This window comes from Streptomyces xiamenensis, assembly GCF_000993785.3.
GTDB lineage: Bacteria > Actinomycetota > Actinomycetes > Streptomycetales > Streptomycetaceae > Streptomyces > Streptomyces xiamenensis.
The window spans coordinates 4,871,709-4,929,379 of record NZ_CP009922.3 but is presented as its reverse complement, the minus strand read 5'-3'; the positions used below and the strand labels follow the sequence as shown (position 1 = coordinate 4,929,379).

General features: G+C 72.3%; 44 protein-coding genes and 3 pseudogenes (2 of these 47 cut by a window edge). 13 read left to right on the top strand and 34 right to left on the bottom strand.

Annotation, left to right across the window (positions count from 1 at the left end; translation table 11 throughout):
- A protein-coding gene (locus SXIM_RS22705) for a response regulator transcription factor (protein WP_030730307.1) crosses the window boundary here: on the bottom strand, positions 1-254 show its start. The gene continues 400 nt to the left of window position 1, outside the view; the window shows 254 of its 654 coding nt (coding positions 1-254); its start codon is at positions 252-254; its stop codon lies off the left edge, out of view.
- 338 nt (positions 255-592) lie between these two features.
- On the opposite strand from SXIM_RS22705, the gene SXIM_RS27570 reads away from it, so the two are divergent.
- Entirely contained in the window at positions 593-763 is a 171-nt protein-coding gene (locus tag SXIM_RS27570) for a hypothetical protein (RefSeq protein WP_168222788.1), read from the top strand.
- A 121-nt stretch (positions 764-884) separates the two neighbouring features.
- Here the strand turns inward: SXIM_RS27570 and SXIM_RS22700 are convergent, their stop codons facing one another.
- Entirely contained in the window at positions 885-1,703 is an 819-nt protein-coding gene (locus SXIM_RS22700) for an inositol monophosphatase family protein (RefSeq protein ID WP_046725001.1), read from the bottom strand.
- A 28-nt stretch (positions 1,704-1,731) separates the two neighbouring features.
- Positions 1,732-2,859 (bottom strand): ferrochelatase, encoded by a 1,128-nt coding sequence (locus SXIM_RS22695; RefSeq protein ID WP_046725000.1) that lies wholly within the window; start codon positions 2,857-2,859, stop codon positions 1,732-1,734.
- 473 nt (positions 2,860-3,332) lie between these two features.
- Here SXIM_RS22695 and sepH point away from each other — a divergent pair, with 473 nt between their 5' ends.
- The gene (gene sepH, locus SXIM_RS22690; RefSeq protein ID WP_030730298.1) at positions 3,333-4,319 is read left to right on the top strand and encodes a septation protein SepH; all 987 of its coding nucleotides are present in this window, start codon (positions 3,333-3,335) and stop codon (positions 4,317-4,319) included.
- Between the two features lie 228 nt (positions 4,320-4,547).
- Here sepH and SXIM_RS22680 read toward each other — a convergent pair whose 3' ends face one another.
- Positions 4,548-5,366 (bottom strand): sulfurtransferase, encoded by an 819-nt coding sequence (locus tag SXIM_RS22680; RefSeq protein WP_030730296.1) that lies wholly within the window; start codon positions 5,364-5,366, stop codon positions 4,548-4,550.
- A gap of 129 nt (positions 5,367-5,495) precedes the next feature.
- Between SXIM_RS22680 and SXIM_RS22675 the strand changes: the two genes are divergently transcribed.
- Positions 5,496-6,287, top strand: coding sequence for a VOC family protein (locus SXIM_RS22675; protein ID WP_030730293.1), 792 nt, complete (start codon positions 5,496-5,498; stop codon positions 6,285-6,287).
- Here SXIM_RS22675 and SXIM_RS22670 read toward each other — a convergent pair.
- The 4 genes from SXIM_RS22670 to SXIM_RS22655 all read right to left on the bottom strand — a co-directional run bounded on the left by SXIM_RS22670 (position 6,284) and on the right by SXIM_RS22655 (position 11,571).
- Positions 6,284-6,958: a thymidine kinase gene (locus SXIM_RS22670; protein WP_030730290.1), complete on the bottom strand. Its 675-nt coding sequence runs from the start codon at positions 6,956-6,958 to the stop codon at positions 6,284-6,286. The two genes, SXIM_RS22675 and SXIM_RS22670, sit on opposite strands and share 4 nt — an antisense overlap.
- A 17-nt stretch (positions 6,959-6,975) precedes the next feature.
- Positions 6,976-8,181: an alkaline phosphatase family protein gene (locus tag SXIM_RS22665; protein ID WP_030730286.1), complete on the bottom strand. Its 1,206-nt coding sequence runs from the start codon at positions 8,179-8,181 to the stop codon at positions 6,976-6,978.
- A complete protein-coding gene (locus tag SXIM_RS22660; RefSeq protein ID WP_030730283.1) occupies positions 8,178-8,765 on the bottom strand; it encodes a DUF5998 family protein in 588 nt (195 codons plus the stop codon). The genes SXIM_RS22665 and SXIM_RS22660 overlap by 4 nt, the downstream gene beginning before the upstream one ends.
- Positions 8,766-8,853: 88 nt before the next feature.
- On the bottom strand, positions 8,854-11,571 hold the full coding sequence (locus SXIM_RS22655) for a bifunctional acetate--CoA ligase family protein/GNAT family N-acetyltransferase (RefSeq protein ID WP_046724999.1): 2,718 nt from the start codon (positions 11,569-11,571) through the stop codon (positions 8,854-8,856).
- Positions 11,572-11,683: 112 nt separating this feature from the next.
- Between SXIM_RS22655 and SXIM_RS22650 the strand changes: the two genes are divergently transcribed.
- Entirely contained in the window at positions 11,684-11,965 is a 282-nt protein-coding gene (locus tag SXIM_RS22650) for an HPr family phosphocarrier protein (protein WP_030730278.1), read from the top strand.
- Positions 11,966-12,126: 161 nt separating this feature from the next.
- Here SXIM_RS22650 and SXIM_RS22645 read toward each other — a convergent pair whose 3' ends face one another.
- The 3 genes and pseudogenes from SXIM_RS22645 to SXIM_RS22635 form a co-directional block, all read right to left on the bottom strand.
- On the bottom strand, positions 12,127-12,804 hold the full coding sequence (locus SXIM_RS22645) for a GntR family transcriptional regulator (RefSeq protein ID WP_046724998.1): 678 nt from the start codon (positions 12,802-12,804) through the stop codon (positions 12,127-12,129).
- A gap of 211 nt (positions 12,805-13,015) precedes the next feature.
- Positions 13,016-14,433, bottom strand: a pseudogene (locus tag SXIM_RS22640) (M16 family metallopeptidase).
- Positions 14,430-15,776 (bottom strand): M16 family metallopeptidase, encoded by a 1,347-nt coding sequence (locus tag SXIM_RS22635; protein ID WP_078635364.1) that lies wholly within the window; start codon positions 15,774-15,776, stop codon positions 14,430-14,432. Before SXIM_RS22635 ends, SXIM_RS22640 begins: the two are co-directional and overlap by 4 nt.
- Before the next feature lie 217 nt (positions 15,777-15,993).
- On the opposite strand from SXIM_RS22635, the gene SXIM_RS22630 reads away from it, so the two are divergent.
- Positions 15,994-18,468 (top strand): DNA gyrase/topoisomerase IV subunit A, encoded by a 2,475-nt coding sequence (locus SXIM_RS22630; RefSeq protein ID WP_030730267.1) that lies wholly within the window; start codon positions 15,994-15,996, stop codon positions 18,466-18,468.
- A gap of 179 nt (positions 18,469-18,647) precedes the next feature.
- Positions 18,648-19,553, top strand: a complete 906-nt coding sequence (locus tag SXIM_RS22625; protein WP_046724997.1) for a ferredoxin family protein — start codon at positions 18,648-18,650, stop codon at positions 19,551-19,553.
- A gap of 9 nt (positions 19,554-19,562) precedes the next feature.
- Here SXIM_RS22625 and SXIM_RS22620 read toward each other — a convergent pair whose 3' ends face one another.
- Positions 19,563-21,680, bottom strand: coding sequence for a DNA gyrase/topoisomerase IV subunit B (locus SXIM_RS22620; protein WP_030730261.1), 2,118 nt, complete (start codon positions 21,678-21,680; stop codon positions 19,563-19,565).
- A gap of 414 nt (positions 21,681-22,094) precedes the next feature.
- Between SXIM_RS22620 and SXIM_RS22615 the strand changes: the two genes are divergently transcribed.
- Positions 22,095-22,325 carry a DUF7455 domain-containing protein gene (locus tag SXIM_RS22615; RefSeq protein ID WP_030730260.1) on the top strand — a complete coding sequence of 77 codons (231 nt, stop codon included), beginning with the start codon at positions 22,095-22,097 and terminating at the stop codon, positions 22,323-22,325.
- Between the two features lie 117 nt (positions 22,326-22,442).
- Here the strand turns inward: SXIM_RS22615 and SXIM_RS22610 are convergent, their stop codons facing one another.
- From SXIM_RS22610 to SXIM_RS22590, 5 genes are all read right to left on the bottom strand, one after another.
- Positions 22,443-23,267 carry a serine protease gene (locus SXIM_RS22610; RefSeq protein WP_030730258.1) on the bottom strand — a complete coding sequence of 275 codons (825 nt, stop codon included), beginning with the start codon at positions 23,265-23,267 and terminating at the stop codon, positions 22,443-22,445.
- Between the two features lie 90 nt (positions 23,268-23,357).
- Positions 23,358-24,980: an RNA polymerase sigma factor gene (locus SXIM_RS22605; protein WP_281289060.1), complete on the bottom strand. Its 1,623-nt coding sequence runs from the start codon at positions 24,978-24,980 to the stop codon at positions 23,358-23,360.
- 322 nt (positions 24,981-25,302) lie between these two features.
- Complete coding sequence (locus SXIM_RS22600) at positions 25,303-26,268, bottom strand: FadR/GntR family transcriptional regulator (protein WP_078635363.1); 966 nt, start codon at positions 26,266-26,268, stop codon at positions 25,303-25,305.
- 179 nt (positions 26,269-26,447) lie between these two features.
- Positions 26,448-27,221, bottom strand: a complete 774-nt coding sequence (locus SXIM_RS22595) for an NUDIX hydrolase (RefSeq protein ID WP_375879320.1) — start codon at positions 27,219-27,221, stop codon at positions 26,448-26,450.
- A complete protein-coding gene (locus SXIM_RS22590; protein WP_053116278.1) occupies positions 27,221-28,417 on the bottom strand; it encodes a DUF4192 domain-containing protein in 1,197 nt (398 codons plus the stop codon). The genes SXIM_RS22595 and SXIM_RS22590 overlap by 1 nt, the downstream gene beginning before the upstream one ends.
- A 134-nt stretch (positions 28,418-28,551) precedes the next feature.
- Here SXIM_RS22590 and SXIM_RS22585 point away from each other — a divergent pair, with 134 nt between their 5' ends.
- Positions 28,552-30,765, top strand: coding sequence for a RecQ family ATP-dependent DNA helicase (locus tag SXIM_RS22585; protein ID WP_078847006.1), 2,214 nt, complete (start codon positions 28,552-28,554; stop codon positions 30,763-30,765).
- Between the two features lie 13 nt (positions 30,766-30,778).
- Here SXIM_RS22585 and SXIM_RS22580 read toward each other — a convergent pair whose 3' ends face one another.
- The 6 genes from SXIM_RS22580 to nrdR form a co-directional block, all read right to left on the bottom strand.
- Complete coding sequence (locus SXIM_RS22580; RefSeq protein WP_046724994.1) at positions 30,779-31,483, bottom strand: ribonuclease HII; 705 nt, start codon at positions 31,481-31,483, stop codon at positions 30,779-30,781.
- Between the two features lie 62 nt (positions 31,484-31,545).
- Positions 31,546-32,229, bottom strand: coding sequence for a histidine phosphatase family protein (locus tag SXIM_RS22575; RefSeq protein ID WP_030730238.1), 684 nt, complete (start codon positions 32,227-32,229; stop codon positions 31,546-31,548).
- Positions 32,230-32,280: 51 nt separating this feature from the next.
- Positions 32,281-32,889, bottom strand: coding sequence for a YdbC family protein (locus SXIM_RS22570; RefSeq protein WP_030730235.1), 609 nt, complete (start codon positions 32,887-32,889; stop codon positions 32,281-32,283).
- A 30-nt stretch (positions 32,890-32,919) separates the two neighbouring features.
- On the bottom strand, positions 32,920-33,705 hold the full coding sequence (locus tag SXIM_RS22565; RefSeq protein WP_030730232.1) for an SDR family oxidoreductase: 786 nt from the start codon (positions 33,703-33,705) through the stop codon (positions 32,920-32,922).
- A 75-nt stretch (positions 33,706-33,780) separates the two neighbouring features.
- Positions 33,781-36,684, bottom strand: a complete 2,904-nt coding sequence (locus SXIM_RS22560; RefSeq protein ID WP_046724993.1) for a vitamin B12-dependent ribonucleotide reductase — start codon at positions 36,682-36,684, stop codon at positions 33,781-33,783.
- 128 nt (positions 36,685-36,812) lie between these two features.
- Positions 36,813-37,307, bottom strand: coding sequence for a transcriptional regulator NrdR (gene nrdR / locus SXIM_RS22555; protein ID WP_030730226.1), 495 nt, complete (start codon positions 37,305-37,307; stop codon positions 36,813-36,815).
- A 433-nt stretch (positions 37,308-37,740) separates the two neighbouring features.
- Here nrdR and lexA point away from each other — a divergent pair, with 433 nt between their 5' ends.
- Positions 37,741-38,511 carry a transcriptional repressor LexA gene (gene lexA / locus SXIM_RS22550; protein WP_046724992.1) on the top strand — a complete coding sequence of 257 codons (771 nt, stop codon included), beginning with the start codon at positions 37,741-37,743 and terminating at the stop codon, positions 38,509-38,511.
- 40 nt (positions 38,512-38,551) lie between these two features.
- On the opposite strand, the pseudogene SXIM_RS22545 reads toward lexA, so the two are convergent.
- The 4 genes and pseudogenes from SXIM_RS22545 to SXIM_RS22530 form a co-directional block, all read right to left on the bottom strand.
- Positions 38,552-40,590, bottom strand: a pseudogene (locus tag SXIM_RS22545) (ATP-dependent DNA helicase).
- A gap of 50 nt (positions 40,591-40,640) precedes the next feature.
- A complete protein-coding gene (locus SXIM_RS22540; protein ID WP_078847113.1) occupies positions 40,641-42,332 on the bottom strand; it encodes an IucA/IucC family protein in 1,692 nt (563 codons plus the stop codon).
- Positions 42,333-42,428: 96 nt separating this feature from the next.
- Positions 42,429-43,049 carry a GNAT family N-acetyltransferase gene (locus SXIM_RS22535; RefSeq protein WP_046724990.1) on the bottom strand — a complete coding sequence of 207 codons (621 nt, stop codon included), beginning with the start codon at positions 43,047-43,049 and terminating at the stop codon, positions 42,429-42,431.
- Positions 43,050-43,058: 9 nt separating this feature from the next.
- Positions 43,059-44,993: an IucA/IucC family protein gene (locus tag SXIM_RS22530; RefSeq protein WP_168222787.1), complete on the bottom strand. Its 1,935-nt coding sequence runs from the start codon at positions 44,991-44,993 to the stop codon at positions 43,059-43,061.
- A 308-nt stretch (positions 44,994-45,301) separates the two neighbouring features.
- Here SXIM_RS22530 and SXIM_RS22525 point away from each other — a divergent pair, with 308 nt between their 5' ends.
- Entirely contained in the window at positions 45,302-46,495 is a 1,194-nt protein-coding gene (locus tag SXIM_RS22525; protein WP_030730208.1) for a trypsin-like serine peptidase, read from the top strand.
- Positions 46,496-46,570: 75 nt separating this feature from the next.
- Here SXIM_RS22525 and panD read toward each other — a convergent pair whose 3' ends face one another.
- The 4 genes from panD to SXIM_RS22505 all read right to left on the bottom strand — a co-directional run bounded on the left by panD (position 46,571) and on the right by SXIM_RS22505 (position 51,933).
- Positions 46,571-46,993 (bottom strand): aspartate 1-decarboxylase, encoded by a 423-nt coding sequence (panD, locus tag SXIM_RS22520; RefSeq protein WP_046724989.1) that lies wholly within the window; start codon positions 46,991-46,993, stop codon positions 46,571-46,573.
- Between the two features lie 117 nt (positions 46,994-47,110).
- Positions 47,111-48,391: an MFS transporter gene (locus tag SXIM_RS22515; protein ID WP_148236153.1), complete on the bottom strand. Its 1,281-nt coding sequence runs from the start codon at positions 48,389-48,391 to the stop codon at positions 47,111-47,113.
- A 167-nt stretch (positions 48,392-48,558) separates the two neighbouring features.
- On the bottom strand, positions 48,559-50,220 hold the full coding sequence (locus SXIM_RS22510) for an ABC-F family ATP-binding cassette domain-containing protein (RefSeq protein ID WP_046724988.1): 1,662 nt from the start codon (positions 50,218-50,220) through the stop codon (positions 48,559-48,561).
- A 78-nt stretch (positions 50,221-50,298) separates the two neighbouring features.
- Positions 50,299-51,933, bottom strand: coding sequence for an ABC-F family ATP-binding cassette domain-containing protein (locus SXIM_RS22505; protein WP_030730177.1), 1,635 nt, complete (start codon positions 51,931-51,933; stop codon positions 50,299-50,301).
- 266 nt (positions 51,934-52,199) lie between these two features.
- Between SXIM_RS22505 and SXIM_RS22500 the strand changes: the two genes are divergently transcribed.
- The 3 genes and pseudogenes from SXIM_RS22500 to SXIM_RS22490 all read left to right on the top strand — a co-directional run bounded on the left by SXIM_RS22500 (position 52,200) and on the right by SXIM_RS22490 (position 55,645).
- A complete protein-coding gene (locus SXIM_RS22500) occupies positions 52,200-52,676 on the top strand; it encodes a macro domain-containing protein (RefSeq protein ID WP_030730173.1) in 477 nt (158 codons plus the stop codon).
- A 202-nt stretch (positions 52,677-52,878) separates the two neighbouring features.
- Positions 52,879-54,519, top strand: coding sequence for a PP2C family protein-serine/threonine phosphatase (locus SXIM_RS22495; RefSeq protein WP_030730169.1), 1,641 nt, complete (start codon positions 52,879-52,881; stop codon positions 54,517-54,519).
- A 6-nt stretch (positions 54,520-54,525) separates the two neighbouring features.
- Positions 54,526-55,645: pseudogene (locus SXIM_RS22490) on the top strand (cobalamin B12-binding domain-containing protein).
- Positions 55,646-55,693: 48 nt separating this feature from the next.
- On the opposite strand, the gene SXIM_RS22485 reads toward SXIM_RS22490, so the two are convergent.
- From SXIM_RS22485 to SXIM_RS22475, 3 genes are all read right to left on the bottom strand, one after another.
- Positions 55,694-56,503: a carbohydrate ABC transporter permease gene (locus SXIM_RS22485; protein WP_046725849.1), complete on the bottom strand. Its 810-nt coding sequence runs from the start codon at positions 56,501-56,503 to the stop codon at positions 55,694-55,696.
- Between the two features lie 103 nt (positions 56,504-56,606).
- The gene (locus tag SXIM_RS22480; protein WP_046724987.1) at positions 56,607-57,551 is read right to left on the bottom strand and encodes a carbohydrate ABC transporter permease; all 945 of its coding nucleotides are present in this window, start codon (positions 57,549-57,551) and stop codon (positions 56,607-56,609) included.
- An 8-nt stretch (positions 57,552-57,559) separates the two neighbouring features.
- A protein-coding gene (locus tag SXIM_RS22475; protein WP_234306820.1) for an ABC transporter substrate-binding protein crosses the window boundary here: on the bottom strand, positions 57,560-57,671 show its 3' end. Its footprint extends 1,148 nt past the window's final position; 112 of the gene's 1,260 nt are visible here — the last part of the coding sequence; its start codon lies beyond the right edge, outside the window — the gene reads right to left on this strand; its stop codon occupies positions 57,560-57,562.

Below are 57,671 nucleotides of genomic sequence, written 5' to 3'. Positions count from 1 at the left end.
CTGACGTCGCCCGAGGCGGTCAGCATCAGCACCCGGGTGGGCAGCCCGAGCTCCACTATCCGCCGGCACACGTCGTCGCCGTGCACCAGGGGCAGGTCGCGGTCCAGGACGACCACGTCGTAGTCGTTGAGATCGATGCGCTCACCGGCCGCGGCGCCGTCGTACACCACGTCCACCGCCATGGCCTCCCGGCGCAGCCCGGTGGCCACCGCGTCCGCGAGCAGTTGCTCGTCCTCCACGACGAGTACGCGCACGTCCTTGATCCTTCCCTCGCACAGCCCCGACGGGACCCCGACGGGGCTCCCCGCTCCATCCTGCCTCGCCCGCCGGTAAACCGGTGGTAAGGGACCCGGCCGCCCCCGGTGGCGCGCGGGCGACCCGCGGGCGAATCCGGGATGGCCTCCGGGCGGCGCGGGGACTTTTCCCGGGGCGCAGGTTTCCGGGCGGCGGGCGCCGGGGAAAAGCCCTCCAACCCCGCGATCACCCCCTGCAGGCAGCAAGCCCACGCGTGCTGCTGACCGGTCGGGCCCGCTGTGACCGCACCCACTCGGCACCTCCCCAGTGCCGCCGATCGAAGACGAGGGGGCGCACCATGGACGCGTTCACCGCTGGAATCCTGCAGCGCATCGAGAGCACCGAGTCCGATCTGTACCGCGCTCGCGCGGCAGGAGATGTGTTCACCGTGGATGTCGAGCAGGCCGAGCTGGACGACCTTCGCCGGCTGGCTGCGGAACACGGTGTGCAGGTCGGCTCCGCCGTCTGACATCGGACCGGGCGAGGGCCCCGGGAGCTGCTGCTCCCGGGGCCCTCGTTCGTGCCGGTGCCGTACGGGTGACGGTGACCGTACGGCTGCCCCCGTGCCGGTGAGGGCCGGTCCCGCGGGCTCAGTCGTGCCAGGCGCCCAGCTCCTCCAGCAGCGGCTGGAGCAGGTCGAAGACCGCCGGGGTGGCCGCCACCGTGAGCTCGCCGTCCGGGCCCTGCCCCGGGCGTCCGCCGGTACGGGCGCCGCTCTCCCGGGCGATCAGGTCACCGGCCGCCAGGTCCCAGGGGAACAGGCCGCGCTCGTAGAACCCGTCGAGCCGGCCGCCCCCGACATCGCACAGATCGATGGCCGCGGAGCCCGAGCGCCGGATGTCGCGGACCTGCGGGATCAATCGCTGGGCCAGGGCGGCCTGAGCGGTGCGCACGGCGGTCACGTAGTTGAACCCGGTGCCGATCAACGCCTGTTCGAGCGGGGCCGCCGGACGGCAGTACATCTGTTCGGGGTTGTTCCCGGTGCGCACCCGGAAGGCGCCACCGCCCCGTACCGCGTAGTACGCCTCGCCGCGCATCGGCGCCTCCACGGCGGCGGCCACCACCTCGCCGTCCAGCTCGGCGGCGATGGACACCGCCCACTGGGGCAGCCCGTAGAGGTAGTTGACGGTTCCGTCCAGCGGGTCGATGATCCAGCGCACCCCGCTGGTGCCGGTGCTGGTGCCGCTCTCCTCACCGAGGAAGGCGTCCTCGGGCCGGTGCTCGGACAGATAGCCGGTGATCAGCTTCTCCGCGGCGATGTCCATCTCGGTGACCACGTCGATGGGGCTGGACTTGGTGGCGGCCACCCCCAGATCGGCGGGCCGCCCGTCCCGCAGCAGCAGACCGGCGCGCCGCCCGGCCTCCCGGGCGAGGGCGAGCAGTTCGGTCGGGGACACGGACTCGGGCATGGGCCGGGGCTCCTTGGTGGGTCGGTGATCAGGCATAGGGGCTGTCGGCTCCCGCGGCGGCCGGGCGCGGGGTGCGGGCGGCGCAGCAGCCCACCGGGCACAGGTCGTGGCCGGGGCCCAGCGTGCCGAGCGCGCAGCGCCGCGGGGCCTCCCCGCGCTCGGTGGCGGCCCGCTCCAGCACCAGGTCGCGGACGCCCTCGACGAACCGGGGGTCGGTGCCGACGGTGGCGGAGCGCACGGCGGGCAGGCCAAGCTCTGCGGCGACCGTCAGCGCCTCGGTGTCGAGGTCGTACAGGACCTCCATGTGGTCGGAGACGAACCCGATCGGCACCATCACCACGGCGGGGGCGCCCTTGCCGTGCAGGGTGCGCAGGTGGTCGCAGATGTCCGGCTCCAGCCAGGGGATGTGCGGGGCGCCGCTGCGGGACTGGTAGACGAGCTCCCAGTCGCGGGTGACGCCGGTGCGTTCGGCCACGGCGTCGGCGATCCAGCGGGCGGCGTCCAGGTGTTCGGCGACGTAGGCGCCGCCCGGGCCGTGTCCGTCGGGCGGGCCCGAGGTGTCGGCGGCCGCGGTGGGAATGGAGTGGGTGCTGAAGGCGAGGACGGCCCCGTCCCGCACCCCGGCGGGCAGCGCGTCCAGGGCGGTGAGCACCCCGTCGGCCATGGTCTCCAGGAAGCCGGGGTGGTTGTAGTACACCCGCAGCTTGTCCACGTGCGGCAGATCCAGGCCCTCTTCGGCGAGCGTGGCCAGCGCGGCGGCGAGGTCCTCGCGGTACTGGCGGCAGCTGGAGTACGAGGAGTAGGCGCTGGTGGCCAGGGTGAGCACCCGGCGGTGGCCGTCCCGGACGATCTCGCGCAGGGTGTCGGTCACATAGGGCGCCCAGTTGCGGTTGCCCCAGTAGACCGGGAGGTCCAGGCCGTGGTCGGCGAAGTCGGCGCGCAGCGCGGCCAGCAGGTCGCGGTTGTGACCGTTGATCGGGCTGACGCCGTCGAAGAGGTGGTAGTGGGCGCCGACTTCGGCCAGCCGTTCGCGGGGGATGCCGCGTCCCCGGGTGACGTTCTCCAGAAACGGCAGTACGTCGTCCGGGCCCTCCGGACCGCCGAAGGAGAGCAGCAGCAGGGCGTCATAGGGGCGGGGGTCGGTCGCGCGATCCATGCCCCCGATCCTGCCACCCACCCGGCAGGATCGGGGGCCGAGGTTCCCCCGGGTGCCGCACAACGGTGTACTCCACCCGGGAAGACGGGGGACGGCCGGCGGGACCGGCCGCGCAGGCCATCCGATTTCACCGTCTTGGAGTGGATGACATCCGGAATGCCATGTTTTGCTCGGCGACCAACTCCCTTGTCCCGGGAGAACTTCCACGGCGCGGCGCCCCACTCCCATGGCCCAAATGGAGTAGTGTGAACATTCCTGGCCTCAGCTGCTGTCCGGACCGCTCGGATCGCCACATCCGCGCCGGTCACCACACGTGGCAAAGTGGTGACTGTGCCACAACGGACGTGTCGGGCCGTGGCCCGACACGCCGGGCGGGTCGGCAAGGTTGTGGCAGGCTGCACCCGGGCAGGTCACACTCGTCCAGCGGGAGCAGCGACGTACGTGACGTCGGCAGGCACCACCGGGAGGTCCTCGTGCCCGAACTGCGTGTCGTGGCCGTGAGCAATGACGGCACACGTCTGGTGCTCAAGGCTGCCGACAACACGGAATACACCCTGCCGATCGACGAACGGCTGCGCGCCGCGGTGCGCAACGACCGTGCGCGTCTGGGGCAGATCGAGATCGAGGTGGAGAACCACCTCCGCCCCCGGGACATCCAGGCCCGCATACGAGCCGGGGCCACGGCAGAAGAGGTGGCCCAGCTCGCCGGCATCCCGGTGGACCGGGTGCGGCGCTTCGAGGGTCCGGTGCTGGCCGAGCGCGCCTTCATGGCGGAGCGTGCCCGCAAGACCCCCGTACGGCGGCCCGGCGAGAGCGCGGGGCCGCAGCTGGGCGACGCGGTCGCCGAGCGGCTGATGCTGCGCGGCGCGGACAAGGACGCGGTGCGCTGGGACTCGTGGCGCAGGGACGACGGCACCTGGGAGGTGCTGCTGGTCTACCGGGTTGCCGGGGAGATGCACTCCGCGAGCTGGATGTACGACCCGCCGCGCCGGCTGGTGCAGGCCGTGGACGACGAGGCGCGGGCCCTGCTCGGCGAGAGCGAGGATCCGCCGGAGCCCAGCACCCCGTTCGTGCCGCGGATCGCGCGGCTCCCCCGGGAGGGCAGTGCCCCGCCCCGGCAGCAGGCGGAGAGCGAGCCGGACTCGCTGACCAGCCTGCTGGAGGCGGTGCCGAGCTTCCGCGGCGATCTGGTGGTGCCCGAGCTGACCTCGGGCGCCGAGGACCCGCCGCTGGAGGCCGAGGCCGAGGAGACAGCCGTGGAACCGGCGGCCCCGGCGGCGAGCGCCGGTTCGGCGTACGCGGATGTGCTGATGCCACGCACGGTGGCCGGTCACCGCGACCGGCTGACGGGCAGCACGGACCGGCAGGCGGAGGCGGACGGCGTCCGCCCGGGCCGCCGGGCGGCCGTCCCCAGCTGGGACGAGATCGTCTTCGGCACCCGCCGCAAGAAGAAGGACTGACCGGGGCGGGCGGCCTGTCCCCCGGACAGGCCGCCCGTTCCACCGGTACCGACGGCACGTAGGTGGTACGGGGCCGTGCAGGGCAACGCGCAAGGCCGTGCCGCCCCATCCCGATGGCACGGTGGCTGGGATCCTCTCGGCACCGGCCGTCCGCCGACCGGGACCGGTGGCACCTGCGCCGTACGGTGCCCCGGCCGGGCGACGCCCCGGGCGGACCTGCCACCGTGCTCAGCCGGGGAGCGGGCCCGTCGCCACCGGGCGGGTGGGGTCGGCCGTCCACGCGCTCCAGGAGCCGGCGTACAGGGCGGCCTCGACGCCCGCGGTGGCCAGGGCCAGCACCGTGTGCGCGCCCGAGACCCCGGAGCCGCAGTAGACCCCCACCGCTGTGCCGTCCGCCGCGCCCAGGGCCGCGAAGCGGTCCCGCAGTTCCCGGGGCGTGCGCAGCAGCCCCGAGGCCGCCACGTTCTCGGTCGTCGGCGCCGACACCGCGCCGGGGATGTGGCCTCCCACGGGGTCGATCGGTTCCACCTCGCCGCGGTACCGCTCCCCCGCCCTGGCGTCCAGCAGCAGTCCCTCGCGGGCCAGCCGGGCGGCGCTCTCCGCGTCCAGCAGCGGCAGCCCGCCGGGACGCGGCGTGAAGTCGCCGGGGGCCGGTCGGGGCACCTCGCGCGTCAGCTCGCCCTCCCAGGCGGCGAGCCCGCCGTCCAGCACCCGCACCCGCGGGTGACCGGCCCAGCGCAGCAGCCACCAGGCACGCGCCGCGGCCCAGCCCTGCCCGCCGTCGTACACCACCACCGGCCGGTCCGCCCGTACCCCGGCCCGCCGCATCGCGGCGCCGAAGTCCGCCGGGTCCGGCAGCGGATGCCGCCCCCCGCTGCCTGCCGGCCCCGCCAGCTCGGTGTCCAGGTCCACGTACACCGCGCCCGGCAGATGTCCGGCCTCGTAGGCGGGCCGTCCGGGCGGCCCGCCCAGTTGCCAGCGCACATCGAGCAGGGCGGGGGTGTGAAGGTCTGCGGCGAGCTCCGTCGCCGTGATCAGCACGCTCATACGGCCATTCTCGCGCCCGGCAGGCATGGCGAGGCGCCATAGCGGTAGGGACCTTGATCAGGGGACACTGGAAGTGAGCGGCACCGGCGTACGCCGGACCGCATCGATGAGGGTCACAAGGAGACGAGCATGACCGTAGGAACGCCGCCACCGAGACCGGGCACCCCGTGCTGGGCCAGTCTGATGGTGCACGACCTGGCAGGCAGCCAGGAGTTCTACCGGAGCCTGTTCGGATGGGAGTTCGAGGAAGGGCCCCAGCAGCTGGGCCTGTATGTCCGGGCGCTGCACGAGGGGCGTCCGGTCGCCGGGGTGGGGGAGATCGCCGCCGATCTGAGGCGTCCGTCCGCCTGGCTGCCGTACATCGCCACGGGCAACGCCGACGCCACCACCGCCATGATCCGGGACTGCGGCGGGACGCTGGCGGTCGGGCCGATGGATGCCCAGCAGGTCGGGCGGCTGGCCATCGCCGCGGATGTGTGCGGCGGCGCGTTCGGCATCTGGGAGGGGCGTACGTACCACGGTGCGCCGTTCCGGGAGACCCCGGGCGCCCCCGCCTGGACGGAGCTGATCACCCCGGAGACCTCGCTGGTCAGCAAGTTCTACTCGATGGTCTTCGGCTATGAGGCGGTGCCCACCCAGGCACTGCCCGCGGGCTCGGACCACCTGACCCTGCGGCTCGACGGCCGCTCGGTGGCCGGGATCTCCGGTGTGGGCTCCGACCTGCCGCACGACCGCGGGCCGCACTGGATGACGTACTTCTCGGTGCGCGACATCGACCGGGACGCGGTGCGGGTCGGCGAACTGGGCGGGCGGTTGCTGAAGGAGCCGCACGACACCCCGTTCGGGATCGTGGCGGCGGTGGAGGACCCGGAGGGCGCGCCGTTCGCCCTGGTGGACCCGAGCCGCCGGAAGAACGGCTAGCGGCTGCCGGTGTGGGCGCTGTCGACCGGAAGGACCTCGGGAGACAGCGCCCCCGCGCCGGCCGTGGCCGCGGTCAGCCGGCGCCGGTGATGGCGCCGGCACAGCACCTCGTAGCCGATCTCGCCGCGCGCCCCCGCCGGGTCGCCGACGTCACCGACCACCACCTGGGCGCCCTCGATCACCATCCGGCCGCCCACCGTACGGGCGTTGTGTGTCGCCCTGGCGCCGCACCAGCACAGCGCCTCCACCTGGAGCACCTCCACCCGGTCCGCGAGCTCGATCAGCCGCTGCGAGCCGGGAAAGAGCCGGGTACGGAAGTCCGTGGTGATGCCGAACGCGAACACGTCGATGCCCAGATCGTCCACCACCCGGCCCAGCTGGTCGACCTGGTCCGGGGAGAGGAACTGGGCCTCGTCCGCGATCACGTAGTCGACCCGGCCACCGGCCGTGAGGTGCTTCACCAGATGCACGTGGAAGTCGAACTTCTCGTCCGCCTCGACGGCGTCCGTCACCAGACCGAGCCGGGAGGAGAGCCGCCCCTCCCCCGCCCGGTCGTTGCGGGTGAAGATCATGCCCGACAGCCCGCGCGCGGACCGGTTGTGCTGGATCTGGAGTGCGAGAGTGCTCTTCCCGCAGTCCATCGTGCCGGAGAAGAAGGCGAGTTCAGCCACGGATCAGTAGTTTCCCGTCAGGTGCGTACTTCAAGGAGCGGAACGAACTGCTCGGCGGCCGTGAGTGAGCCGTGCATCCCGATCAGTGCGGACTCCTTGGGTTCGGTGAGCGTGGCCGTGACGGCGTGGTTGCCGGTCATCGCCACCACCACGTCGCCCATCCGGCCCGCGACGCGCGGCGGGATCGGCTCGCCCGGCGGCCCGAACCAGCCCAGCTCCACGGCCTCCTCGCGGGTGACGACCCATGCCTGATCGGCGAGCACCTCGCGCCACACGGCATGCACATCAGTGGCGGCGCCGGGCACCGCGTACAGATGGCGGGCGCGGGGCTCCCCGCCCAGCAACGCTACTCCGGCGCGCAGTTCCCAGTCCTCGTCGAAGTCGTGCCGGAACTCCTCGCCGGGCGGCACGTCCACCATGCCGTGGTCGGCGGTGATGTACAGCGCGCTGCGCGGCGGGAGTTGCTCGGCGAGCCGCTGGGCGAGCGAGTCGGCGTAGCGCAGCTGACCGCGCCATGCCTCGGAGTCCATGCCGAACGGGTGTCCCGCGCCGTCCAGTTCGGCGTAGTAGGTGTACACCAGCGTGCGGTCGGCCGCCGCCAGCCGCTGGGCCGCGACATCCATCCGCTCCCCGGCGTCGAGCCGGCCGAGGAAGGTACCGCCGCTGAGCGCCACCTGGGTGAGCGGGGTGTGCTCGAAGTGCGGTGCGGACACCTGGGAGGTGACCACCCCGGCGTCCTGCGCCCGTTGGAAGGCCGTGGGGTGCGGCTGCCAGTGGGTGGGCTCGGTCCAGGGATTCCAGCGCAGCTGGTTCATCAGGACACCGCGGTCGGGATCGCGCACCCTGTAGCCGGCCAGACCGTGCGCGGCCGGCGTCAGACCAGTGCCCACCGAGGCGAGCGAAGTGGCCGTGGTGGAGGGGAATCCGGCGGTGATGGGCGCGCCGGTGCCGCCGCGGGAGGAGGGCAGCAGGGAGGTGAGGAACGGCGCGAGATGCGGGTGGTCGCGCAGCGCCTGCCAGCCGAGGCCGTCGATGAGGAAGACGGCGACCCGGTCGGCGGGCTCCAGCTCGAAGTCCCCGCCGGCGGCACCGGACGCCAGCTCCGGGACGGCGGCGGGCAGCAGATCGGCGAGCGACCCCGCGCCGTACGCCGGGGCGGGGGCCTGCCGCGGGTCCAGGGGGACCGGGTCCGGCGCGTGCTGATGGACGGGGACGCGCGTCACCTGCCGGCCGCCGCGGTGGCCTCCGACAGCGCCTGGGCGAACTCCAGGGTCTGCCGGACGGTTTCCGGGCCGTCCCCGGCCTCGCTGATCCGCAGCGAGAGATCATCGGCGGTGGTCGAGCCCGTATAGCCGTGGTCGGCCTCGCAGTTGGGATCGCCGCAGTTGGCGGGCTCCATGTCGATCCGGGAGACGGCGCCCCAGCCGATGGTGAGCACCACCTCGCGGGGCAGGGTGCCCGGCTTGTAGGACTGCGGGTCGGAGACGACCCGGCTGAGCACCACGGAGGAGATCCGGTCGAGCTTCACGGACTCGGTCGAGGTGGTGGCGTACGGCGCGGGCGCGGTGCTGTCGGCGGACTGCTCGTCGGTGTGGCTGACGATGAACCGGGTCCCGGTCAGCACCAGGACGGTGGCGTGCCGGCGCACCTCGTTGCTGTCGAACGTCGTTTCCTGGTGCACCACATAGGAGGCCACGGCCTCCCGGCCGACGGCGGCCTCCACCGCGTCGGCGACCAGCGCCGGGTAGTAGCCGCTGCGCTCGATCGCCTCCCGCAACCCCTGTGATGTCGTACCGGTCTTCGCCATGGAGTCCATCCTACGGGGCGCCACCGACACCCATGGGCCCCTTGCCCGGGTACGTGCCCGGGTGCGTGCCCCGGGCCCGGGCGCCGGGTCAGTACGCGGGAAGCCGGCGCGGGGCCAGGTCCGGGCTCGGGGACGGCGGCGCCAGCGCGACGGTGGCGGCGAGCACACTCAGTCCGCGCGGGGCGACGACCACCGGTTCCAGGGTCACGGCGGCGATCTCGGGATGGTCCTCGACCAGCCGGCCGAGCCGCAGCAGGAGTTCCTCCAGGGCGTCGGTGTCCACCGGGCTGGCGCCGCGCCAGCCGAACAGCATCGGGGCGGCCCTGATGGACCGCACCAGGGCCGCGACGTCGCGGTCGGTGACCGGCAGCAGCCGGTGCGCGATGTCGCCCAGCAGCTCGGAGGCGGGACCGGCCAGGCCGAAGGAGAGGACGGCACCGATCGCCGGGTCGGCGACGGCGCGCACGACGGTGTCCACACCGCGCGGGGCCATCGCCTGGACGACGGGGCGGGGCGCGTCGTGCGAGCCGAGTGCCGCCAGTTCGGCATGGGCCCGGCGCAGTTCGCCCTCGGTGGCGAGACCGAGCCGGACGCCGTCGAGGTCGGCGCGGTGCCGCAGCCCTGGGGCGGTGGCCTTCAGGGCGACCGGGAAGCCGAGTCGGCGGGCGGCGCGGACGGCGGCGTCCGGGCCGGGGGCGGCCAGGGCCGGCAGCACGGTGATGCCGTAGGTGGCGAGCAGCCGCTGCGCGCGGTCGGTGGCCAGGGGGTGCCGGCCGGCCGCCTCACCCGCGCTCGCGGCGGCGATGACCCGGGTGGCGGCGTGTTCGTCGATGTCGTCGAAGGCCGGGACCGATCCGGGGACGGCGGCGTCGGCGCGCCAGCGGGCGTGCCGCACGGCGTGCGCCAGCGCGCGGACGGCGCGCTCGGCGGAGGGATAGCCGGGGATACCCCGGGCGCTGAGGGCGGTGGCGAGCCCGTCGATGGCCAGATGGGCGACCACCACGGGTATCCGGCGCCCGGGCACGGCGGTGATCGCGGCGTGCAGGGCGTCGGTGAGGGCGGGTGCGGTGAGCCCGGCACCGCCGGTGGGGACGGCGGTGACCACGACGGCGTCGGTGTCGGGGTCGGCGAGCGCGGTGCCGAGCGCGTGCCGGTAGTCCTCGGGTCCGGCGTCCGGGGGCAGCGCGGTAGTGGGCAGCGGGCTGAGGTCCTGGGCCCGGCAGGCGTCGTGGGCGACCAGGCCCAGGGCCTCCGCGTTGCCGAGGACGGCGATCCGGTGTCCGGGGGGCAGCGGCTGTCCTGCGAGCAGGACGCCGGTGTCCACGAGTTCGGTGACGGTGTCCGCCTCGATCACCCCGGCCTGCCGGATGAGGGCGGCGGCGGTGTCCTCGGGGGTGCTGGTGGCGGGGACGACGTGGCCCGGTGGCAGCGCGCCGCCGCTGTGCCGGCCGCCGCGCACCACGACCACGGGCTTGCCGGCGGCGGCGGTGCGGCGGGCGAGACGGGTGAACTTGCGCGGGTTGCCCAGCGACTCCAGGTACATCAGCACCACATGGGTGTCCGGGTCCTCGTCCCAGAACTGGAGGGCGTCGTTGCCGGACAGGTCGGCGCGGTTGCCGGCCGAGATGAAGCTGGAGAGTCCGGCGCCCGAGCCCTCCAGTTCCTCGAGGACGGTGATGGCGATGGCGGCGGACTGGGTGAAGACCCCGATCCGTCCGGGCGGCGGCAGGTACGGGGCGGGGCTGGCGTTGAGCCGGACGCCGGGGGCGGTGTTGAGTACCCCGAAGGCGCCGGGGCCGATCAGCCGCATCCCGTACGAGCGGGCTCTGCGCACCAGTGCGCGCTGGGCCTGTCCGGTGTGGCCGGTGGAGAGCACCAGCAGGCCCTGGACGCCGTGCTCCCCGCAGTCGGTGAGCACCTGGTCGACCCGGTCGGCGGGCACCGCGAGCACGGCGAGGTCCACGGGCCCGGGTATCTCGCGCAGCGAGCGGTGCGCGGGGATGCCGTCGATCTCGGTGGTGTCCTCGGGCAGGGCGCGGTTGACGGCGTACAGCGGCCCGGCGAAGCCGCCCGCCCGCAGCCGGTCGAGGACCAGCCGGCCGGCGCCGCCCGGGGCGCGGCCGGCGCCGACGACGGCGATCGAGCGGGGGGCGAGCAGCCGCTGGAGGGAGCGGGCCTCGGCGCGCTGCTCACGGGCCCGCATGACGGCGAGCGAGGCGGCGGTGGGTTCGAGGTCGAGGGTGAGGTGGACGGACCCGCCGGCGAAGCTGCGCCGCTGGGAGTAGCCGGCGTCGGTGAACACCTTGATCATCTTGCTGTTGGCGGGCAGCACCTCGGCCTCGAACCGGCGGATGCCGCGCTCGCGGGCGACGGCGGCGATGTGCTCCAGCAGGACGGAGGCCAGTCCCCGGCCCTGGTGGGCGTCCTCGACGAGGAAGGCCACCTCGGCACGATCGGCGACGGGGGCGTCCCCGGCCGGGGGGTGGGAGCGGGAGGCGGGGTTGCCGTGCCGGTCGACGCGGTCGTAGCGGACGGTGGCCAGGAAGTCGTCGCCCACGGTGGCGGCGAGACCGACCCGGTCGTCGTAGTCGTGATGGGTGAAGCGGTGCACGTCCTTGTCGGACAGCCGGGGGTGGGGGGCGAAGAAGCGGTAGTACTTCGCCTCGTCCGAGACCCGCTCGTAGAAGCGGACGAGCCGCTCGGCGTCGGCGGGGGTGATGGGCCTGATCCGCGCCGTGCCGCCGTCCCGCAGCACGACGTCGGCCTCCCAGTGCGCGGGATAGACAGGCTGTTCGGGTGTCCGCATGGCTTCACAGTACGGTTGAGGGCAGCCGTGCGGGATGCCGAACGTCCTCGGGCGGCCTTGATCCACGCATGACAGGCCCGCGAGGGCCGTTCCGAGCTTGAAGGGCAACACCATGGCTGAGCGCCGCGTCACCATCGGCTGGGCGGAAGGGCTCCACGCCCGGCCCGCCTCGATCTTCGTCCGTGCCACGACGGCCGCCGGCGTCCCGGTCACCATCGCCAAGAAGGACGGTGCCCCGGTGAACGCCGCCTCGATGCTGGCGGTGCTGAGCCTGGGCGCCGAGGGCGGCGACGAGGTCGTGCTGACCTCGGAGGCGGACGACGCCGAGGCGGTGCTCGACCGGCTGGCGAAGCTGGTCGCCGAAGGGCTCGAGGAGCTCCCGGAAACCGTCTGAAGATTTGCCTTCTTTTTGCGGCGGAGCGGTTTTCGCGCAGGATGCGCGTGCCGCTCCGCCGACTTTTGTGACCGGGATATGAAATCCGGGCAGCAGAAAGGCACCCCGGGAATATTACCGAGGGAATTCCGAGACTGACGACCAGGTGTATACGGCCGCTGTTAAATCTGGCCGCGTCCCGTGTTGACGGCAGGTTTCAGGACCCGCGCACCGGCGGCGCGCGTGACCTTGCGGGCCGGCGCCGTACGCTCCAACTGCGCCGTCGTCAGCGCCCGCGCCCGCTCCGCGTCCCCCCGCGCGATCGCGTCCACCAGCGCGCCCCGCTCCTGCCAGGAGACCACCGCCCGGCCCACCGGCTCCGCCGCGTACAGCCAGGTGATCTTGCGGCGCAGCTGCACCAGCATCGAGGTGAGACCGGGGCTTCCGGTGGCCTGGGCGACCGTCTCGTGGAACCAGTCCCCCAGCGACCGCAGGTCCGCCTCCTGCCCCTGACCTGCGCGCTGCCGCCCCAGCCTGACCAGCCCCCGCAGTACCTTCAGATGCGCCTCGGTGCGCCGCTGGGCTGCCCGCGCCGCCCCCAGCGGCTCCACCAGTGCCCTGATGTCCAGCAGATCGGCGGCCTCCCGCTCGCCCGGCTGCGCCACACACGCCCCGGCATGCCGCTTGGAGACCACGAACCCCTCGGACTCCAGGGTGCGCAGCGCCTCGCGCACCGGCACCCGGGACACCCCGTAGCGCTGCGCCAGCTGCTCCTCGGCCAGCCGGGATCCCGGCGGCAGCACACCGTTGACAATGTCGTCACGAATCGCCGTGCATACCGTGTGCGCGGAGATACGCATCAAAACCCCCATTGCCATATCCGGCAAAGCCTTCTGCATTGCCACCGGTACTCAACCGAACTGTATGACAAGGGCGTCGGAATGCCGATAGGGCCCCTGGTGAAGGTGGTGGCTTTCGGCCCGCCACAGAGGAATTCAGGACACGGAACGGCCCCGGCGCCGTGCGGGCCGCCGGGGCCGTCCTGCCTGCTGTGTGCCGCGCCGGGCGGGATCAGGCCTCGCCGTCGGCCTCGGCGCCGCCGTCGCTGAGGACGGTGACCTCGCCGATGCCCAGCTCCCGTACCGGCCCCTCGATCTGCTCGCGGTCGCCGACCAGGACGGTGACCAGGCGGTCCGCCGGGAAGGCGTTCACCACGGCGGCGGACGCCTCCACGGTGCCGGTCTCCGCCAGCCGCAGGTACAGCTGTGCCTGGAAGTCGTCCGGCAGCTCCTGCTCGACCTGGTCGGCCAGGGTGTTGGCCACCGCGCCGGCCGTCTCGTAGCGCAGCGGGGCCACGCCGACCAGGTTCTGCACGGCCTGGTCGCGCTCCTCGTCGGTGAGTCCCTCGGCGGCCAGGGTGCGCAGCACCTGCCACAGGTCCGCCAGCGCGGGCCCGGTGACATCGCTGGCCACCGAGCCGTGGATGGCCAGCAGCGAGAGTCCGGTGCCGTCGGCGGCCGAGCGCAGCACCTGGGCGCTGGCGCGCACGCCGTACGTGTAGCCCTTCTCCTCGCGCAGCACGCGGTCGAGCCGGGAGGTGAGGGTGCCGCCCAGGCAGTAGGTGCCGAGCTGCTGGGCGGGCCACACCCGGTCGTGCCGGTCGGTGCCGATCCGGCCCAGCAGCAGCTGGGTCTGCACCGATCCGGGGCGGTCCACGATGACGACCCGGCCGGTGTCGTCCGCGGTGACCGGCGGGATGGCGAACGGTACGGCGGGCTCCGCCTGCCAGGCGCCCAGCGTGTCGGCCAGCACCGCGTCCAGGTCGATGCCGGTCAGGTCTCCGACCACCACGGCCGTGGTGGAGGAGGGGCGCACATGGGTCTCGTAGAAGGCCCGTACCGCCTTGGCGTCGATCCGGCGCACGCTCTGCGCCGTGCCCTGCCGGGGCCGCGACATGCGGTGCTCGGCCGGGAACAGCGAGGCGGACAGCGCCATGGCGGCCCGCCGCGAGGGGTTGGCCAGCTCGTGCGGGATCTCGTCGAGCCGGTTGCGCACCAGCCGCTCGATCTCGTGCTCGGGGAAGGCGGGGACGCGCAGCGCGTCGGCGAGCAGCCCCAGCGCCTTCACCAGCCGGGAGGCCGGCACCTCCAGGGAGACCCGTACGCCGGGGTGGTCGGCGTAGGCGTCCAGGTTGGCGCCGCAGCGCTCCAGCTCGGCGGCGAACTCCTCGGCGCTGAGCGTGTCGGTGCCCTCGGACAGGGCGCGGGCCATGATGGTGGCCACGCCCTCCTGCCCGGCGGGCTCGGCGGTCAGCGGGGCGAGGAGGTTGACCTCGACCGCGATGATCTGCTGGCCGGGGCGGTGGCTGCGCAGCACGGTGAGTCCGTTGGGCAGCGTGGAGCGCTCGGGGCCGGGAAGGCCCAGGGCTTCGGCTCACCGCCGGCGGGCTGGGGGTGCTGGTCCATGGTGGGAGTGATCGCGTCCGTCACCGGTCCGCCCCTTCGCTGTCGTCGTCGCTGTCCGCCCGGTCGGTGGTGGGCTCGTACACCAGCACGCCCCGGTTGTCGCGGCGCAGCCAGGCGGCGGCCACCTCCCGCACCTCCTCGGGGGTGATCTCCAGCATCCGCCGCACACCGCTGAGCGCCAGCTGGGGGTCACCGAACAGCACGGCGTACTTGCACAGTTCGTCGGCGCGCCCGCCGACGGTGGCCAGCCGGTCCAGCCATTCGCGCTCCAGCTGGGCCTGGGCGCGCTCCATCTCCTCGGGCGTGGGGCCCTCCTCGGCGAAGCGGGCCAGCTCCTCGTCGACGGCCGCCTCGATCTCGGCGATCCGCGCGTCGCCCGAGGTCTTCACGTCCAGCCAGCCGAGCGAGGGCGCGCCGGCCAGCCGCATCATGCCGAAGCTGGCGGCGACGGCGGTGCGGTCGCGGCGAACCAGCCGGTTGTGCAGCCGGGAGGACTCGCCCCCACCGAGCGCGGTGAGCGCCAGATCGGCGGCGTCGGCGGCGCGGCCGCCGTCCTGCGGCAGCCGGTAGGCGGCCATCAGGGCGCGCGAGGGCACGTCCTCGTGGAGGGTCTCGCGCAGCTCGGTGCCGATGACACCTTCCAGCGCCCCGTCGCGCGGCGGCTGCTTGCCGTCGTGCGGCGGGATGGAACCGAAGTACTTCTCGATCCAGGCGAGCGTCTGGGCGGAGTCGATGTCACCGACCACAGAGAGCACCGCGTTGCCCGGCGCGTAGTAGGTGCGGAAGAACTCCCGGGCGTCCTCCAGGGAGGCGGCGTCCAGGTCGGCCATGGAGCCGATGGGGGTGTGGTGGTACGGGTGACCCTCGGGGTAGATCTTGGCGACCAGCCGCTCGAACGCCGTGCCGTAGGGCACGTTGTCGTACCGCTGACGGCGTTCGTTCTTGACGACGTCGCGCTGGTTCTCCATGGACTCCTCGTCCAGCGCGGTCAGCAGGGTGCCCATGCGGTCGGCCTCCAGCCACAGGGCCAGTTCGACCTGGTGGGCGGGCATGGTCTCGAAGTAGTTGGTGCGTTCGAAGCTGGTGGTGCCGTTCAGCGAGCCGCCCGCGCCCTGGACGAGCTCGAAGTGGCCGTTGCCCTTGACCTGCGCGGAGCCCTGGAACATCAGGTGCTCGAAGAGGTGGGCGAGACCGGTACGGCCGGGGACCTCGTGGCGGGACCCGACGTCGTACCAGAGGCAGACCGCGGCGACCGGGGTGAGCCGGTCCTCGGAGAGCACCACCCTGAGCCCGTTGGCCAGCTTGTGCTCGGTCGCTGTCAGCCCGCCTGTGGTGTCCTGCGGGATGGCCGTGTGGCCCATGGGCATGAGGTCCCTTCGCTGTCGAGGGTGGAGACATGTGTCACCTTATGCAAGGTAGGCCGCGAGGTGTGAAGTTCCCGTACGGTACGGGACCGGCGGCCGGGTCGGATTCGGGCTGTCGGTGGGTCGGGCCACAATGGTCCGCAGCACCATGCCTGTTCACGGCCCGTTTGGTCGTTGGTTCGTACGTTCTGTTCAGTTCACACTAAGGAGCCCGCGCCCGATGGCCCGCCGCAGTTCGAAGACCCCGCCCGGCAGGGGTTCCGCCGGAACATCGTCCGGGGCCGATGTGGAGGAGCGCATCCTCGACATCGACGTCGTCGACGAGATGCAGGGCTCGTTCCTTGAGTACGCGTACTCGGTGATCTACTCCCGGGCGCTGCCCGACGCCCGGGACGGTCTCAAGCCGGTCCACCGCCGGATCCTGTACCAGATGCACGACATGGGGCTGCGCCCCGAGCGCGCGTACGTGAAGTGCGCCCGCGTCGTCGGCGAGGTGATGGGCAAGCTGCACCCGCACGGGGACTCGGCGATCTACGACGCGCTGGTGCGGATGGCGCAGCCGTTCTCCATGCGGCTGCCCCTGGTGGACGGCCACGGCAACTTCGGCTCGCTCGGCAACGACGACCCGCCCGCCGCGATGCGGTACACCGAGTGCCGCTCGGCGCCGGCCTCCTCGCTGATGGTGGAGTCCATCGACGAGGACACCGTCGACTTCGCGCCCAACTACGACGGCAGCGAGCAGGAGCCGGTGGCGCTGCCCGCCGCGTACCCGAATCTGCTGGTCAACGGCTCCAGCGGGATCGCCGTGGGCATGGCCACCAACATGCCGCCGCACAACCTGGTCGAGGTGATCCAGGCCGCCCGGCATCTGATCCGCTACCCGAACGCCGACCTGGACGCGCTCATGCGTTTCGTGCCGGGACCCGACCTGCCGACCGGCGGTCTGATCACCGGCCTCGACGGCATCCGCGACGCCTACGAGAAGGGCCGGGGCACCTTCCGGATCCGGGCCACGGTCGCGGTGGAGACGGTGACGGCCCGCCGCAAGGGACTGGTGGTCACCGAGCTGCCGTTCGCGGTGGGCCCGGAGAAGGTCATCGCCAAGATCAAGGACCTGGTCAACGCGAAGAAACTCCAGGGCATCGCGGATGTGAAGGACCTGACCGACCGTGAGCACGGGCTGCGGCTGGTCATCGAGGTCAAGAACGGCTTCAACCCCGAGGCCGTGCTCGCCCAGCTGTACAAGCTGACGCCGATGGAGGAGACCTTCGGCATCAACAACGTGGCGCTGGTGGACGGGCAGCCGCTCACCATGGGCCTCAAGGAGCTGCTCGAGGTCTACGTCGACCACCGCTTCGAAGTGGTGCGCCGGCGCAGCGAGTTCCGCCGCACCAAGCGGCGCGACCGGCTGCATCTGGTGGAGGGCCTGCTGGTGGCCCTCATCGACATCGACGAGGTCATCCGGATCATCCGGTCCAGCGACAACGCGGCCCAGGCCAAGGACGCGCTGATGGAGCGGTTCGGGCTGAGCGAGATCCAGACCCAGTACATCCTGGACACTCCGCTGCGCCGGCTGACCCGGTTCGACCGTGTCGAGCTGGAGTCGGAACGGGACCGGCTGCGCGAGGAGATCGAAGAGCTGACGCAGATCCTGGACTCGGACTCCGAACTGCGCAAGCTGGTCTCCCACGAGCTGTCCCAGGTCTCCAAGAAGTACGGCACACCGCGCCGCACCCAGCTGCTGGAGGGTGACGGCGCGCCCGCCCAGGCGGTGCCGCTGGAGGTGGCGGACGATCCGTGCCGGGTGCTGCTGTCCTCCACCGGGCTGCTGGCCCGTACCGCCGACGGGGACACCGACTTCGCCGAGCCGGCCGGGCGTGCCAAGCACGATGTCATCGTCTCCTCGGTGTCCTCCACGGCCCGGGCCGAGATCGGGGTGGTGACCTCGACCGGGCGACTGCTGCGGGTGGCGGTGATCGATCTGCCGCAGCTGCCGGCGTCCGCCACCGCGCCCGCGCTGGCAGGCGGCGCCCAGCTGTCGGAGTTCGTGTCGCTGGCCTCCGACGAGCGGGTGATCTGTCTGACCACCCTGGACGAGTCCTCGCCGGGGCTGGCCATCGGCACCGAGTCGGGTGTGGTGAAACGGGTGGTGCCCGACTTCCCGTCGAACAAGGAGGAGCTGGAGGTCATCGCGCTGCGCGAGGGCGATGTGATCGTGGGCGCGGTGGAGCTGCGCACGGGTGAGGAGGACCTGGTCTTCATCACCAACGAGGCACAGCTGCTGCGCTATCAGGCCGCGCAGGTAAGGCCGCAGGGCCGGCAGGCGGGCGGCATGGCCGGGATCAAGCTGGGCGAGGGCGCCCGGGTGCTCTCCTTCACGGCGGTCGATCCGGCCGCCGAGGCCGTGGTGTTCACGGTCGCGGGCGGCGAGGAGACGCTGGACGGCTCGCACGGCTCGGCCAAGGTGACGCCGCTCGACCAGTATCCGCGCAAGGGCCGGGCGACCGGCGGGGTGCGCTGTCAGCGCTTCCTCAAGGGCGAGGACCAGCTGGTCTTCGCCTGGGCGGGGGCGACCCCGGCCCGGGCGGCGTCCAAGACCGGCGCGCCGCTGTCGCTCCCGGAGATCGACCCGCGCAGGGACGGCTCGGGGGTGCCGCTGGAGAAGGCCGTGGCGGTCGTGGCCGGCCCCATGTGATCTCCCCCGGCTCACGCTGGAGGTCCCCCACGGGGGGCGCCGCCGTCCGATGAGCCGCGCACCACGACCGGCCGGGATCCCTCGTGGAGGGGCCCGGCCGGTCGCGTGGGGCCCCGTCGGCCGCACGGGCTCCGGTGGCCCCCGGGCCGGGCGCGGCGGGAAAGGTTAGGCTCACCTGTGTGAGCATGTGCGCGACCGCGTCCTGGACGCGGGAGGAACCGCTGGCGGGCACCGCCGCCACCGCCATCACCTGGCTGCTGCTGGAACAGCCGGGCCCCTGGGGCCCGCAGGCGCTGACCGGCAGCCGGCTCGACCCCGTGATCGGCGACGCGCTGGAGTCGGCGGCCCGGGGCACCGGTGTCAGGGTGGCGCTGATCCGCCGCCCCGGCCGCCCTGCGGCCGATGCCGCCGACCGGCCGCGCCGGGTGTATCTGGCCCACACCCGCCCCGGGCACTCCTGGCTGCGCGAGCTGCGCGTCCGGGACCCGCGGCAACTGCTCGCCCTCGACTTCACCCGGCTGGGCGCCGGAGAACACGACGGCACGGGGGACCCGTACCACGGTGATCCGCTCGCCCTGGTGTGCACCAATGGCCGCCGGGACCGCTGCTGCGCCCTGCTGGGCAGGCCGCTGGCCGCCGAGCTGGCGGCCGGCGGCGGCGTCTCCGCCTGGGAGATCACCCATATCGGCGGCCACCGGTTCGCCCCGACCCTGCTGATGCTGCCCCACGGGTACGCCTACGGCCGGGCCTCGGCGCCGCTGGTCAAGGAGGTGGCCACCGCCCTGCGCGAGGGCCGGGTGGTGACCCGGCACTGCCGTGGCCGCTCCGTCTGGGACCGCCCGGGCCAGGCCGCCGAGCTGGCGGTGCGCGAACTGACCGGCGAGGAGAGCCCGGACGCGTTCACCGTCGAGGCGGGCGGTACGCAGGGGGCGGCGGCCGCGGTGACCGTACGGCACACCGACGGCCGCCGCTGGGCCGTCACGGTCGATCAGGCGGCGGACGGTCCCGCGCTGCCCGCGAGCTGCGGGGCGGCGCCGCAGCCGCAGAGCCGGATAACCGTCACCGCCGTCCGTCCGCTGCCCTGATCTCCCCGGTCAGGTGTCGATCCGCGACCGGTCCAAGGTGGCCGCCGAATTGGTGATGAACTCGCGGCGAGGCGCCACCTCGTTGCCCATCAGCAGGCTGAACGCCGTCTCCGCCGCCTCCAGGTCGGAGATGTTGATCCGCCGCAGCGTACGGAAGCGCGGGTCCATGGTGGTCTCCGCCAGCTGGTCGGCGTCCATCTCGCCGAGCCCCTTGTAGCGCTGGATGGCGTCCTTGTACCGCGTCCCGCGCCGCTCCAGGTCCAGCAGGGTCTGGCGCAGCTCGTTGTCCGAGTAGGTGTACAGGTACTTGTCCTGGCCCTTCTTCGGATTGCTCAGCTCGATGCGGTGCAGCGGCGGCACCGCGGAGAAGACCCGGCCCTGCTCGACCATGGGCCGCATGTAGCGCTGGAAGAGTGTCAGCAGCAGACAGCGGATGTGCGCGCCGTCGACATCGGCGTCCGCGAGGAAGATCACCTTGCCGTAGCGGGCCTGGTCGATGTCGAACGTGCGCCCGGACCCCGCTCCTATCACCTGGATGATGGCGGAGCACTCGGCGTTCTTCAGCATGTCGGAGACCGAGGACTTCTGGACGTTGAGGATCTTGCCCCGGATCGGCAGCAGCGCCTGGAACTCGGAGTTGCGGGCCAGCTTGGCGGTGCCCAGCGCGCTGTCCCCCTCGACGATGAACAGCTCACTGCGGTCCACGTCGTCGCTGCGGCAGTCGGCGAGCTTGGCGGGCAGCGCGGAGGACTCCAGGGCGGTCTTGCGGCGCTGCGCCTCCTTGTGCTGCCGGGCGGCGATCCGGGTCCTGGAGGCCGCCACGACCTTCTCCAGGACGGTACGGGACTGCTGCTTGTCGTCCCGCTTGGTCGAGGTCAGGAACGCCTTGAGCTCCTTGGAGACCACTTGGAGCACGATCCGGGCGGCGGCCGAGGTGCCCAGTACCTCCTTGGTCTGGCCCTCGAACTGCGGCTCGGCCAGCCGTACGGTGACCACCGCCGTGAGGCCCTCCAGGGCGTCGTCCTTGACGACGTTGTCCTCGGCCACCCGCAGCAGCTTGGTGGCCCGCAGCACCTCGTTCACCGTCTGGGTGACGGCACGCTCGAAGCCGGAGACGTGGGTGCCACCCTTGGGGGTGGCGATGATGTTGACGAAGGACTTGACCGTGGTGTCGTATCCGGTGCCCCAGCGCAACGCGACATCGACGTCCAGGTCGCGCTTGACCTCGGTCGGGATCATGTGGCCCAGGTCGTCCAGGACGGGGACGGTCTCCTTGAAGGTCCCGGAGCCGCGCAGCCGCTGGACGTCGCAGATCGGCTTGTCCTGCGCCAGGTACTCGCAGAACTCGCTGATGCCGCCCTCGTAGTGGAAGGTCTCCTCGGTGGGGGCCGCACCGTCGATGCCGCGCTCGTCCCGGACGACGAGGGTGAGCCCCGGGACCAGGAAGGCGGTCTGCCTGGCGCGGGCGTGCAGGGTCTCCAGGGACAGCTTGGCGTCCTTGAGGAAGATCTGCCGGTCGGCCCAGTAGCGCACCCGGGTTCCCGTCCTGCTCTTCGGGATCTTCTTGCCCTTGAGCAGGCCGCTGCCCGGGTCGAAGGGGGCCTCGGGGCCGGACTCGGTGAAGATGCCCGGGGTGCCGCGCCGGAAGCTGATGCTGTGGGTGGCCCCTCCCAGGTCGACCTCGACGTCCAGGCGGGCGGACAGGGCGTTGACGACGGAGGCGCCGACGCCGTGCAGGCCGCCGGAGGCCGCGTAGGCGCCGCCGCCGAACTTTCCGCCGGCGTGCAGCTTGGTCATCACGACCTCGACGCCGGACAGGCCGGTCTTGGGTTCGATGTCGACGGGGATGCCGCGGCCGTTGTCGCGGACCTCGACCGAGCCGTCCTCGTGGAGGATGACCTCGATCCGGTCGCCGTGGCCCCCCAGGGCCTCGTCCACGGAGTTGTCGATGATCTCCCACAGGCAGTGCATGAGCCCGCGGCTGTCGGTGGAGCCGATGTACATGCCGGGGCGCTTGCGCACCGCCTCAAGGCCCTCAAGAACGAGCAGGTGCCGCGCGGTGTAGTTGCCACCGGTGTCACTTCCGGTCAACAGTGCGGTGGACGGCACGGACGTGTCGGCGGTCACGCAGTTCGCTCCTCGCTGAATTCTTCTTTCGTGGCGGGTTCGCCGCTCAGAGGGTACCGAGGCCCTGTAGAGCGGTTGTGCACTCCCCGGGGGAGTGTCCGGAACCGTCCGAAATCGATCCCCTGTTCGATAACTCGATCGGGTGACGTGTACATCACGTTCCCTTCGGGGCATGAACCATTTAGGCTCCGGGCACGTCCTCCTGAACAGAGCAGGACCCGATACACCGAAGCGGCCGACCACCATCCACGACTGTCCACACGCACTGCAATCCGGCCCATTCGCCGCCACCCGGCAGCGTTCGGCCACCTCGACCGGCGAATTTCGGGGAAGAAAGCCGCGAGCGGGAACGTTTTCGGCCTGGTTGGATGTTGACCCTGGTACGACAGCTCGTCGAGCTAGAGAAGAGGCGACGTGACTACTGTTCTGACTCCCGCGACCCCGCTGACGGCTGGGGACCGCTGCGACCGCTGCGGGGCCCAGGCGTATCTGCGCGTGGTCCTCACCAGCGGTGGCGATCTTCTGTTCTGCGCCCACCACGGCCGCAAGTTCGAGCCCGAGCTCAAGAAGATCGCGGCGGAAATACAGGACGAGACGGAGAAGCTCACCGCGACTCCGGGCACCGCGGGCGACGACGAGCGCTGACTCGTACGCCGTATCGCGTCCCCCGCCCTCACGACGGGCCGGTCCGGCCCCCGGTCGGACCACGGGCGGCCTTCCCGGTGACACCGGAAAGGCCGCCCGTTCCTGTCATGAATCCGTTCAATCGCTGACGCGGCCCTCCTGGTCGAGCAGTTCCGCGATCAACGAGCCCCTGGTGTACACGCCGGGATAGGCGGGATCCCCGCAACCATTGCCCCAGGACACCAGGCCCACCAGCGCGCCGGCCGCCACCAGAGGGCCGCCGCTGTCGCCCTGGCAGGCGTCCTGGCCGCCCTGCGGGGCCGCCGCACACACCATCGACTCCGCGTCGAAGCCGCCGCCCACGGCCTCGTAGGCGCGGGCGCAGTCGTCGTCGGCGAGCATCCGCACGCCGGCGGCCCGCAGCAGATTCTCGTAGCCGCCGCTCCCGGTCGTGTCGCCCCAGCCGTGCACCAGGGCCTCGGTACCGGGGGTGTAGCCGGGGTGCCCCGCGCCGGCCACCCGGATGGCGTCGTCGGCGGGCAGCGATTCGGTGAGCGTGAGCACGGCGAGGTCACCGGCATTGGTGGCGGGGTCGTAGCCCGGATTGATCCGGACCTCGCGCACCGCAACCTCGCGACCCGCGTCCCGACCGAGATCGTCACGGCCGGCGATCACCGTCAGATCGCCGGGATCGTCGGCGTTGCGACCCAGCACCTCGGGGCTCACACAGTGCGCTGCGGTGACCACCGTGTCCGGGCCGACCAGCGCGCCGCCGCAGAACTGCCCGGAGCGTGCCTCGCCGTACCGGTCCCGGCTGGCCAGGGCGACCACCCAGGGGTGATCGCTCACCGAGACGGGAGAGCCGCCGACGATGTGTTCGTCGGCGGCGGCGTGGGCGGGCAGCAGGGCGGCGGACAGGGCCGTGAGCGCGGAGAGCAACAGCGGCCGATGAAAGTACGACATGGGGACTCCTGACCGTACGAGGTCGTTTCGTCACCCAGCGTCATCGCGGTGGCCCGTTCGCGCATCCGGAACGGGCCACCGGGCGGTGTGTCAGTCGAGGTAGTCGCGCAGCACCTGGGACCGGGAGGGGTGCCGCAGCTTCGACATGGTCTTGGACTCGATCTGGCGGATCCGCTCCCTGGTCACGCCGTAGACCTTGCCGATCTCGTCCAGTGTCTTGGGCTGGCCGTCGGTGAGGCCGAAGCGCATGGAGACCACGCCGGCCTCGCGCTCGCTGAGGGTGTCCAGGACGGAGTGCAGCTGTTCCTGCAACAGGGTGAAGCTGACGGCGTCGGCGGGGACCACGGCCTCGGAGTCCTCGATGAGGTCGCCGAACTCGCTGTCGCCGTCCTCGCCCAGCGGGGTGTGCAGGGAGATCGGCTCGCGCCCGTACTTCTGGACCTCGACGACCTTCTCGGGCGTCATGTCCAGTTCCTTGGCCAGCTCCTCCGGGGTGGGCTCGCGGCCCAGGTCCTGGAGCATCTGCCGCTGGACGCGGGCGAGCTTGTTGATGACCTCGACCATGTGCACCGGAATACGGATGGTGCGGGCCTGGTCGGCCATGGCGCGGGTGATGGCCTGCCGGATCCACCAGGTGGCGTACGTGGAGAACTTGTAGCCCTTGGTGTAGTCGAACTTCTCCACCGCGCGGATCAGACCGAGGTTGCCCTCCTGGATCAGGTCCAGGAAGAGCATGCCGCGGCCGGTGTAGCGCTTGGCGAGCGAGACGACCAGCCGGAGGTTGGCCTCCAGCAGGTGGTTCTTGGCGCGCCGGCCGTCCTCGGAGATGATCTCCAGCTCGTGCTTGAGCTTGGGGGCGATCTTGTCGGAGCCGGCGAGCTTGTCCTCGGCGAAGAGACCGGCCTCGATGCGCTTGGCCAGCTCCACCTCCTGCTCCGCGTTGAGGAGGGGGACCTTGCCGATCTGCTTGAGGTAGTCCTTGACCGGGTCGGCGGTGGCACCGGCGGCGGCGACCTGCTGGGCGGGGGCGTCGTCCTCGTCCTCGTCGGAGAGCACGAAACCCTCGTTCTCGGGCTTGCCGTCGGGGCCCTCGACGAGCTTGCCGCCCTTGGCCGCGCGCTCGGCCGCCGACTCCTCCAGACCTTCCTCGTCGCCCTCGAGAAGCTCGTCGACGACCTCCTTCTTGGCGGAGGTCTTCTTCGCCGCGGTCTTCTTGGCGGTGGTCTTCTTCGCGGGCGCCTTCTTGGCGGCGACCTTCTTCGCGGTGGCCTTCTTCGCCGCGGCCTTCTTGGCGGTGGCCTTCTTCACACCGGCCGGGGACTCGTCCACGGAGTCGGCACCCTCGGTGTCGGTGACCGTGGCACCCGGGCGGGCGGTGGCGGTGGCCTGGTGGACGGAGACGGTCTTGGCGGCGACCGTCTTGGTCGCCGTGCGCTTGGCCGACGTCTTCGCGGCGGCACTCTTCCGGGTGCGCTTGGGGGCCTCGGCGGCACTCACCATCAGCGTCACGCCCTCCTCGTCGAGGATCTGGTTGAGGCTGCGCAGAACGTTCTTCCACTGGGTTGACGGAATCTGGTCGGCCTCGAAGGCCCGGCGCACGTCATCGCCGGCGATCTGCCCCTCGGCCTTTCCCCGCTCGATGAGCGCCATCACAGAATTGGATTCGGCGATCTCCGCGGGGAGAGTACGGGAAGTGCTGGCCGACACGAACAACCTCTCGGAAACTCTGGAAAACGGCTTGGGCACCACTCACGGGAAGCGGAGGCCCGACCGGCGGCCGGACGGGCCACCGGTGGCGGAAGCGGGGCGGTCCTGGAGACCGGCCACCGCTGCTACCTCTTGAATCATCGCGCTGCTTCCCGAAGTGTTACGCCGCTTTCGCGTGTCCCGAGTCACATCGCACACCCGACTGTATCGGGCGGAGGCCGCGACGGCGCCGGTGGCCTGCCCGGACCCGGCCCCGGAGATGCCGCTGGGGCCTGTCCGACACCTGTCCCCGGCCGGACGGGGCGCGCCGGACAGGCCCTGCACCCGCTCAGTGCTCGCGGGGGGCGGGCACCACATGGTCCGCGGATCCGGCCGGTGCGGCCGTCTCGGAGTGCACGGCGAGGAGCTGCCGCATGGCGGACTCGGCGGCGACGGGCTCCCCGGCGCTGATCGCGTCGAGGATCCGCTGGTGCAGGAGGAGGGATGCCTCGGTGGGGTGCTCGCATCCGGAGAGCGCTCCGCCGGAGACCTGCAGGGCGGCGCCCACGATGCCGGACAGGTGTTCCAGCATGCGGTTTCCCGCACCCTGGAGCAGCAGCGAGTGGAACTCGGCGTCGGCCCGCGAGAAGGTGAGCGCGTCACCCTGGCCGAGCGCGTGGTTCATGATCTCCACCATGTCGGCGAGCCGCTGGCGCACCTCCTCCCGGATGTCACCGGCGGCCAGCCGGGCGGCCAGCGGCTCGATGGTGAGCCGCAGCTCGCACAGCTCGCGGCGCTGGTCCTCGCGCTGCGGGCCGAAGGCGCGCCACTCGATGATGTCGGGGTCGAGCAGATTCCAGTCGCCCACCGGGCGGACCCGGGTGCCCACGTTGGGCCGGGCGCTGACCAGTCCCTTGGCCTCCAGGACCCGCAGGGACTCGCGCACCACCGTGCGGGAGACCTCGAACCGCTGCCCGATCTCCTCGGGTACCAGCGGACGGTCGGCACCCAGGTCGCCGGAGACGATCATCTGGCCGAGCTGCTGAACGAGTTGGCCGTGCAGCCCGCGGCCCCTGCTGCCGGCGGCGCGGCGGCCGACACGGCCGAGATCGGGATCAGTTCCTTCCCACACGGGCGCGTTGGTGGTGCGGGCCGAGCCGGTGGACTCGGCGTAGGAGTAGCGGTCGAGGCCACCGGGACCGGCCGGGCCGGAGTCGGTGGAACGGGTGGCGGTCATCATCGAGTGCGCAAGGGTAGTCATGCCTCCTTTGTCGGCGGACCCCGCAACCACCTTGAGGTCTTTGGTGAAAAGCACACGAAAGGGTGATCGGCGACTCCCGCATAATTGACGCCTAATCGGACGGAAATGGACTTCTCGCTGGCAATGCCGGGTGGCTCCGACCAGTTGGGCGCACGCCCGACGCCGCGCACGTCCCCAGGAACGGGCAACTCCCCGTCCCCCGCGGCCCGGGGTGTTGTTCCGGAACAGCGGTCCTAGACCTCGGGACGCAGCATCGGCGGGTTGAGGATGGTGGCGCCGCCGGCCCTGAACAGCTGGGCCGGACGCCCTCCCTGGCGCGTGGTGGTGCCGCCGACCGGCACCAGGAAGCCGGGGGTGCCGGTCACCTTGCGGTGGAAGTTCCTGGGATCCAGGGAGACTCCCCACACCGCCTCGTAGATCCTGCGCAGCTCACCCACGGTGAACTCTGCGGGACAGAACGCGGCGGCGAGCGAGGAGTATTCAATCTTCGAACGGGCGCGCTCCACTCCGTCGGCGAGGATGCGCGCGTGGTCGAAGGCCAGTTCCTCATCGGGGCCGCCGCTCGCGTCGCCGAGCAGCGAACGCACCGGCTTCCACTCGGCGCCGCCCGCGTCACCGCCGGCGACCGGGGCCGGCAGGTCAGGAGCCAGCACCAGATGCGCCACGCTGACCACCCGCATGCGCGGATCGCGGTCCGGATCGCCGTAGGTGGCCAGCTGTTCCAGATGCGCACCGGCCAGCCGGCTCCCCTCGCCGTGCGCCCGCAGACCGGTCTCCTCGGACAGCTCACGGGCCGCCGCCGAGTCGAGGCATTCACCGGTTCTGACGAACCCGCCGGGCAGCGCCCATCTGCCCCGGTACGGTTCCTCGCCACGCCGCACGGTGAGCGCGCACAGCGCGTGCCTGCGGACCGTGAGCACGACCAGATCGACGGTGACGGCGAACGGCGGGAAGTCGGACGGGTCGTAGGGCATGCCGTGATCATAGGGCTCCCCATGACGCCACATCAGAGCCTTGGGACGGAGCGCTGCCCGCGCATGCAGCGGCGCAGCGGCTCGGGGTCCATGCCCTCGTTCATCGCCTGGTGCAGCAGTGCGGCGAACAGGTACTCGGGGTCCGTCTCCAGGGCCTTCATCAGGGCGATCCGGGCACCCACCGTGTCCCCGGCACACCAGGAGACCCAGCCGGCCAGGGTGAGCGGCGGGGCGGCGTGCCCTTCGTAGGCCGCGACGCAGCGGCGGGCCAGCGCCCGCCACAGGCGCAGGGCCGGCGCGGCGTCGGGGCCCTCCATCCACTCGGCGAGGGTGTCGCGCAGGGTCAGGTCCTGGAGTCCGAGGATCATCCGGGCGGCTTCGTCCGAGGTGATGAGCGCGTCGTCGCGGTCGTCCGGCCGGGCCGGCCGGTCCTTCTCGGGACGCTGCTCGTGATCACCGCCCGCGGTCCGCTGGGCGGGGACGAGGGCCGGGCCCGGGGCCCGGCGCAGCCGGCTCACCAGCCGGCGGGCCAGTTCCAGTGTCTCCTGGCGTACCGCGGCCGCCTCGGGGCCCAGCAGCCGGGGCATCAGCGTTCGCGCCGCCGCGTCCAGCTCCCTGATCTGGCGGGCGGCCGCCGCTCCGCGCAGTGGACGGAGCCGGCCCTCCAGTTCGCGCTGGGTGCCCTGGACCCGGATGCCGCTGACGGCCGAGGCCGCGGCCAGTTCGGTGGAACCGGCCTCGGGCAGCGGGGTGCCGTCGGCGTCGCAGCAGCCACCACGGACGCAGAGATAGGACCAGAACCGGCGGTCGGTGATGAACAGGGCCTCGCACACCGGGATCTCCCGGGCCCCGCAGGCGGTGCGGAGCAACTGGGCCAGGGGACGCAGCCGTTCCATGCCCTCGCGTGCGGTGCCGGGGTCATCGGCGTTCGGGCACAGGTAGACGACGGCGCCGGTGAGCGGCTCGGGGCCGACCGGACCGCCGCTCACCAGAGCGGCAGCCAGCGCGTCGGCCTGGAGGGGCCATTCGGCCGGGTCGGCGGGCAGTGCGGCGCGGATCCGGCCGATGACCCGGCCGCGCGCTCCGTAGAGGCCGGCGATCACGATGCAGTCCTCGGGGTGGTAGCCGAGCAGATAGGGAAGGGCGTCCGCGAGGTCGCCCGGGCTGCGCAGGGTGACATCGGAGTCGAGGGCGGTGACGGGCTGCGTGGTGTTGCTGTGTGGAGTCATGCGATGACTGTGCCTGAGATCACGCGATCTGTGCTGAAAGTTATCCACAACCCTGGACATACTGAGCTATTTACTGATGTTCGGCTCGGTTTTCCACAGCCCCGCATTCGCATCCGGCCGCCCTTTCCGTTTGCATGGGGCGCATGGAGCAGCAGACCACCGCGGGGCCCGCCCCGCTCTCCCCGTCCGAGACCGAGGACCTGCGCACGGCCGCCGACGCCGTGCTCGCGCGACTGGTGGCCGACACCACCGGCGCCGCCCGGCTGCGCCCCGATCAGTGGCGCGCCGTGGAAGCGCTGGTGGCCCACCGGCGCAGGGCCCTGGTCGTCCAGCGCACCGGCTGGGGCAAATCGGCCGTCTACTTCGTGGCCACCGCCCTGCTGCGCGAGCGGGGCCGCGGGCCCACCGTGATCATCTCGCCGCTCCTCGCGCTCATGCGCAACCAGATCGACGCCGCGGAACTGGCCGGCATCCGGGCCCGCACGATCAACTCGGCCAATCCGCAGGAGTGGGCCACCATCCGTGAAGAGGTGGCGGCGGGCGACGTGGATGTCCTGCTGGTCTCTCCCGAACGGCTCAACTCCCCGGACTTCCGTGACGAAGTGCTTCCCGAACTGGCCTCCTCCACGGGTCTGCTGGTGGTCGACGAGGCCCACTGCATCTCCGACTGGGGCCACGACTTCCGCCCCGACTACCGCAGGCTGCGCACCCTGCTGACCGAACTGCCCACCGGAGTGCCGGTACTGGCCACCACCGCCACCGCCAACGCCCGGGTGACCGCCGATGTCGCCGAACAGCTGGAGACGAGCACCGCCGGCGACGGCGAGACCCTGGTGCTGCGCGGGCCGCTGGAGCGCGAGAGCCTGCGGCTGTCCGTCCTGCGGCTGCCGGATGCCGCGCACCGGCTCGCCTGGCTGGACGGACACCTGGAGCAGTTGCCGGGCTCCGGCATCATCTACGCCCTCACCGTGGCCGCCGCCGAAGAGGTCACCGCTTATCTGCGCGCGCGGGGCCACCGCGTCTCCTCCTACACCGGACGCACCGAGAACGCCGACCGCGAGGCCGCCGAAGCCGACCTGCTGGCCAACCGGGTCAAGGCGCTGGTCGCGACCTCCGCGCTGGGCATGGGATTCGACAAGCCGGACCTGGGCTTCGTCGTCCATCTGGGCTCCCCCTCCTCACCCATCGCCTACTACCAGCAGATCGGCCGCGCCGGGCGCGCCCTGGAGCAGGCCGAGGTCCTGCTGCTGCCCGGGCCCGAGGACGAGGCCATCTGGCGCTACTTCGCCTCGTTGGCCTTCCCCGCCGAGGAACAGGTGCGCGGCACCCTGCGCGCGCTGGAGGACGCCGGCGCGCCGATGTCGCTGCCCGCGCTGGAGCCTCTGGTGGATCTGCGCCGCTCCCGGCTGGAGATGATGCTCAAGGTCCTCGATGTGGACGGCGCGGTACGGCGGGTGCGCGGTGGCTGGATCGCCACCGGGCAGCCCTGGGAGTACGACACGCGGCGCTACGCCTGGGTGGCCCGGCAGCGGGCGACCGAGCAGCAGGCCATGCGCGACTACGTCTCGGCGGACGGCTGCCGGATGGAGTTCCTGCGCCGGCAGCTGGACGATCCGGAGGCCACCGCCTGCAGCCGCTGCGACAACTGCGCGGGCGCCCGCTTCGACGCGGTCGTCGCCCCCGGGTCCCTGGCCGCGGCCCACGGCGAGCTGACCAGGCCCGGAACCGCCGTGGAGCCGCGCCGGATGTGGCCCACCGGGCTGCCTTCGATCGGTCTCGACCTCAAGGGGCGCATCCCGCCGCAGGAACAGGCGTCCCCGGGGCGGGCCCTGGGACGGCTCTCCGACATCGGCTGGGGCAATCGGCTGCGCCCGATGCTGACCCCGGACGCGGGGGACGGCCCGGTCCCCGACGATGTGGCCCAGGCCGTGGTCACCGTGCTCGCGGACTGGGCCAAGGGCCCCGGCGGCTGGGCCTCGGACGACCCGGATGCCCCCGCCAGGCCGGTCGGGGTGGTGGTACTGGACTCCAGAACCAGGCCGCGCCTGGTGCACTCGCTCGGTGAACGGATCGCCACCGTGGGCCGGCTCCCCCTGCTGGGCACCGTGCACCACAACGGCTCGGCGGGGCCGGTCGCACCCGGCAACAGCGCCCAGCGGCTGCGCGCGCTGCACGGCTCACTGGAGCTGTCGGCCTCGCTGGCCGAGGCGCTGCGCTCGGCCGGAGGTCCGGTCCTGCTGGTGGACGACTACACGGAGTCGGGATGGACGCTGGCGGTGGCGGCCAGGCTGCTGCGTACCTCCGGCGCCACGGCGGTCCTGCCGCTGGTGCTCGCCGTGCAGGCGTGAGCGGGCCCCGGCGTCAGAAGAAGCCCAGCTGGCCGGCGTCCTCCAGCGACTCCCGCCCCGGAGCCTCCCGGTGCGGCGGCAGCTTCAGGTGGCGCCAGCGCGGCAGTTGGTCGAGGTAGGCCCAGGAAAGGCGGTGGTGTGCGGTGGGGCCCTGCTCCTCGAGCGCGGCCCGGTGCACCGGTGAGGGATAACCGGCGTTGCTGTCGAACCCGAAGGCGGGGTGCTCGCGGCCCAGTTCGGCGAGCATCGCGTCCCGGTGCACCTTGGCGATGACCGAGGCCGCGGCGACCGCCACGCAGGACAGATCGCCCTTGATCACCGTGCGGACCTGCCAGGGCGCGCCCAGATAGTCGTGCTTTCCGTCGAGGATCACCGCGTCGGGCCGTTCCGGCAGCGCCTCCAGGGCGCGCACCGCGGCCAGCCGCAGCGCGGCCGTCATGCCCAGCGCGTCGATCTCCTGCGGCGATGCGTGACCCAGGGCATGGGACGTCACCCAGCCCCCGAGCACCTCGGCGAGCGCGACCCGGCGGGCGGGGGTGAGCAGTTTGGAGTCCGTCAGCCCCTCGGGCGGGCGGCGCAGTCCGGTGACGGCGGCGCACACGGTGACCGGGCCGGCCCAGGCACCGCGGCCGACCTCGTCCACCCCCGCGACGATCCGCGCTCCGGTGGTGGCGCGCAGCGACCGCTCGACACGATGAGTAGGAGGTTCGTAGGCCATGGCACTTCCCAGCCTAGTCGGCGCCCGTGCCGGCCCCGTACCGCGGGGCCCGGGCGGGCTGTTCACGGACGGCTGGGCGGTCTCGTACCGGCGCTCTCGAAGGGGCGTTCCGGAGTGTGCCAGTGCTCGAAGGGACGGTCGATGTGGTAGCGGCCGTCCCGCCCCAGACGCAGTTCCCTGGTCTCCCCGTTGCCCGGGTTGGAGAGCGACTCGAACTCGGCCACCGACCAGTGCAGCCAGCGCATGCAGAACAGCCGCATGGTCAGCCCGTGGGTCACCAGCAGCACATTGGGCGGATGGTCGGGCGACTCGAAACTGCGCCACAGACTCTCCAGGAAGGCACCCACCCGGTCGTACACGTCCGCGCCCGACTCCCCTTGTGCGAAACGGTAGAAGAAGTGCCCGTAGGCGTCCCTGGCGCGCTTCTGCCGCCGTACGTCCTCGCGGTCCTGCCAGTTGCCCCAGTCCTGCTCCCGCAGCCGCGGCTCCTCGCGCACCCGTACCAGCGTGGGGTCCAGCCCCAGCAGATGGAAGGTCTGCAGGGTGCGCCGGTAGGGGGAGACGTACGCCGAGACGCCCTCCCCGTCGAAGACCTCCCGCAGCCGGGTGCCGGCCTCCGCCGCCTGATGGCGCCCCTTCTCGGTCAGTTCCAGGGCATGGTCGGGGATGCGCTCGTAGACCGAGTCGTCGTAGTTCCCCTGTGACTCTCCGTGCCGGAGCAGAACAATGCGCCTGGGCTGTGCCATACGGTCAGCCTAGTTCCCGGCAGGCCGTGCCGCCCGTACCGCTCGAACGGGTCACACCGTCCAGGACGGCTCCACATCGATGACGTCACCGGTGAGCGAGGCGACGTCGTCCCCGGTCTGGGCGCGCACGCCCAGCCGTTCCACCCGTTCGGCCCGGTACTTGGCGCGTTCGGCCGCCGAGTTCCACATCGACAGCACCAGGAACTCGTGATCCTGCGCCGCCTCGGCGAAGACCCCGCGCAGCATCCCGGGCGAACCGGCCATCGCCGGGTTCCACACCCGCTCCTGCATCAGCGCGAAGTGCTCGGCGCGGTCCTCGTGCACCCGGCAGTGCGCCACCCGCAGCAGGTCGGCATCCGTGAACCGCGGCTCGAAGCCCATCTTCACGTCGAAGCGGTACTCGAACAGCCGCACCGCCATGTTCCGGTAACTGTCCCGGTGCGCGGCCGCCAACCGCTCGTGGGAGTGCGCCATGAAGGACTCGTACAGCGAACGGCTCTCCCAGAACGCGAACAGATGCACCACCCCCGGTTCCCGCCGGCTCCAGCCGCCGCCCTGCCCCCGGAATCCCGGCTCACCGGGCAGAACCGCCCATCCCTGCTGCCCCCGATGAAAGCCGCTTCGGTCGATCACGGTGCAGCGCATCCACTTGACCAGCACCGCGCCATCGTACGGCCATCCGGGGGACCCTCACCGCATCGCGCCCCGCGCGGCCAGGAACTCCTCGAAAGTGCCCCGCCCATCCGCGTGTTCCGGCGTGAGCAGCCCGCCCGCGCGCACCGCGCCGATGACCTTGCCCGGCAACCGCAGCGGGACCACCGGCCGGTGCCATCCCCGGGCCCGCACCGTCAGGCCGGTCAGCTCCCGCAGCGTGCGGATCTGCGGCCCGCCCAGATCGGGCACCCGCCCGGCCGGCTCCCCCACCGCCAGCTCCGCCAGCCGCTCCCCCACCTCCCGCACCTCCACCGGCTGCAGCCGGACCTCCCCACCCAGCGTGAACACCACCGGCAGCAGCCGCTGCGCCGTGGTGAGCCCGGCCACCAGATCGTGGAACTGCGTGGCCCGCAGTGTGGTCCACGGCAGCCCCGACTCCTCGACGAGACGCTCGCACGCCAGCTTGCGCCCGTAATAGCGCAGCGGCACCCGGTCGACGCCCACGATGGAGATGTACACCAGGTGCGGCCGTGTCCCGCGCCGGGCCGCCTCCAGCAGATGGCCGGTGGTGACCCTGTCGTCCTTCGCCGGGGCGCTGGCGCAGTGCACCACCACATCCGCCCCCTCCAGAGCGGCGTCCAGCCCCTCTCCGGTGGCGAGGTCGCCCACCGCCCACTCCCTGGGCGTCCGGTCGGCCCGCGGGTGCGGGTGCCGGCTGAGCACCCGCACCTCGTGCTCGTCCTCCAGCAGCCGCCGCACCACCTGCCGGCCCAGCGTCCCCGTCCCCCCGGTCACCACGATCGCCCCGCGCTTCGCCACCATGGCGCCATTGTGGGCGCGAACGCACCAAGGCCGGGGAAGAACCGCCGAACGGTCCTTCCCCGGCCCCGGGGCGGATCAGCTGCAGCCGCTGGTGGAGCCGCAGCCCTCGCACAGGTAGCAGCTGCCGGCGCGGCGCATCTTCGTACCGCAGGAGAAGCACAGCGGCGCGTCCGCGTTCAGCCCCAGCTGCATCTCCAGCAGTTCGGTGGAGCTGTGCGCCTCACGCGGCGCCGGGCGCTCCTCGGCCGCGACCTCGGGCTCCGGGCGCGGCGGAGAGGTGTCCAGGCCGCGCGGGGCGGACTGGGACAGCGCCTCGATGTCCAGCTCGTCGTCGCCCGGCTCGTAGGAGCCGGTCTCCAGGTGCCGCTGGCGTTCGGCGGCCGTGTGGATGCCGAGCGCCGAGCGCGTCTCGAACGGCAGGAAGTCCAGCGCCAGGCGGCGGAAGATGTAGTCCACGATGGACTGCGCCATCCGGACGTCCTGGTCGTCGGTCATACCGGCCGGCTCGAAGCGCATGTTGGTGAACTTCGAGACGTACGTCTCCAGCGGCACCCCGTACTGCAGGCCCACCGAGACCGCGATGGAGAAGGCGTCCATCATGCCGGCGAGCGTGGAGCCCTGCTTGGACATCTTCAGGAAGACCTCGCCCAGGCCGTCGTCCGGGTAGGAATTGGCGGTCATGTAGCCCTCGGCGCCGCCCACCGTGAACGAGGTGGTGATGCCCGGACGGCCCTTCGGCAGCCGCTTGCGGACCGGGCGGTACTCGACCACCTTCTCCGGCTCGGCCGACGCGGCGGGCTGCTCCGCCTCCTTCTCCTTGGCGGCGGTCTTCTTCGCCGACAGCGGCTGGCCGACCTTGCTGTTCTCCACGTAGACGGCCAGCGCCTTGGTGCCCAGCTTCCAGCCCTGGAGGTAGATCTCGGCCACATCGTCGACGGTGGAGGTGCTCGGCATGTTGACGGTCTTGGAGATGGCCCCGCTCAGGAACGGCTGGGCCGCCGCCATCATCCGCACATGGCCCATCGGCGAGATGGTGCGCTCGCCCATGGCGCAGTCGAAGACCTCGTAGTGCTCGGTGCTCAGCCCGGGGGCGTCGACCACATTGCCGTGCTCGGCGATGTGCGCCACGATCGCCTCGACCTGCTCGGGCCGGTACCCGAGCCGCTTGAGGGCCTTGGGCACGGTGTTGTTCACGATCTGCATCGACCCGCCGCCGACCAGCTTCTTGAACTTCACCAGCGCCAGGTCGGGCTCGATGCCCGTGGTGTCGCAGTCCATCATCAGGCCGATGGTCCCGGTGGGGGCCAGCACCGACGCCTGGGCGTTGCGGAAACCGTTCTTCTTGCCCAGCCGCAGGACGTCCTGCCACGCCTCGGTGGCGGCGGCCCACACCGGGGTGTCCAGGTCGTCCATCCGCCGCGCGTCGGTGTTGGCCCGGGCGTGCTGCTCCATGACGCGGTTGTGCGCCTCGGCGTTGAGGGCGTACCCCTCGTACGGGCCGACGATCGCGGCCAGCTCGGCGGAGCGCCGGTAGGAGGTACCGGTCATCAGCGAGGTGATCGCACCGGCCAGTGCCCGGCCGCCGTCCGAGTCGTAGGCGTGGCCGGTGGCCATCAGCAAGGCACCCAGGTTGGCGTAACCGATGCCCAGCTGACGGAAGGCGCGGGTGGTCTCACCGATCTTGTGGGTGGGGAAGTCGGCGAAGCAGATGGAGATGTCCATCGCCGTGATGACCAGCTCGACGACCTTGACGAACCGCTCGGCGTCGAAGGACTGGTGGCCCTGGTCGTCGTCGCTCAGGAACTTCATCAGGTTGAGCGAGGCCAGGTTGCACGAGGAGTTGTCCAGGTGCATGTACTCGCTGCACGGGTTGGACGCGCTGATGCGGCCCGACTCGGGCGAGGTGTGCCAGTGGTTGATCGTGTCGTCGTACTGGATCCCGGGGTCGGCGCAGGCGTGCGCGGCCTCGGCCATCTTGCGGAACAGCGCCCGGGCGTCGACCTCCTCGACGGTCTCGCCGGTCTTCCGCGCGGTGAGCGCGAACTTCCCGCCGCTCTCCACGGCGCGCATGAACGTGTCGTTCACCCGCACCGAGTTGTTGGCGTTCTGGTACTGCACCGACGTGATGTCGTCGCCGCCCAGATCCATGTCGAAGCCGGCGTCGCGCAGCGCCCGGATCTTCTCCTCCTCCTTCACCTTGGTCTCGATGAAGGCCTCGACGTCGGGGTGGTCGACGTCCAGCACGACCATCTTGGCGGCCCGGCGGGTCGCGCCGCCGGACTTGATGGTGCCGGCGGAGGCGTCCGCGCCGCGCATGAAGGAGACCGGGCCGGAGGCGTTGCCGCCGGAGGAGAGCAGTTCCTTGGAGGAACGGATGCGGGAGAGGTTCAGGCCGGCTCCGGAGCCGCCCTTGAAGATCATCCCCTCTTCTTTGTACCAGTCCAGGATCGACTCCATCGAGTCGTCCACGGACAGGATGAAGCAGGCGCTGACCTGCTGTGGCTGCGCGGTGCCGACGTTGAACCACACCGGGGAGTTGAAGCTGAAGATCTGGTGAAGCAGGGCGTAGGCCAGCTCGTGCTCGAAGATCTCGGCATCGGCGGGCGAGGCGAAGTAGTCGTGCTTCTCGCCCGCTTCGCGGTAGGTGCGCACCACGCGGTCGATGAGCTGCCGCAGGCTGGTCTCGCGCTGCGGGGTGCCCACGGCGCCCCGGAAGTACTTGCTGGTGACGATGTTGACCGCGTTCACCGACCAGGTGTCGGGGAACTCGACGCCACGCTGCTCGAAGTTGACCGAGCCGTCGCGCCAGTTCGTCATGACGACGTCGCGGCGCTCCCAGACCACCTCGTCGTACGGATGCGTGCCGGGGGTGGTGTGGACCCGTTCGATCCGCAGCCCCTTTCCGGTCTTGCCTCCGACGCCCTTGCCGCCCTTTGCGCGGGAACCGCCCCGTGCCGGGCCGCTCGTCGTCTCAGTCATTCCGCCTCCCTGTCGGGCACAACGCCCTGGTGTGACCGGATTGTTCCTCGGTCACGGTGTCTGTTCCGCCGGTCGGGGCGCGGCTGTGCGCTCCGGCCGGCCTGTGGGGTCACGTTCGCGGGCGCCGGCTATCCGGCGGCAGGCTCCACCGCGACCTCGGCGCCGGCTCCGCCGACGGAGTCCCGCTCACGCAGCTCCGCGATGGCCGCCTCGAAGTCCTCCAGCGAATCGAACGCCCGGTAGACGGACGCGAACCGCAGGTAGGCCACCAGGTCCAGCTCGCGGAGCGGGCCCAGTATGGCGAGGCCGACATCGTGCGTGGACAGCTCCGCACTGCCGGTGGCCCGGACGGCTTCCTCCACGCGCTGGCCGAGCAGCGCCAGGGCATCCTCGGTGACGGGACGGCCCTGGCACGCCTTGCGCACCCCGGCGATGACCTTGGTGCGGCTGAAGGGCTCGGTGACGCCGCTGCGCTTGATCACCATGAGCGAGGCGGTCTCCACCGTGGTGAAACGCCGCGAGCAGCTCGGGCACTGGCGGCGCCGCCGGATCAGGGTGCCGTCGTCCGCGGTGCGGCTGTCGACGACCCGGCTGTCGGGATGCCTACAGAAGGGGCAGTGCATGCCGCCTCTCCCTTCTCCTGGCCGCGATGACGCAGCGTGCTCGCCAGCTGCTCTCCGACATGGCACACGAAGCCTCACGGGGCCACTGGCGTACCCCCTGAGCACTCCCCAGCATAGGCGATCCGCTGCACCGACGATGACGGGGGACCACAACTTGTGGGATGCCGCGCATCATCAAACCACTAGATCTAGGGTTACGGCGCGAACGCACCCGGGCCGCGTGTCGTGCGGCGAAGGGGGTGGGCGGCGATGCGCGGCGGACGCGCGCATGGGAGGCTATCGCATCAGCCTGTGACCGGTTGCCGTCGCATACACCTCGGTGACCAATCACGTCAGCTGATCAGCGATATTTCACTCGAACGTGTGTTTGGCGCAACCTTTCGATAGCAACTACCGTTGTGTGACTAGGGAGTACCACCACGAAGGGGCCGACATGACCACCGCAGCAGACGACGCCATCGCCGCCGCTGAGCGCCGCCAGGAGCGGCTGTCCGTACAGCACGGCGCGCCACTGCGCCCGGAGAACGGCGCCGCACGGTCACTGCCCGGCCGGCCACCCGGCATCCGCGCCGACAGCTCGGGGCTCACCGACCGCCAGCGACGGGTGATCGAGGTGATCCGTGACTCGGTGCAGCGTCGCGGCTACCCGCCGTCCATGCGTGAGATCGGCCAGGCCGTGGGGCTCTCCAGCACCTCCTCGGTGGCCCACCAGCTGATGGCGCTGGAGCGCAAGGGCTTCCTGCGCCGCGACCCGCACCGGCCGCGCGCCTACGAGGTGCGGGGCGCCGAGACCCCCACCCCGCCCCCCGCCGACACCGCGGGCAAGCCCGCCGCCTCCTATGTGCCGCTGGTCGGCCGAATCGCCGCCGGTGGCCCGATCCTGGCCGAGGAGTCCGTCGAGGACGTCTTTCCGCTCCCCCGCCAGCTGGTGGGCGACGGGGAGCTGTTCGTGCTGAAGGTGGTCGGCGACTCCATGATCGACGCCGCCATCTGCGACGGTGACTGGGTCACCGTCCGCCGCCAGCCGGTCGCCGAGAACGGCGACATCGTGGCCGCCATGCTCGACGGCGAGGCCACCGTCAAGCGCTTCCGCCGTGAGGACGGCCAGGTCTGGCTGCTGCCGCACAACCCCGCCTACCAGCCCATCCCCGGTGACGAGGCCACCATCCTGGGCAAGGTCGTCGCCGTCATGCGGCGCGTCTGATCCGAGCCCGCGCCGCACCCTTCTCCCTCCCTGGCCCGCCTCAGGACGCGGCAGCGTTCCGCGCTGCCGCGTCGATCGCCGCCAGGGAGCGCCGTACCTGATTGCGGTCTGTGGTCGTCCAGAAATCCGGCATCGACGACCGCAGAAAGCCTCCGTACCGCGCCTTCGCCAGCCGCGGATCCAGTACCGCCACCACTCCGCGGTCGCCGGTGGCCCGCACCAGCCGGCCCGCGCCCTGCGCCATCAGCAGCGCCGCGTGGGTCGCGGCCACCGCCATGAACCCGTTGCCCCCCGCCTCCTCCACGGCCTTCTGCCGCGCGCTGAGCAGCGGATCGTCCGGCCGGGGGAACGGGATGCGGTCCATGACCACCAACTGACAGCTGGGCCCGGGCACATCTACGCCCTGCCACAGCGACAGCGTGCCGAACAGACAGGTGGGCGCGTCCTCGGCGAAGGCACGGATCAGCTCCCCCAGCGTCTCCTCGCCCTGGAGCAGAATCGGCGTCTCCAGCCGCCCGCGCAGCTCCTCGGCCGCCGCCTGCGCCGCCCGCATCGAGGAGAAGAGACCCAGCGTGCGCCCGCCCGCCGCCTCGATCAACTCGGCCAGCTCATCCAGCATGTCCCCGCGGCTGCCCTCCCGGCCCGGGGTCGCCAGATGCTTGGCCACATAGAGAATCCCCTGCTTGGGGTAGTCGAAGGGGGAGCCCACGTCCAGGCCCCTCCACTCCGGGGAGTCCTCGCCGTGTGCTCCCTCGGGTGCCAGCCCCAGCGAGGCCCCCACGCCGTTGAAGTCGCCGCCCAGCTTGAGGGTGGCCGAGGTCAGCACCACCGACCGCTCCGTGAACAGCTTCTCGCGCAGCAGCCCCGACACCGACAGCGGCGCCACTCGCAGCGAGGACCCGTAACGGTCGTGGCGCTCGCACCAGATGACGTCGAACTCGGAGCTCTCCACCAGCCGCTCGGCGACCTCGTGCACATGCTCCACCGAGGCCAGCGCCTGCTTGCGCACCGCGTCCTCGTCGCTCAGCGAGCTGTCCCGGGTGGCGCCCAGCACGGTGATCACGGTGCGCGCCGCGTCCCGCAGGGCCACCAGGGCGTAGGCCAGGTCCTCGGGCAGCTCGGTCAGCCGGCCCGGCTCCGCCGTCTCCATCAGCCGCTCGAAGGTCTCGGACGCGGTGAGCATCGCGTCCGCCGCCTTCTCGTCCACGATCTTCGCGGCCCGGCGCACGGCCCGGCCGACACCACCGGGGTTCAGCTCACCGGTGGCCACCCCCGTGACCCGGGAGACCAGCTCGTGCGCCTCGTCCACGATCAGCACCTCGTGACCCGGGAGCACCGGCGCGCCCTCGATGGCGTCGATCGCCAGCAGCGCGTGGTTCGTCACGATGACATCGGCCACCTTGGCGCGCTCGCGCGCCGCCTCGGCGAAGCATTCGGCACCGTAGGCGCACTTGCTCGCACCCAGGCACTCCCGGGAGGAGACCGACACCTGCGACCAGGCGCGATCGGAGACGCCCGGGGCCAGCTCGTCCCGGTCGCCGGTCTCGGACTCGTCCGCCCAGTCCCGAAGGCGCAGCAGATCCTTGCCCAGCTTGCTGCTGGGGCCGCCGCCCCCGCGCTCGGCGGCAGCGGCCGGGCCTCGATGGGGGTCCCCCGGACGAAGTCTGGGGGAGGGTCGAAGAGGCCCTGGTCCTCCTCCTGCGGCGCCCCCTCGTGCAGCCGGTGCAGGCACAGATAGTTGGCCCGCCCCTTGAGGGTGGCGAACTCGGGGCGGCGGCGCAGCAGCGGACGCAGCGCCTCCACCGTGCGCGGAAGATCGCGCTCCACCAGCTGCCGTTGCAGCGCCAGCGTCGCCGTGGCCACCACGACCCGGTCGCCACCGGCGAGCGCGGGCACCAGATACCCCAGGGACTTCCCGGTGCCGGTGCCCGCCTGCGCCAGCAGGTGCGTGCCGCCTTCGATCGCTTCCGCGACGGCCTCGGCCATCGCGATCTGGCCGGGCCGCTCGCTGCCGCCGACGGCGGTCACGGCAGCGTGCAGCAGGTCGGTGAGGGCCGGCCCCCCGGATGTGACAGTCATAGGCCAGCCACCTTACGTGGCACCACTGACAGTGCCGTCGGTCATCGGCCTCAGCCGGAGTGCAGCGGGTTCGCCACCGTGCCGTCGATCGCGGCGTGCGGCCGCTGCGCGCGGTCCCGGTAACCGTCCAGATGGAGCCGGTTGCGGTTCAGGCACAGCCGCTGGATCCGCGGGGCCAGGAGCTCGAAGGCGTCGAAACGGTTCTTCAGTTCGGGGAAGCGCCGCTGGTAGCGGAGAATCTCCGCCCGTACGAGTGACCAGAAGTCGTCCTCGCTCACGCCGAGCTGTTCCTCGCACAGGGGCGCCAGATAGCGGAAGACTCCGACGAACAGCCCGGAGTGGATGAACTGCGGCAGGAAGTCCGCAGGTTCGGTCAGCAGCACCTCGCGCACCTCGTGCGGGATGCCGTCGAACTCCGGCAGCGGCTCGGCGCTCAGGTTCACATCGTCCACGAAGTCCTTCACCGCCAGCCGTACCGGCGCCTCGTGCTCGTCGAAGACCACGATCGCGTTCTCCCCGTGCGGCGAGAAGACCGTGCCGTACCGGTACAGGAAGTGCAGCAGCGGGGGCAGCAGCGCCGCGAACAGCCGCTTCAGCCAGACGTCCGCGGGGAGCCCCGAGCGGCCCACCAGCTCCGCCGTCAGTGCCCGGCCGTCCCGTCCCCGCTGGAGCAGCGCCGCCAGGGTACGGGCCCGCTCCCCCGCGGCAAGCTCCGGCCCGATCGGCTCCCGCCAGATGCAGCCCAGCAGCTCCCGGAACTGGTAGGGCACCTGCGGCAGCCGGTCGTACAGCGGGTGCGCGACAGTCACCGAGGCCGTCTCGCCCAGCAGGATCACGCGTGTCTCGCGCAGATACGGGTCGGTGTCCCGTACCGCGTGGATCCAGTCGGTGACGGCGGGCGCGGCCAGCGTCCGTTCGGTGGGCAGCCCGCGCCACACCAGGGTGTTGAGGATGGACAGCGGCAGCTTCACGCTGCGCCCGGTGGGCCTGCTGATGTTGAGGAACGTTCTGATCGACTGCTGCGGCAGCCGCAGTTCCCCGTCGCTGGGCAGCTCGATCAGCAGGCCCGCCGCGAGTTGCGGGGCGTACAGCGGGGCGATGGTCTCGTCCCACTGCCAGGGGTGGACGGGCAGCCACAGGTAGTCGGACGGGTCCTTGCCCGCCCCGGCGATGGTCTCGGTGAAGGCGCGGCGGACCGGCTCGGGCAGCTCCTGCGCGTACAGCGTCCCGGGGTCGGCCAGCGCCGGTACCCCGCGGTAGCGGGCGAGGTCCCGGTGCACCGCGAGCCAGGGCAGCGCGCGCGGGGTGCGCGCCTCCGGCGCCCAGCGGGCCGCGTCCCCCGCCGAGAACCCGACCCGGCCCTTGTTGGCGACCAGCCACGGATGTCCTCCCTGGCGGCCCTCCAGCGCGGCGTAGTCGAGATCGGCCAGCTCGGCGGCGGTGAGCGCCTCCTCGGCGAGCACCACGTCGGCGCTGAGGGTGGCGGTGAGTTCGCGCAGCAGATGGCCCAGGGTGTCGCCGCTGAGGCCGAGCACGGTGTCGTGGGCGGCGGCGACGAAGGCGAGCGGGTCGGCGTCGGCGGGCAGCGACGCCGGATCGACGCGCCAGTGGCCGTACGCGCCGCGGTCGGCCCGGAAGCAGTAGACGGTGCCGGGGGCGACCGGCAGCCGGTACGCGCCGGGGCCGGCCGCGCCGTCCGGCTCCGGGGTGATGATGCCCTCGTAGGCGAACTCGGCGAGCATCTTGGCGAGCAACTGTCGCGCGGCGTCGTTCCAGGCCGCGGGGGATATGGGCAACGGAACTCCTCGGTCGGGGACATGGACGGCCGGGATCCGCGCTCAGCGGTCCCGGAGCATGATCACGGCGCGCTTGTCCGGCAGGTCGGCCTCGGCCGTCTTGCGGAAACCGGCGCCGCGGAAGGCCGCGATGGAGGCGGCGTTGCGGACATCGGGCTCGGCGACGATCCGCCCGCTCCGCGGCCGGTTCCGCAGCACCAGCTCGCACACCGCGCGCAGCAGTTCGGCGCCGAGTCCGCGGCCGCGGTCCCGGCCCGCGCCGATCAGCAGGTGCAGCCCGGTGTCCTCGGGCAGCGCCGGGTAGTGGTGGGCGAGCGGATCGAGATCGGCCCGGTAGATCTCCCAGTAGCTCATCGGCCGCCCGTCCAGCAGACCCAGGCACGGCACGCTGCGGCCGTCGCCCGCCAGCTGGGCTCCGACGTGCGCGGCGGTGCGCTCGCGCGGGCCCGCCAGCGCCCAGTAGCGGTCCACCGCCGGGTCGTTCATCCACCCGGTGATGAGATCCAGGTCGCGCTCCGGGTCCACCGGCAGCAGCCGGAACTCCCCGCCCGCGGTGCCGGCCGGGCCCCAGTCACCGATGGCACCGACCGGTGGGGCGGGCGCGGCGGGGCGCGGCAGCTCCAGTTCCAGGGTGTCCTCGCAGCCCGGTTCGCGGATGGACACGGGCGCCTCCTAGCAGGTGGTGAGGGGGTTGGGGAGCGTGACGTACACGGACTGGCCGTCGACCGGGCCCACGAGTTCGTCCAGGCCGCGCAGCCGGGTGAGCAGATTGCCCTTGCAGCGCAGGGTGGCGCTGTCCAGGAGGTGGCCGGCGAGCGGGGAGACCGGCTCGCCCCGGCCGGTGGCCAGGCCGCCGAGGAAACGGCGGAACGCGGCGAGCAGCAGCGCCTCGTCCGCAAGGCGCTGTGAGCCGAAGGCACCGATCAGGCCGAGCACATTGTTGATACCGAGGTAGTAGGCGAAGCGCTCATCGGTGACCTGGTCGCTGACGAAGGTGTCGGACCGCTCACCGATGCCGGGGAGTCGGCGCTGGAGTGCCTCCCGGGCCGACTCGCGGAAGTAGTAGCCCTGATTGTCGCGGTAGCGGCCGCCCACCGGCCAGCCCTCGGCGTCCAGCAGCACCAGGGTGTTCTGCTGGTGGGCCTCCAGGGCGACGCCGGCCTGCGCGTCCAGCCACAGGATGGGCCGGACCACCGTCTGCAGATAGCGCAGGAACCACTCGGCGGAGACCGAGGCGACCCCGCGGCCGCCGCGTTCGGCCAGGGTGCCCACGACATCGGCGAGCCGGGAACGCAGCCGGTACGGTCCGGCGCCCGGCCAGGGACGCGGCGCGGTCAGCCCGGCCAGACACACCGGGTCGTCCGCGGGCGTGAAGGGGTTGTGCCGCAGCAGGGTGTCCAGGCCCGGTACCGGGGCGCCGCTCTCGTCGTCCACCGCGAGGTAGGCGGGGTCGCGCACGATGTCGAAGCCGGGACCTTCGGGGAAGGCCGCACGCCACTGATCACCCAGGCCGCTGCCGAGCAGCCGGTGCACTTCCACGCCCCGGTGCAGTTCCTTGCGGAGGTTCTCCCGCCGGGAGTTGGTGATGCTCAGCCCGAGCGAGAGCTTGAGCATGAACGGCGTGCCGGGGCGGTGCACCGTACGCACCGAGGAGGTCGGGTGCCACGGAGCGCCGTGTTCGCCCAGGTCGTGCAGCGCGCCGGCGGCGACCAGCGCGGCGACGGCCGGGCGGTGCAGCACGTCGCGGGCCTGCCAGGGGTGCAGTGGCAGGGGTGCGGTGCCCTTGGGCAGCGGCAGTGCGGAACCGGCGAGCCGGGCGGCGAGTTCGGGCGCCGCGGTGATGGTGCCGTCGCCCGCGTGCCAGGCGGAGTCGGTGGCCAGCAGCTCCCGGTCGACGGCGAGCCAGTGCAGCGCGAAGGAGCCGCGCAGCTCCGGGGAGTACCGGCGGGCCTCGGCACCGGCGAGCCCCTCGCGGCTCTTGGGGGTGGGATGCAGCGGATGGCCGAGCAGCAGGGCCTGTTCGCCCTCCAGGAAGGCGTCCGCGTGGGCGGCGGAGCCGGGTTCCGCGCGGCGCTCGGTGAGGAAGACGGCGGTGCGCTGTACGGAGTCGGCGACCCGGCCGACCAGCGCGATCGACTCGCGTACGCCTCGCGCGCCGTGCGCGCCGGCCACCCCCTCCCGGGCGAGCAGCGCGGCGAGGGTGGCGGAGTCCACCGGGGCGGCGCCGGCCGGGGCGGGGTCCAGCGCCGCGGGGCCGAAGCGGTGCCAGCCGGTGGGCGACCAGTAGCGCACGGGCACGCGCAGGGTGCTGCCGGAGGCGGTGAGCGGCAGCCGCAGTTCGCCGTCGGCCGGACGCTCCACGCCGGTCTCCCGTACCCAGCAGCGCAGCAGGTTCTCGGTACCGGCGGCGTCGGCGGCCAGCTCGGGGTCCGGCTGCTCCAGCGGGTCGGCGGTGAGCGAGGGGGGTACGGCGGCGCCCGGCCCGGTCTCGGAGTCCAGGGGGCGGCGGTGTCCCGGGATCGCCGGCTCCATCAGCCGGGCCAGCCGTTGGCGCACCGGCTCACGCTCGCGGTCCGGGCTGCGCTCCGGGCGGGGGCGTGCGTTCATCGGTGTTCGGCGCGCGCGAGCCGGGGATGAGCCGCCGCGCCTCCCTCCTTCGGCCATTGGTGTCTGTCATGTCTGCGGCATCCAGCCGCATAGGGAGTAACGACGCGACGGCGGCCGGAACACGGCCTGCGACAAGATCATTTACGCGGAACCGGCAGAACCGCCCGTGCCCGCCCGCACATGTGGCCGGAACCGGGGACCCCGTGACCACCGTCTACGGGAGCACCTGCATAGTGGGGGTGCTCCCGCGCTGTCGCGGGGCACATGACAAAACGCACCAAGCCACATGACTCCGGGGGAGTTCACGCATGTCATCGATACGCGGGCGGTTCGGACGCCGCCGCACCACCCTGGCCGCCACGGCCATGGCGGCCGCACTCGCGCTCACCGCCACCGCCTGCAACGGCGATGACGACGCAAGCAACGACGCCAAGCCCAGCGACGGCACCGAGGTCCAGGACCTGCTGGACAACCTGCCCTTCGACGTCGACCTCGAAGCCTGGATCAACGGTGGCTGGGAGGACTGGGACACCGACACGTGGGTGCGTGACATCGGTGAGTTCTTCAACCCGATCATCGAGGGCCTGTGGGACTCCGACCGCATGGAGGAGGCCCAGGACCCCGACCAGGCGATCGACGACGACGAGATCCAGGAAGACGTCAACCCGCCGCAGAACGACGACCCCGAGTCCGACCGCGGGATCACCGACTCCGAGCCGTTCCCGGTGGAGGCCGAGCAGGTCGCCTTCCCCTACACGGACAACGCGGCGCCGATCGGCAAGGTGTTCTTCGACGCCCCCGAGGGATCCATGGTCTGCTCAGGCACCGTGGTGAAGGACCCCAACCGGCCCGGTCAGTCCAACCTGGTGGCCACCGCCGGGCACTGTGTGCACGCCGGCACCGAGGGCGGCTGGTTCCGCAACATCGCCTTCGTCCCGGCCTTCAACAACAACGGCTCCCCCGACCCGTACAGCGCCGCGTACGAGGAGATGGCTCCCTACGGCGTCTACTGGGCCGACTACGTCTCGACCACCCAGTACTGGATCGACAACGGCACCGCGATGGGCGGCGGCGGCGCGCCCGGTGACTTCGCCATCCTCGAGGTGAGCAACGAGAACGGCTCCGAGCAGTCCCTCGAGGAGACCGTCGGCAACGCCATCGAGATCGACTTCGGCGCCCCCGCCGTCTCCGGCCTGGGCGATGTCACCCTCTACGGCTTCCCCGCCGCCGACCCCTACGACGGCAACCTCATGTACAACTGCACGGACAACCCCTCCCGGCTGTCCCTGGACGACACCATGCCCGGGATGTACTGGGCCGGCTGCACCATGACCGGCGGTTCCTCCGGCGGCCCCTGGATCCGCTGGGACGCGAGCAACGACCCCAAGCTGATCTCGGTCAACTCCATCGGCCCGATGGAGAGCACCTGGCTGGCGGGCCCGCGCCTGGAGAGCGAGGCCCAGGCGGTGCTGGACCACGTGAGCAGCGGCGCCGGCCGCTGACCCCGGCACATCGAACGGGCCCCGTGCCCTCCGCCGCGGCGGAGGGCACGGGGCCCGTTCGTGTCCGGAGATGGGTCAGGCGCGCGGCACGGCCAGCGGGCCGCGTACGGCGTCCCCGCCCGGCACCGGCTCCGAGGGGTCGGCGCCCAGGGACACCACCCGGTTGTCCGCGTCGACGTGCACCACGCGGGGCCGCAGCGACCGCGCCTCGGCGTCGTCCACCTGCGCGTACGAGATGAGGATCACCAGATCGCCCGGCTGCACCAGATGCGCCGCCGCCCCGTTGATCCCGATGACGCCCGAGCCGCGCTCGCCCTCGATCACATAGGTCTCCAGCCGGCTGCCGTTGGTGATGTCGACGATGTGCACCAGCTCACCGGCCAGCAGATCGGCGGCCTCCATCAGCTCCGCGTCCACGGTTACCGACCCCACGTAGTGCAGGTCGGCCTGGGTCACCGTGGCCCGGTGGATCTTGGACTTGAACATGGTTCGCAACATGAAGGAACTCCTGGAGCTCGGCTCCCTGCCTGCGCTGATGCGGGTCAAGGGCTCTCGTGCCACTCTACGACGCGTCACCCTCCGGGCAGCACCGCCGCGGGACGACGACGCCCCAGCCTACGCAGCGCCCCCGCGGGGCGGCACACCCCCCGGCCCGCCGACGCTGAGCGTCCGTTTGGGCAGCCGTTCGATCACCGGGCCCACCAGCATCGCGGCGGCGACCAGGGTGGCCAGGACGATGAACACCGTGCGCGGGGTGGTGTCCAGCAGCCTCGGCGTCCACAGGGCGGCAGCGGCGGCGGCACCCCGGGCGAGGGCCATGATCGAGCCCTGCGCCGTGGCTCGCAGCAGCGTCGGGAACGCCTCCTGCGACCAGACCTTGAAGATCGCCTCGAAGGCGAGGGCGGTGCCGAAGGTGCCGATGATTTTGGCCAGGGCCAGACTCCACACATGGACGCCGAACACGGCGGGCAGCGCGAAGTACAGCACGAAGCCCACGGCGCCGATCGCGTACCAGCGCATCCGGTACCGGCCGTCCACGACCCGCATGAACAGCACCGCCATGCCGATGCTGAAGAAGAGGATCGCGAGGTTGACGGCGGAGGCGACCCGCACGGTGCTGCCGGCGACCTCGACGTACAGATACGTGGTGAACTGTCCCATGGTGTTGGCCGCGATCAGCGTCAGTACGTAGAAGGCGGCCAGCGACCCCACGGCCGCCAGGTGCGGCGGACGCAGCAGTTGCCGCCCCGCGGTGAGGCGCCGGGCCTCGCCCGCCCGCAGCTCCCGGGCCAGCCGCCGCTGCGCCGACCACTGCCGGGACTCCGGCATCCGCAGCCGGAACGTCAGGACCGCGAGGGCCACCACGGCGACATGGGCGTACAGGACGCGGGCCCCCGTCGCCCCCATGCCGCCGGCCAGCAGCCCGATCAGCTGGGTGGCGCACATCCCCGCGTACCAGAGCACCTGGGTGAGGGCGACGAGCCGGCCCCGGGCCCCCTCGGGCGCCTCCTCCGCGATGAGCGCGATGGAGACCGGCAGGTCCGCGCCCGCCGCGAAGCCCATCAGGATCACGCCCGGGTACAGCCAGCCGCTGCCCGGCGCCGCCGCCAGCACGGCGGCGCCCAAGGCCAGCATCGTCACCGTGACGACGAACACCCGGCGGCGTCCGAAGCGGTCCCCCAGCCGGCCGCCGAGCAATGAGCCGACGGCGATGGACAGGGTGAGCGCCGAGGACAGCGCCCCGATCGTGCCCGCGGTCAGGGACAGCGGCTCCTTGTACAGGACGAGCGCGGACCCGGTCGAGACGATCGCCGCGGCGTCGAGGTAGGAGGCCATGCCGGCCACGCCGGAACGCACCCACAGCGATCGGTGTAAGGCGGGCTTCCCTGGGTCCACGGCGCTGGCTCCTCCTCGGCGGGCCACGCGGGCCCGGCTGGGCGGGGTCGGGGGCGCGGGGAGGGCGGGGGACGCCGCGGGGAACCACGCCGCCCCTCAGATTGTCATGGCTTCGTCAGGCCGCACAGGGGGCCGCGTCCCCGGACCGTACGGCGCGCCCCGCCCGTTCACTCCCCCGCCGGGCTCAGCCGCACCTCCCGTCCCCGCCAGCGCCCGCGCAGCCAGCGGTCGTGGCTGGCCACCACGACCGCGCCGGGTCCGCCGCCCAGCGCCTCCTCCAGCTCGTCGCACAGCCGGGGCGACAGATGGTTGGTGGGTTCGTCGAGCAGCAGCAGCTGCGGTGACCGCGCCACCAGGAGGGCCAGGGCCAGCCTGCGCCGCTGGCCGGCCGACAGCCGGTGGACCGGCAGCCCCACGTCGGCCTCACTCAGCAGCCCCAGCGAGAGCAGCGGAACCTCCTCCGCGCGCCGCGCCCCCAGCACGCGGGCGTAGATCTCGCGCGCGGTGCGCTCCGGATGGGCGAACCCGGTGTCCTGCGGGAGCAGTCCGGTGGTCAGCCCCGGTCTGCGGTACGTCTCGCCCCGCGCCGGGAGCCGGCCCGCCAGGACCCACAGCAGGGTGGACTTGCCCGCGCCGTTGCCACCGGTGACCAGGAGCCGCTCGCCGGGATCGATGTCCAGCCGCAGGCGGGCCAGGCGGCCGGGTACGTGGACGTCGTGCAGCGAGACCAGGTGGGCCGTGCCCTCCCCGGGGTCCGCGCCGTGACCCCCGGCTGCCTCCGTCCCGGCGGTCACCGGCCCCGGCCGGAAGGAGAGCGGGCGCGGCGGGGCGGCGATCGCGTCGCGTTCCAGCTCGGCCAGCCGCCGGTCGGCGTCCCGCACCCGGCGGGAGATCTGCCGCTGCACCCGGCCGCCGCGGTGCCCGTAGCCCATCTTCTCGTGATCCGTCCGGCCCCGGTCCGGCGCCAGGCGGTGCGCGGTCACCCCCGCCGCACGGCGCAGGCCCTCCAGTTCCTCCTGTTCCTCGGCGTACCGCCGTTCCCAGCGCCGGTACTCGGCCCGCTGGGCCGCCCGGTAGTCGGTGTAGTTCCCGCCGTACCGCACGGGGCCGCCGCCGGGCGCCGGATCGAGGTCGATCACCTCGGTGCACACCGCGTCCAGGAACGCGCGGTCGTGGCTGGCCAGCACGACGGCGCCGGGCAGGTCGCGCACCCGCCGTGCGACGAAGTCGGCCGCGTCGTCGTCGAGGTGGTTGGTCGGCTCGTCCAGCAGCAGCGCGCCGGGGCGCCGGACGAGCAGCGCGGCCAGGGCCAGCCGGCCGCGCTGTCCGCCGGAGAGCGAACCGAGCGTACGGTCGCGCGGGACGCGGTCCAGGCCGAGTCCGCCCAGGGTGATCGCCGCGCTCCGGTCGGCGTCCCACGCCTGCATCTCCTGGGCGTGTTCGAGCGCCCGGGCGTAGGTCTCCAGCAGGGCGGCGTGGTCCGGCGAGCCGTCCGGCGTCCGGCCCAGCAGTGCGGTGAGCCGGTCGAGTTCGGCCAGCGCGGCGCGGGGCTCCCGCAGCGCGTCGTCCAGGACGTGCGCGAGGGTCGCCCGGGCGTCGAAGGGCATCTCCTGGTGCAGGAAGCCCAGGTCGTCCGGGCGAGTGACCCGACCGGCGTCCGGCTGGTCCACCCCCGCGAGCAGCCGCAGCAGCGTGGTCTTGCCCACGCCGTTCTCGCCGATCAGACCGATACGGCGGCCGGGAGCGGCGGTGAGGGAGAAGCCGTCAAGAATCCGGCGGCCGCCCCGGATCCGGACGAGGTCGTGCGCGAGCAGCGCGGGTCGGGACATGACGATCCACCTGGTGTGAGGGACGGACGGGGCCCGCCGGGCGTGCCGCCTCGGGCGCGGGCCGGAACGTACGCCGGGTCACCCTTGGGGAGCCCCCGTCTCCGTCAGGGTGCCGTCGGCCAGCAGCAGCCGCCGGCCGACCCCGATCCGGGCCAGGAACGGCTCGTCGTGGCTGACCACCACGAACGCCCCCCGGTACGCGGACAGGGCGCTCTCCAGCTGGCCGGCGCTGAGCAGGTCGAGGTTGTTGGTGGGCTCGTCGAGCAGCAGCAGGTGCGGAGCCGGCTCGGCGCACAGCACGCAGGCCAGGGTGGCGCGCAGCAGTTCACCGCCGGAGAGCACCCCAACCGGGAGGTGGGCCCTGGCGCCCCGGAACAGAAAACGGGCGAGGAGGTTCATCCGCTCCGCCTCGGTGCGGTGCGGGGCGAACGCGGTGAAGTTCTCGGCGACGGTGCGCCCAACGTCCAGCAGGTCCAGCCGCTGCGACAGGTAGGCCACCCGGCCGTCGGCCCGGGTCATCTCGCCGGCGTCCGGTTCCAGGCCGCCCTCCAGCAGCCGCAGCAGCGTGGTCTTGCCGGCGCCGTTGGGGCCGGTCAGCGCGATGCGCTCGGGGCCGCGGATGGACAGGTCGACGCCTTCGGCGCCGAAGAGCTGCCGTTCGCCGTGGCGTACCCGCAGGCCGTGGCCGAGGAAGAGGTTGCGGCCGGCCGGGACGCCGGTGTCGGGCAGGTCCAGGGTGAGCCGCTGCTCGTCCCGTACGGCGCGGCCGGCCTCGTCCAGCCGGGCCTGCGCGTCGCTGACCCGGGAGGCATGCATCTGACCGGCGCGCCCGGCCGACTCCTGGGCCCCGCGCGCCATGTTCCCCGCGAAGATCCGGGGCAGGCCCGCGTTCTTCAGGTTGCGGGAGGCGTTGCTCGCCCGGCGCTCGGCGCGTTCCCTGGCCTGCTGCAGCTCCCGCTTCTCGCGCTTGAGTTCCTTCTCGGCGTTGCGGAGGTTCTTCTCGGCGTTCTCCTGTTCGGCGCTGACCGCCTGCTCGTAGGCGGTGAAGTTGCCGCCGTGGAAGCGGAGCGCGCCGCGGTCGAGTTCGGCGATGCGCTCCATGCGGTCCAGCAGCGCGCGGTCGTGACTGACCAGCAGCAGACAGCCGGACCAGTCCTCCAGCACGTCGTACAACGTGCGCCGGGCCTCCAGGTCGAGGTTGTTGGTGGGCTCGTCGAGCAGCAGGACATCGGGCCGCTTCAGGAGCTGGGCCGCCAGTCCGAGGGAGACGATCTGCCCACCGCTGAGGGTCCCCAGGTCCCGGTCGAGGGTAAGTTCAGCGAGCCCCAGCCGGTCGAGCTGGGCCCGGGTGCGTTCCTCGATGTCCCAGTCGTCGCCGATCGTCGCGAAGTGCTCCTCGGCCACGTCGCCCGATTCGACGGCGTCCAGCGCGCGGATCACCCCGGCGACGCCGAGCACCTGGGCGACGGTGAGGTCCGCCGCCAGCGGCAGGCTCTGCGGGAGGTACCCGAGGGGTCCGGAGACGGACACGGTTCCGGCACTCGGGCGCAGCTCGCCCGCGATGAGCTTCAGCAGGGTGCTCTTGCCGGAGCCGTTGGGCGCGACCAGACCGGTGCGGCCGGCGCCGAGGGTGAAGGTGAGGCCGTCGAAGACAGGGGTGTCATCGGGCCAGGAAAAGGACATACCGGTGCACGTGATGAAGGTGTCGGACATGAAGAACCTCGGTGAAGGAGAGGGCGCGTCTCGGCGCGGCCCGGCAGACGGGTGTCAGGGAACGACAACGAGGCCACCCCGATGCGCATACGCATCGGCCGGCGGCCTGCCCATCCGGGTATCACCCCGAGATGTCGTCTTCACCCACCACGTCTGTGTCTCCTCTGGAGCGGTTCTCGACCTGACCAAGCCTACACGGCCGCGCTCAGCGGCGCCGGGGAAACAACCGGGCCGCGCGGCGTGGCCGTCGCTGGCAGGATGGGCGGATGACATCGCTGTGCGTCATCCAGGGGGATGCGACGGATCCGCAGGCGGCGGGGCCGAAAATCGTCGCCCATGTCTGCAACGACCTCGGAGGCTGGGGAAAGGGCTTCGTCGTGGCGGTCTCCCGCCGCTGGCCGGAGCCCGAGCGCGCCTACCGCCGCTGGCACCGGGAGCGGGCGGACAACGATTTCGGGCTGGGGGCGGTGCAGTTCGTGGAGGTACGCCGGGACATCACGGTGGCGAACATGATCGGCCAGCACGGGATGAGGACCGGGAGCAAGGGCAAGCCCATCCGCTACGAGGCGGTGGAGCAGTGCCTGCGGACGGTCGCGGAGGAGGCACGCGCCCGGAAGGCGTCCGTGCATATGCCGCGCATCGGCTGCGGCCTGGCCGGCGGGACGTGGGCGCGCATCGGACCGATCGTCGACGCGACCCTGTGCCGGTCCGGGATCCCGACCACCGTCTACGACCTGGGCTGACTCCGCCACTCCCCCGCCCCGGGGTACCGACGGAACGTCAGACCGGCGGCGGCGCGGGCACGTTCACCTGCGGCGTCCCGCGGCCCCGCCGGGAATCCCGGCCGGAGACGGCTTGAAGGACCGGGACGTATACGGGAAACTTCATCGAACTGTTGGCTTTTGTGAAAGGTGACCGTGCTCGCCGTCGCGGGTCCGGACGTTCATGACCAGTGTCGAGGAATCCTCGCGCACGGCACGGCACCCGCTGTCGTCCGTCAGCGCTTCGTGGCCGCTCGCGCCCTGTCCCGCGCTGGTGATCGACGAGGCGGGCGCCGTTCTGGACGCCAACGCCCGTGCGGCTGACCTGTTTCCGGGCGCGGTACCCGGAGCCCGGCTGGAGGACGCCGTCCCCGGCTGGCTGGCGCGGGCGCACCAGGAGGTGGCCCGGGACGGCGGGGCCGCGCCGGGACCGGTGCGCGGTCCCTACGGGGAGCGCTCGCTCGAAGCCCACGCGACGCCCGGCGCGAGCGGCGACGTGGTGTGGTGGCTCCTCGACGACACCGAACAGCGGCTCGCCGAACGGGCGCTGCGCAGTGAGCAGGAGCGCACGGCCTTTCTGGCGGAGGCGTCCACCCGGCTGCTGGCCTCGCTCAACACCGAGCGGTGTGTGGAGGAGGCCGTGGCGCTGGCCACCCGGCACCTCGCCGACGCCGCGATCCTGATCACCCCCGCCTCGGGCCGGGGTCATCACCTGGCCACCGGGATCGGCGATGAGGTCGTCCGCAGCACCGAACGGATCGACCCGTCCGTCGTCCCCGGGCTCGCGGAGGCCCTTCAGGGCTTCCCTCCCGTGCCCTCCCGCTGGATCGACCCCGCCGTGCTGCCGCACTGGGCGGTGCCCGAAGGGCTCACCGAGCCGGTGGGGTCGGTGGTGATCACCCCCCTGCCCGGGCACGGCTTCCCCGCCGGGGCGCTCATCCTGCTGCGGCGCAGCCGGCATACCGCCTTCGACACGTCCGAGGAACTCTTCGCCCGTGTCTTCGCCGCCCGCGCGGGAGCCGCGCTGTCCGCCGCCCGTCTGTACCAGGAACAGAACAGCATCACGGCGACCCTCATGGCGGAACTGCTGCCCCCCGTCCTGCACCGGGTGGACGGCGTCGATTTCGCCGGCGGGTATCGCGCGTCGCGGGAGACCGAGCAGGTGGGCGGAGACTTCTACGACGTCCATCCCGGGGCCGGCGGAGAGCGGGAAACCCTGGCCGTGCTGGGGGATGTGTGCGGCAAGGGCCTGGAGGCGGCGGTTCTGACCGGCAAGATCCGCAACACGCTGCACGCCCTGCTGCCGCTGGCGGACGACCACCAGCATCTGCTGAGTCTGCTGAACGGGGCCATCCTGGCGAAGGGGAACACCCGTTTCGCGACGCTGGTGCTGGCCTCGGTACGCCGCCGTGGCAGCGTCGTCGACATGCGGCTGACCAGCGCCGGCCATCCGGCGCCGCTCATCGTCCGCCGGGACGGCACGGTGGAGGAGGCGGCCACCGCCGGCACCCTGATCGGCGCGCTTCCCGAGGTCGCGGCCACAACGGCCGAGGTCACCCTGGAGCCGGGCGAGACCTGTCTGCTGTTCACCGACGGCGTCACCGAGGCCCGGGGCGGCCCGCTGGGCGACGTCATGTTCGACGAGACCCGGTTGCTCGCCGCGCTGGAGGAGTGCGCCGGCATGCCGGCCGAAGCGGTGGTGGAGCGGATCCAGATGCTCGTGACGCGGTGGATCGACGGAAACCGGCACGACGACATAGCGGTCATGGCGATCACGGCTCCCCATCCGGCCGAAGCGCGGCCGGTCGCCGCAGGCGGCGGCTGACCGTACATGATCGACCCGCCCACCTCGGCCGGGGGCCGCGACGCCGTCCTGCTGCGGGCCCGCGAGGGCCTGTGGCGGGCGGTGCGGTCCCGGGACGAGCACGCGGCGGCGGCGGCCGTCTTCGCCGCGCTGGACGACGGCGCCGGGGCGGAGGACGTCCTGCTGGAGGTCATCGCCCCGGTCCAGCACAAGGTCGGCACCGAATGGGCCGCCGACCGCCTCACCGTGGCGCAGGAACACGCCGCCACCGCCATCCAGGACCGGATCATCACCGCCATGGCCGACCGGGTCCCCGTCACCCGGCCGCGCGGAGGGCGCGGCACCGTGGCCGTGGCCTGTGTGGACGGCGACTGGCACGTCCTGCCCACCCGGATCCTGGCCGAAGTGCTGCGCCACCGCGGCTACCCGGTGGACTTCCTGGGCGCCCAGGTCCCCACCTCCCGGCTCATCGCCCATCTGCACCGGACCGCACCCGCGGCGCTGGCCCTGTCCTCCTCCCTCCCCACGCATCTGCCGGGCGCGCACACGGCCATCAGCGCCGCGCAGGCGGCCGGGGTGCCCGTGCTGGCCGGTGGGGCCGCCTTCGGCGCCGACGGCCGCTACGCCCGCCTGCTCGGCGCCGACGGCTGGGCGCCCGACGCCCGGGGGGCGACGGCGGTGCTGGACGGCGGTGCTGGACGGCGGGCTTCCCCGCCCGCACGCCGGTGCCGTCCGGCAGACCGTGGAGGATCTGCCGCACCTCGCCGACCAGGAGTACACGCTGGTCTCCCGGAGCAGACGGCAACTGGTGCGGAACACCATGGCCGGGCTCGAGGAACGGGTGCCCGCGATGCGCACGTACACCGCGGCCCAGCGGGAGCACACCGCCGAGGACGTGCTCCACGTCGTGGACTTCCTGGCCACGGCCCTGTACACCGATGACGCGCTCCTGTTCACCGGGTTCCTGCACTGGACCGGCGACGTGCTGCGGGCCCGCGGCGTCCCCGTCCGGGTCCTCGTGCCCTGCCTGGAGCTTCTCCAGGACGACCTCAAGGACCTGCCGCGCGCCCGCGGGTTCCTCGCCCTGGGCCTTGCCGGCGCACTGGACGGACCTGTCGCGCGGAACGGTTCCCCCGCGGACGGATGACCGTGCGGAACCGGCCCCCGCGCCGGGGCCGGTTCCGCACGGGTGCGGTCAGCCCTTGAGCCCGGTGTGGGCGAGGCCCTCGACGAACTGACGCTGCATGACGATGAAGAACACCAGCACCGGCAGCGCCGTCATGGAGGCCGCCGCCAGTTGCACGTCCCACATCGGGCCGCCGTAGGCGTCGACGAAGTGAGTGAGCGCCTGCGGCAGCGTGAACTTGTCCGGGGTCGACAGGAACACGATCGGCTCCAGATAGAGGTTCCAGCTGTGCAGGAAGGTGAAGATGGCCACCGCGCCGAGCGCCGGCCTGGCCAGCGGCATGGCGATCCGCCGGTAGACGGCGAACTGGCCGAGCCCGTCCAGGCGGGCGGCCTCCTCCAGTTCCCTGGGGATGGCGATGAAGAACTGCCGCATGATCAAGGTGGCCAGCACGCTGGGGGCGCCGAGGATCGGCACCAGGATCAGCGGCCAGTGGGTGTCGATCATGCCCCACTCGTTGAACATCTGGAACAGCGGGACGATCGTCACCTCGCTGGGGATCAGCAGGCCGATCAGCACCACGAGGAAGAGCGCGTTCTGGCCGGGGAAGCGGATGCGCGCGAAGGCGTACCCGGCCAGGGAGGAGACCGCGAGCGTCCCGAGGGTGACCACCAGCGCGATGTACATGGAGTTCAGGTACTGCGCGGCGAACGGCTGTACCTCGAAGACCCGTTGGTAGGCGTCCAGCCGGGGGCTGTCCGGCAGCAGCGAGGGCGGGAAGGCGAAGATCTCGTTGGCCGGTTTCAGGGAGGCCGTCACCATCCACCAGGTCGGGAAGAGGAAGGGGACGGACAGCAGCGCCAGCGTCCCGTAGACGATCAGCGCTGCGCGCCACGATCCGCCGCGTTTCGGCTTCCGGCGGGCCGGCTCGTCACGGGCCGGGCTGGTGCCCTCGGCGCCACGGGGGCGGCGGGTTGCGACCTCACTGCTCATGGAACACCCACTTCTTGCGCAACTGCCACTGGACGAACGTCAGCACGAAGACGATCGCGAACAACAGCACCGACAGCGTCGCCCCGTATCCGAAGTGGTGGAACTGGAAAGCCTGCTGGTACAGGTAGTAGACGAGCACCGTGGTCGAGGTCCCCGGTCCGCCGCTGGTGAGCACATCGATCTGGGCGAACACCTGCAAAGAGCCGACGACCGTGATGATGGAGGTCAGCAGGATCGTCGGGCTGATCATCGGCACCGTGATGCGCACGAACCGCGTCCACCGGCCCGCGCCGTCCATGGTGGCCGCCTCGTACAGCTCCCGGGGCACGCCCTGCAGCGCGGCGAGGAAGAGCACCATGTTCAGACCGACGTTCTTGAAGACCTGCACCACGATCACCGAGAGCATGGCGGTGAACTCACCGCGCAGCCAGTTCGGCCCGGTCATGCCGAACACGTCGAGCAGCCCGTTGACGCCGCCGTTCTCCTGGAGCAGGAAGCGCCACACGATCGTCCACGCCACCAGCGAGACGACCACCGGGGAGAAGAACACCGTGCGGAAGAACGTCGTACCGGCCAGCCGCCGGTTCAGCATCAGTGCCAGCCACAGCGCCAGGCTCAGGTTGAGCAGCACGAGGCCGACGGAGAACACGGCGGTCGCCGTCAGCACCCCCGGCAGCGAGGGGTCGTTCAGCAACTGGTCGTAGTTGTCCGTGCCGGTGAACTCGAAGGAGCCCGCCAGCACGTTCCACTCGTGCAGGCTGTACCAGAACACCAGGATCAGCGGCAGCAGGACGAACACGGCGCTGCCGATCAGCTGCGGGGCGACGAAGAGGTAGCCGGCGAGCGCCTCGCGGCGCCGGCCGGTCCAGAACGGGCGGCCGGGCGGTCCGGAGCAGTCCGCCCGCCGCCGCTCCTTCGGCGCCGGGCCGCTCATCCGGGAACTCACCGGTCCAGCAGGGGCTGCACGGAGGCGCACACGTCCCCGAGCACCGCCGGTACGTCCGCGCCCGGCTTCCACAGCGCGTCCAGCTGGGCGCGCACGGTCTGCGCGATC

Excerpts from the sequence above, each read along its gene's own strand:
- SXIM_RS27570 (WP_168222788.1), top strand. The coding sequence starts at position 593 with ATGGACGCGTTCACCGCTGGAATCCTGCAGCGCATCGAGAGCACCGAG.
- SXIM_RS22700 (WP_046725001.1), bottom strand. The coding sequence starts at position 1,703 with ATGCCCGAGTCCGTGTCCCCGACCGAACTGCTCGCCCTCGCCCGGGAG.
- SXIM_RS22695 (WP_046725000.1), bottom strand. The coding sequence starts at position 2,859 with ATGGATCGCGCGACCGACCCCCGCCCCTATGACGCCCTGCTGCTGCTC.
- SXIM_RS22680 (WP_030730296.1), bottom strand. The coding sequence starts at position 5,366 with ATGAGCGTGCTGATCACGGCGACGGAGCTCGCCGCAGACCTTCACACC.
- SXIM_RS22675 (WP_030730293.1), top strand. The coding sequence starts at position 5,496 with ATGACCGTAGGAACGCCGCCACCGAGACCGGGCACCCCGTGCTGGGCC.
- SXIM_RS22660 (WP_030730283.1), bottom strand. The coding sequence starts at position 8,765 with ATGGCGAAGACCGGTACGACATCACAGGGGTTGCGGGAGGCGATCGAG.
- SXIM_RS22655 (WP_046724999.1), bottom strand. The coding sequence starts at position 11,571 with ATGCGGACACCCGAACAGCCTGTCTATCCCGCGCACTGGGAGGCCGAC.
- SXIM_RS22650 (WP_030730278.1), top strand. The coding sequence starts at position 11,684 with ATGGCTGAGCGCCGCGTCACCATCGGCTGGGCGGAAGGGCTCCACGCC.
- SXIM_RS22645 (WP_046724998.1), bottom strand. The coding sequence starts at position 12,804 with ATGCGTATCTCCGCGCACACGGTATGCACGGCGATTCGTGACGACATT.
- SXIM_RS22635 (WP_078635364.1), bottom strand. The coding sequence starts at position 15,776 with ATGCCCATGGGCCACACGGCCATCCCGCAGGACACCACAGGCGGGCTG.
- SXIM_RS22630 (WP_030730267.1), top strand. The coding sequence starts at position 15,994 with ATGGCCCGCCGCAGTTCGAAGACCCCGCCCGGCAGGGGTTCCGCCGGA.
- SXIM_RS22610 (WP_030730258.1), bottom strand. The coding sequence starts at position 23,267 with ATGTCGTACTTTCATCGGCCGCTGTTGCTCTCCGCGCTCACGGCCCTG.
- SXIM_RS22595 (WP_375879320.1), bottom strand. The coding sequence starts at position 27,221 with ATGTGGCGTCATGGGGAGCCCTATGATCACGGCATGCCCTACGACCCG.
- SXIM_RS22590 (WP_053116278.1), bottom strand. The coding sequence starts at position 28,417 with ATGACTCCACACAGCAACACCACGCAGCCCGTCACCGCCCTCGACTCC.
- SXIM_RS22585 (WP_078847006.1), top strand. The coding sequence starts at position 28,552 with ATGGGGCGCATGGAGCAGCAGACCACCGCGGGGCCCGCCCCGCTCTCC.
- SXIM_RS22580 (WP_046724994.1), bottom strand. The coding sequence starts at position 31,483 with ATGGCCTACGAACCTCCTACTCATCGTGTCGAGCGGTCGCTGCGCGCC.
- SXIM_RS22575 (WP_030730238.1), bottom strand. The coding sequence starts at position 32,229 with ATGGCACAGCCCAGGCGCATTGTTCTGCTCCGGCACGGAGAGTCACAG.
- SXIM_RS22565 (WP_030730232.1), bottom strand. The coding sequence starts at position 33,705 with ATGGTGGCGAAGCGCGGGGCGATCGTGGTGACCGGGGGGACGGGGACG.
- SXIM_RS22560 (WP_046724993.1), bottom strand. The coding sequence starts at position 36,684 with ATGACTGAGACGACGAGCGGCCCGGCACGGGGCGGTTCCCGCGCAAAG.
- nrdR (WP_030730226.1), bottom strand. The coding sequence starts at position 37,307 with ATGCACTGCCCCTTCTGTAGGCATCCCGACAGCCGGGTCGTCGACAGC.
- lexA (WP_046724992.1), top strand. The coding sequence starts at position 37,741 with ATGACCACCGCAGCAGACGACGCCATCGCCGCCGCTGAGCGCCGCCAG.
- SXIM_RS22540 (WP_078847113.1), bottom strand. The coding sequence starts at position 42,332 with ATGCTCGCCGAGTTCGCCTACGAGGGCATCATCACCCCGGAGCCGGAC.
- SXIM_RS22530 (WP_168222787.1), bottom strand. The coding sequence starts at position 44,993 with ATGAACGCACGCCCCCGCCCGGAGCGCAGCCCGGACCGCGAGCGTGAG.
- SXIM_RS22525 (WP_030730208.1), top strand. The coding sequence starts at position 45,302 with ATGTCATCGATACGCGGGCGGTTCGGACGCCGCCGCACCACCCTGGCC.
- panD (WP_046724989.1), bottom strand. The coding sequence starts at position 46,993 with ATGTTGCGAACCATGTTCAAGTCCAAGATCCACCGGGCCACGGTGACC.
- SXIM_RS22510 (WP_046724988.1), bottom strand. The coding sequence starts at position 50,220 with ATGTCCCGACCCGCGCTGCTCGCGCACGACCTCGTCCGGATCCGGGGC.
- SXIM_RS22505 (WP_030730177.1), bottom strand. The coding sequence starts at position 51,933 with ATGTCCGACACCTTCATCACGTGCACCGGTATGTCCTTTTCCTGGCCC.
- SXIM_RS22500 (WP_030730173.1), top strand. The coding sequence starts at position 52,200 with ATGACATCGCTGTGCGTCATCCAGGGGGATGCGACGGATCCGCAGGCG.
- SXIM_RS22495 (WP_030730169.1), top strand. The coding sequence starts at position 52,879 with ATGACCAGTGTCGAGGAATCCTCGCGCACGGCACGGCACCCGCTGTCG.
- SXIM_RS22480 (WP_046724987.1), bottom strand. The coding sequence starts at position 57,551 with ATGAGCGGCCCGGCGCCGAAGGAGCGGCGGCGGGCGGACTGCTCCGGA.